The sequence below is a fragment of the Janthinobacterium sp. NKUCC08_JDC genome (genome assembly GCF_019345575.1).
GTDB classification, from domain to species: Bacteria; Pseudomonadota; Gammaproteobacteria; order Burkholderiales; family Burkholderiaceae_D; genus Janthinobacterium; species Janthinobacterium aestuarii.
Map to the genome: position 1 here is coordinate 56,581 of NZ_JAHKQW010000007.1, position 57,671 is coordinate 114,251.

44 protein-coding genes and 1 tRNA gene (2 of these 45 only partly in view) are annotated in these 57,671 nt (G+C 60.7%); 4 read left to right on the top strand and 41 right to left on the bottom strand.

What is annotated here, in order from left to right:
- Together KO538_RS17725 and KO538_RS17730 are read left to right on the top strand one after the other, a co-directional pair.
- Nucleotides 1-2,622, top strand: the 3' portion of a protein-coding gene (locus KO538_RS17725) for a S8 family serine peptidase (RefSeq protein ID WP_219329167.1). The gene continues 531 nt to the left of window position 1, outside the view; only the last 2,622 of its 3,153 coding nucleotides appear in the window; the start codon falls outside the window, past its left edge; its stop codon occupies nucleotides 2,620-2,622.
- A 76-nt stretch (nucleotides 2,623-2,698) separates the two neighbouring features.
- Nucleotides 2,699-3,115, top strand: a complete 417-nt coding sequence (locus KO538_RS17730) for a protease inhibitor I9 family protein (RefSeq protein ID WP_219329168.1) — start codon at nucleotides 2,699-2,701, stop codon at nucleotides 3,113-3,115.
- Here KO538_RS17730 and KO538_RS17735 read toward each other — a convergent pair.
- The 4 genes from KO538_RS17735 to KO538_RS17750 all read right to left on the bottom strand — a co-directional run bounded on the left by KO538_RS17735 (nucleotide 3,112) and on the right by KO538_RS17750 (nucleotide 8,324).
- On the bottom strand, nucleotides 3,112-3,783 hold the full coding sequence (locus KO538_RS17735; RefSeq protein ID WP_219329169.1) for a LuxR C-terminal-related transcriptional regulator: 672 nt from the start codon (nucleotides 3,781-3,783) through the stop codon (nucleotides 3,112-3,114). The genes KO538_RS17730 and KO538_RS17735 overlap by 4 nt on opposite strands.
- Entirely contained in the window at nucleotides 3,780-4,493 is a 714-nt protein-coding gene (locus KO538_RS17740; RefSeq protein WP_219329170.1) for a winged helix-turn-helix domain-containing protein, read from the bottom strand. Before KO538_RS17740 ends, KO538_RS17735 begins: the two co-directional genes overlap by 4 nt.
- A 188-nt stretch (nucleotides 4,494-4,681) precedes the next feature.
- Nucleotides 4,682-5,320 (bottom strand): NF038129 family PEP-CTERM protein, encoded by a 639-nt coding sequence (locus tag KO538_RS17745; protein WP_219329171.1) that lies wholly within the window; start codon nucleotides 5,318-5,320, stop codon nucleotides 4,682-4,684.
- A 10-nt stretch (nucleotides 5,321-5,330) separates the two neighbouring features.
- Entirely contained in the window at nucleotides 5,331-8,324 is a 2,994-nt protein-coding gene (locus KO538_RS17750; protein WP_219329172.1) for an ExeM/NucH family extracellular endonuclease, read from the bottom strand.
- A 497-nt stretch (nucleotides 8,325-8,821) separates the two neighbouring features.
- Between KO538_RS17750 and KO538_RS17755 the strand changes: the two genes are divergently transcribed.
- Complete coding sequence (locus tag KO538_RS17755) at nucleotides 8,822-9,502, top strand: PEP-CTERM sorting domain-containing protein (protein ID WP_219329173.1); 681 nt, start codon at nucleotides 8,822-8,824, stop codon at nucleotides 9,500-9,502.
- A gap of 44 nt (nucleotides 9,503-9,546) precedes the next feature.
- On the opposite strand, the gene KO538_RS17760 is transcribed toward KO538_RS17755, so the two are convergent.
- The 10 genes from KO538_RS17760 to KO538_RS17805 form a co-directional block, all read right to left on the bottom strand.
- Entirely contained in the window at nucleotides 9,547-10,575 is a 1,029-nt protein-coding gene (locus KO538_RS17760) for a TIGR03790 family protein (protein ID WP_219329174.1), read from the bottom strand.
- A gap of 132 nt (nucleotides 10,576-10,707) precedes the next feature.
- Nucleotides 10,708-11,286 (bottom strand): FxDxF family PEP-CTERM protein, encoded by a 579-nt coding sequence (locus KO538_RS17765; RefSeq protein WP_034751637.1) that lies wholly within the window; start codon nucleotides 11,284-11,286, stop codon nucleotides 10,708-10,710.
- An 87-nt stretch (nucleotides 11,287-11,373) separates the two neighbouring features.
- The gene (locus KO538_RS17770; protein WP_034751640.1) at nucleotides 11,374-11,931 is read right to left on the bottom strand and encodes an FxDxF family PEP-CTERM protein; all 558 of its coding nucleotides are present in this window, start codon (nucleotides 11,929-11,931) and stop codon (nucleotides 11,374-11,376) included.
- Nucleotides 11,932-12,111: 180 nt separating this feature from the next.
- The gene (locus KO538_RS17775; protein ID WP_070303889.1) at nucleotides 12,112-13,566 is read right to left on the bottom strand and encodes a mannose-1-phosphate guanylyltransferase/mannose-6-phosphate isomerase; all 1,455 of its coding nucleotides are present in this window, start codon (nucleotides 13,564-13,566) and stop codon (nucleotides 12,112-12,114) included.
- A 112-nt stretch (nucleotides 13,567-13,678) separates the two neighbouring features.
- Nucleotides 13,679-14,941 (bottom strand): glycosyltransferase family 4 protein, encoded by a 1,263-nt coding sequence (locus KO538_RS17780; protein WP_219329175.1) that lies wholly within the window; start codon nucleotides 14,939-14,941, stop codon nucleotides 13,679-13,681.
- Nucleotides 14,922-16,232, bottom strand: a complete 1,311-nt coding sequence (locus KO538_RS17785) for a nucleotide sugar dehydrogenase (RefSeq protein ID WP_034751648.1) — start codon at nucleotides 16,230-16,232, stop codon at nucleotides 14,922-14,924. Before KO538_RS17785 ends, KO538_RS17780 begins: the two co-directional genes overlap by 20 nt.
- Nucleotides 16,233-16,243: 11 nt before the next feature.
- Entirely contained in the window at nucleotides 16,244-18,250 is a 2,007-nt protein-coding gene (locus KO538_RS17790) for an alginate lyase family protein (RefSeq protein WP_219329176.1), read from the bottom strand.
- Nucleotides 18,247-19,326: a glycosyltransferase family 4 protein gene (locus tag KO538_RS17795; RefSeq protein WP_219329177.1), complete on the bottom strand. Its 1,080-nt coding sequence runs from the start codon at nucleotides 19,324-19,326 to the stop codon at nucleotides 18,247-18,249. The genes KO538_RS17790 and KO538_RS17795 overlap by 4 nt, the downstream gene beginning before the upstream one ends.
- A gap of 51 nt (nucleotides 19,327-19,377) precedes the next feature.
- Nucleotides 19,378-20,436 carry an acyltransferase gene (locus KO538_RS17800; RefSeq protein ID WP_219329178.1) on the bottom strand — a complete coding sequence of 353 codons (1,059 nt, stop codon included), beginning with the start codon at nucleotides 20,434-20,436 and terminating at the stop codon, nucleotides 19,378-19,380.
- Between the two features lie 69 nt (nucleotides 20,437-20,505).
- Nucleotides 20,506-20,934 carry a serine O-acetyltransferase gene (locus KO538_RS17805; protein ID WP_219329179.1) on the bottom strand — a complete coding sequence of 143 codons (429 nt, stop codon included), beginning with the start codon at nucleotides 20,932-20,934 and terminating at the stop codon, nucleotides 20,506-20,508.
- A gap of 270 nt (nucleotides 20,935-21,204) precedes the next feature.
- Between KO538_RS17805 and KO538_RS17810 the strand changes: the two genes are divergently transcribed.
- Complete coding sequence (locus tag KO538_RS17810) at nucleotides 21,205-22,452, top strand: glycosyltransferase (RefSeq protein WP_219329180.1); 1,248 nt, start codon at nucleotides 21,205-21,207, stop codon at nucleotides 22,450-22,452.
- Here the strand turns inward: KO538_RS17810 and KO538_RS17815 are convergent.
- From KO538_RS17815 to KO538_RS17945, 27 genes are all read right to left on the bottom strand, one after another.
- Nucleotides 22,449-24,683, bottom strand: a complete 2,235-nt coding sequence (locus tag KO538_RS17815; RefSeq protein ID WP_219329181.1) for a heparinase II/III family protein — start codon at nucleotides 24,681-24,683, stop codon at nucleotides 22,449-22,451. The genes KO538_RS17810 and KO538_RS17815 overlap by 4 nt on opposite strands.
- A gap of 417 nt (nucleotides 24,684-25,100) precedes the next feature.
- Nucleotides 25,101-26,039, bottom strand: coding sequence for a beta-1,6-N-acetylglucosaminyltransferase (locus tag KO538_RS17820; protein WP_219329182.1), 939 nt, complete (start codon nucleotides 26,037-26,039; stop codon nucleotides 25,101-25,103).
- Between the two features lie 49 nt (nucleotides 26,040-26,088).
- Complete coding sequence (locus KO538_RS17825) at nucleotides 26,089-27,648, bottom strand: hypothetical protein (RefSeq protein WP_219329183.1); 1,560 nt, start codon at nucleotides 27,646-27,648, stop codon at nucleotides 26,089-26,091.
- Nucleotides 27,641-29,272 carry a hypothetical protein gene (locus tag KO538_RS17830; protein WP_219329184.1) on the bottom strand — a complete coding sequence of 544 codons (1,632 nt, stop codon included), beginning with the start codon at nucleotides 29,270-29,272 and terminating at the stop codon, nucleotides 27,641-27,643. Before KO538_RS17830 ends, KO538_RS17825 begins: the two co-directional genes overlap by 8 nt.
- Before the next feature lie 15 nt (nucleotides 29,273-29,287).
- The gene (epsI, locus tag KO538_RS17835) at nucleotides 29,288-29,977 is read right to left on the bottom strand and encodes an exosortase-associated protein EpsI, B-type (protein ID WP_219329185.1); all 690 of its coding nucleotides are present in this window, start codon (nucleotides 29,975-29,977) and stop codon (nucleotides 29,288-29,290) included.
- Complete coding sequence (gene xrtB / locus KO538_RS17840) at nucleotides 29,974-30,882, bottom strand: exosortase B (RefSeq protein ID WP_219329186.1); 909 nt, start codon at nucleotides 30,880-30,882, stop codon at nucleotides 29,974-29,976. Before xrtB ends, epsI begins: the two co-directional genes overlap by 4 nt.
- Nucleotides 30,882-31,772, bottom strand: a complete 891-nt coding sequence (gene epsG / locus KO538_RS17845; RefSeq protein WP_219329187.1) for a chain length determinant protein tyrosine kinase EpsG — start codon at nucleotides 31,770-31,772, stop codon at nucleotides 30,882-30,884. Before epsG ends, xrtB begins: the two co-directional genes overlap by 1 nt.
- 7 nt (nucleotides 31,773-31,779) lie before the next feature.
- Nucleotides 31,780-33,189 (bottom strand): chain length determinant protein EpsF, encoded by a 1,410-nt coding sequence (gene epsF / locus KO538_RS17850; RefSeq protein WP_219329188.1) that lies wholly within the window; start codon nucleotides 33,187-33,189, stop codon nucleotides 31,780-31,782.
- 66 nt (nucleotides 33,190-33,255) lie between these two features.
- Nucleotides 33,256-34,044, bottom strand: coding sequence for a polysaccharide export protein EpsE (gene epsE / locus KO538_RS17855; protein WP_219329189.1), 789 nt, complete (start codon nucleotides 34,042-34,044; stop codon nucleotides 33,256-33,258).
- A 47-nt stretch (nucleotides 34,045-34,091) separates the two neighbouring features.
- Nucleotides 34,092-35,087: an EpsD family peptidyl-prolyl cis-trans isomerase gene (locus KO538_RS17860; protein ID WP_257620432.1), complete on the bottom strand. Its 996-nt coding sequence runs from the start codon at nucleotides 35,085-35,087 to the stop codon at nucleotides 34,092-34,094.
- Between the two features lie 627 nt (nucleotides 35,088-35,714).
- On the bottom strand, nucleotides 35,715-37,097 hold the full coding sequence (locus KO538_RS17865; RefSeq protein WP_219329190.1) for an undecaprenyl-phosphate glucose phosphotransferase: 1,383 nt from the start codon (nucleotides 37,095-37,097) through the stop codon (nucleotides 35,715-35,717).
- 8 nt (nucleotides 37,098-37,105) lie between these two features.
- Entirely contained in the window at nucleotides 37,106-38,362 is a 1,257-nt protein-coding gene (gene epsL, locus KO538_RS17870) for an XrtB/PEP-CTERM-associated polysaccharide biosynthesis outer membrane protein EpsL (RefSeq protein ID WP_219329191.1), read from the bottom strand.
- 40 nt (nucleotides 38,363-38,402) lie between these two features.
- Complete coding sequence (locus KO538_RS17875; RefSeq protein ID WP_219329192.1) at nucleotides 38,403-39,065, bottom strand: CAAX prenyl protease-related protein; 663 nt, start codon at nucleotides 39,063-39,065, stop codon at nucleotides 38,403-38,405.
- A 178-nt stretch (nucleotides 39,066-39,243) separates the two neighbouring features.
- A complete protein-coding gene (locus KO538_RS17880) occupies nucleotides 39,244-41,136 on the bottom strand; it encodes an ATP-binding cassette domain-containing protein (protein WP_219329193.1) in 1,893 nt (630 codons plus the stop codon).
- Between the two features lie 172 nt (nucleotides 41,137-41,308).
- Nucleotides 41,309-41,383 (bottom strand) — tRNA-Arg (locus KO538_RS17885).
- Between the two features lie 75 nt (nucleotides 41,384-41,458).
- Nucleotides 41,459-42,511, bottom strand: a complete 1,053-nt coding sequence (locus KO538_RS17890; RefSeq protein WP_219329194.1) for a hypothetical protein — start codon at nucleotides 42,509-42,511, stop codon at nucleotides 41,459-41,461.
- A gap of 8 nt (nucleotides 42,512-42,519) precedes the next feature.
- On the bottom strand, nucleotides 42,520-43,992 hold the full coding sequence (locus KO538_RS17895) for an MBOAT family O-acyltransferase (protein ID WP_219329195.1): 1,473 nt from the start codon (nucleotides 43,990-43,992) through the stop codon (nucleotides 42,520-42,522).
- A 245-nt stretch (nucleotides 43,993-44,237) separates the two neighbouring features.
- The gene (locus KO538_RS17900) at nucleotides 44,238-44,993 is read right to left on the bottom strand and encodes a PEP_CTERM-anchored TLD domain-containing protein (RefSeq protein ID WP_219329196.1); all 756 of its coding nucleotides are present in this window, start codon (nucleotides 44,991-44,993) and stop codon (nucleotides 44,238-44,240) included.
- Between the two features lie 103 nt (nucleotides 44,994-45,096).
- Complete coding sequence (locus KO538_RS17905; protein ID WP_219329279.1) at nucleotides 45,097-45,495, bottom strand: RidA family protein; 399 nt, start codon at nucleotides 45,493-45,495, stop codon at nucleotides 45,097-45,099.
- Between the two features lie 35 nt (nucleotides 45,496-45,530).
- Nucleotides 45,531-46,682, bottom strand: a complete 1,152-nt coding sequence (locus tag KO538_RS17910) for an acyl-CoA dehydrogenase family protein (protein ID WP_219329197.1) — start codon at nucleotides 46,680-46,682, stop codon at nucleotides 45,531-45,533.
- Between the two features lies 1 nt (nucleotide 46,683).
- Nucleotides 46,684-47,538, bottom strand: coding sequence for an enoyl-CoA hydratase family protein (locus tag KO538_RS17915; RefSeq protein WP_219329198.1), 855 nt, complete (start codon nucleotides 47,536-47,538; stop codon nucleotides 46,684-46,686).
- A gap of 2 nt (nucleotides 47,539-47,540) precedes the next feature.
- A complete protein-coding gene (locus KO538_RS17920) occupies nucleotides 47,541-48,053 on the bottom strand; it encodes a MarR family winged helix-turn-helix transcriptional regulator (protein WP_034751704.1) in 513 nt (170 codons plus the stop codon).
- A 13-nt stretch (nucleotides 48,054-48,066) separates the two neighbouring features.
- The gene (locus tag KO538_RS17925) at nucleotides 48,067-48,867 is read right to left on the bottom strand and encodes an SDR family NAD(P)-dependent oxidoreductase (RefSeq protein ID WP_219329199.1); all 801 of its coding nucleotides are present in this window, start codon (nucleotides 48,865-48,867) and stop codon (nucleotides 48,067-48,069) included.
- Nucleotide 48,868: 1 nt separating this feature from the next.
- Nucleotides 48,869-51,244 carry a bifunctional salicylyl-CoA 5-hydroxylase/oxidoreductase gene (locus KO538_RS17930; protein WP_219329200.1) on the bottom strand — a complete coding sequence of 792 codons (2,376 nt, stop codon included), beginning with the start codon at nucleotides 51,242-51,244 and terminating at the stop codon, nucleotides 48,869-48,871.
- The gene (locus KO538_RS17935; protein WP_219329201.1) at nucleotides 51,241-52,860 is read right to left on the bottom strand and encodes an AMP-binding protein; all 1,620 of its coding nucleotides are present in this window, start codon (nucleotides 52,858-52,860) and stop codon (nucleotides 51,241-51,243) included. The genes KO538_RS17930 and KO538_RS17935 overlap by 4 nt, the downstream gene beginning before the upstream one ends.
- Before the next feature lie 93 nt (nucleotides 52,861-52,953).
- Nucleotides 52,954-53,664: a response regulator gene (locus KO538_RS17940; protein WP_219329202.1), complete on the bottom strand. Its 711-nt coding sequence runs from the start codon at nucleotides 53,662-53,664 to the stop codon at nucleotides 52,954-52,956.
- An 86-nt stretch (nucleotides 53,665-53,750) separates the two neighbouring features.
- Nucleotides 53,751-57,671, bottom strand: the 3' portion of a protein-coding gene (locus tag KO538_RS17945) for a two-component regulator propeller domain-containing protein (RefSeq protein ID WP_219329203.1). Its footprint extends 261 nt past the window's final position; only the last 3,921 of its 4,182 coding nucleotides appear in the window; the start codon falls outside the window, past its right edge; the stop codon is at nucleotides 53,751-53,753.

Consider the following 57,671-nt stretch of genomic DNA (forward strand, 5'->3'; position numbering starts at 1 on the left):
AACCTGTCGTATGCGGACAAGGTCGACGCCAACGGCGCCCCGACCTTCGACCCGAACGCCACCCTGGCCTACGGCGCGCCGCCGGCCGCCTGGAAAGGCAGCTGCCAGGCAGGCGAAGGCTTTACGTCCGACCACTGCAATAACAAATTGCTGGGCGCGCAGTATTTCAACGCCGTGCGCCTGACCGAGACGGACAAGATCCAGCACTGGAGCGAATTCACCTCGCCGCGCGATTCCATCGGCGACCCGAATGGCGAAGGCGGCCACGGTACGCACACCTCGTCCACCGCGGGCGGCAACGGGGGCGTGCCGGTGACCGTCAACGGCACGCCGCTGGGCGCCATTTCCGGCGTGGCGCCGCGCGCCCGCCTGTCCGTCTACAAGGTGTGCTGGTCATACAACCTGGCCACCCAGCCGACCGGTGCAAAGAACGGCTGCTACGGCGGCGATAGCGTGGCGGCGATCGAAAAAGCCGTGCAGGATGGCGTCCACGTGATCAACTACTCGATCAGCGGCGGCGGCACCGTCAACGATCCCGTCGAGCAAGCTTTCCTGCACGCGTCGAATGCGGGCGTCTTCGTTGCCGCTTCGGCCGGCAATGCGGGCCCGGCCAATACCGTGGCCCACGTCAGCCCGTGGATCACCACCGTGGCCGCCTCGACGCATAACCGCGCCAACCAGGCCAAGGTGACTTTGAGCAATGGCGCCAGCTACACGGGCGCTTCGCTCAACTACAACCCGCTGCCGGCCACCGCCCTGATCCGCGCGCAAGACGCGGGCCTGCCCGGCGCCGATGCGCAAAAACTGGCCCTGTGCTACCGCGCCGGCGACAACGGCGGCGTGGCCCTGCTGGACCCGGCCAAGGTTGCAGGCAAGGTCGTCAGCTGCCTGCGCGGCACCACGGCACGCACCGACAAGGGCGTCGCCGTACTCGAAGCGGGCGGCGCCGGCATGGTGCTGGTCGACACGGGCGTGGGCCTCGTGTCCGACCCGCACGTGCTGCCAGCCGTGCACGTGAGCGCCGCCGATGGCGCGCTGATCAACGCCCAGGCGCAAACGGGCACGGCCACGGCCGCCATTTCGCGCTTCGTCACCAACGGCAACGGCCCTGCCGCCCCCGTGGTGGCCGACTTCTCGTCGCGCGGCCCGAACCTGTACGACGCCAACCTGCTCAAGCCGGACGTCACCGCGCCTGGCGTGGACATCCTGGCCGGCGGCACGCCTGCCTTGTCGCGCGCCCAGCGCGACGCCGTGCAGGATGGCAGCCTGGTACCGCCGCAAGCCTACATCTTCCTGCAAGGCACTTCGATGGCCAGCCCGCACGTGGCCGGCCTGGCCGCCCTGCTGCGCCAGCAGCATCCGGACTGGAGCCCGGCCGCCATCAAGTCGGCCCTGATGACGACCGGCAGCGCCACCCTGCCCGACATCCAGGCGGGCGACGCGCGCGGCATCCTGCCATGGGGCCAAGGCGCCGGCCACGTGACGCCGAACAAGGCGACCGATCCCGGCCTCGTGTATGACGCCAGCCTGGCCGATTACAAGAAATACATGTGCGGCGTCGGCATGACGGCCGAATGCGCGGGCGGCACCCTGGCCGGCTACAACCTGAACATGCCGTCCATCACCATCGGCAACGTGCTGGGCACGCAAACGGTGACGCGCCGCGTCACCAACGTGGGCAGCAGCAGCGCCACCTACACGGCCAGCGCCTCGCTCAGCGGTTACAGCGTGACAGTGGCGCCTGCCACCCTGGCGCTGGCACCCGGCGAAACCAAGTCCTTCACCGTGACCCTGACGCGCACGACGGCGCCGGACAATGCCTGGCAGTATGGCGCCCTCGTGTGGAGCGACGGCGTGCACACGGTGCGCAGCCCCGTCACGGCCCGCTCGGGCCGCGCGGTGCAGTCGCCGGCATTGCTGCAGGCCGACAAAGTCAGCGGCCTGCGTTCGCTGACCCTGTCCACCGGCTTTGCCGGCAAGGTCGGCGCGGCGACGGGCGGCCTGAAGGAAGTAGCGCGCAGCGAGCAAACCATCAGCCAGGCCGCGCCGGGCAGCGTGGAAACGCTGGCGCAGATGGCCGACGCGTGCAAGGCGGGCGGCAGCGGCGTGCGCGCGGTCAATGTCAGCATTCCCGCCAGCACCGTCGTGGCGCGCTTCGAAATCTTCGACCGGGACACCACGGAAGGCACCGGCAATGACCTCGACATGCTGCTGCTCAACAGCGCCGGCGCGACGGTCGCCACCTCGGCCACGGCCGGCTCGAACGAAGCCATCACCGTGACCACCCCGGCGGCAGGCAGCTACAAGGTCTGCGTGATCGGCTATGAACTGGCAAATGGCGTCTCGACCGGCTTCGGCCTGTCGTCGGCCGTCGTCACGACAGCCGACAAGGGCGGCAACCTGAAAGCCACCCTGCCTACCAAGGTATATGTGGGCGGCAGCGCCACGGCTGGCATCAGCTGGTCGGGACTGGAAACGGGCAAACGCTACCTGGGCGGCGTAGTCTTCCTTGATGGCAACAGCGCGGCAGCGTCCACCACCGTACTGTCGGTGGAGACCAACAACCCGTTGCCGCTGGCCGTCCCCAGCCAGCGCAACGTGAGAGCGGACGCCAAGCTGTAACGCTATCGCTCCACGCAGTAATACGGCGCGCCCTGCGGGGCGCGTTTTTTATGCGCGACGCGCGTACAATCGGCGCATGTCCACCTTTCGCCTCTGCATTGCCATCCTGGCCGGCATGGCCAGCATGCATGCCCTGCCTGTCGCGGCGCAGGCCGCTGCGGCGCGGCAGTCCTACGTAGTGCAATTGCGCGCCCCGCCGCTGGCCTCGCAAGCGGACGGCGTGCATGGGCTCGATACCCACAGCGATGCGGCGCGGCGCTACACGGCCCAGCTGGAAGCGCAGCAGCGCGCCGTGCTGGCGCTGGTGCCAGATGCCCCCGTGCAATACCGCTACACGACGGCCTTCAACGGCTTTGCCGCCATGCTGACACCGGCCGAAGTGGCGCGCCTGCAAGCGAGCCCGGACGTGGCGCGGGTATCGCCCGGCAGCATCGAACACACGCAAGACGGCGGTAATGAAAAGAGTCGGGCCCGGCCGCGGGACCAGCGCTAGTGGCTGAGCAGGCGCAGCGCGATGCCGCGCGACACGGCTTGCATGCGGTTGCTTACTCCCAATAATTTATAGATGCGCTGCAAATGGCTTTTCACGGTGGTGCCGCTGATGCCGAGAATTTGCCCCACTTCGTCATTGCTTTTCCCCTCGCGCACCCAATGCAGCACTTCCAGCTCGCGCGCACTGGCCGCGCGCGCGGCAGCCGGGCCCGTCACGGATGCACGCTGGCTACCTGGCAGCGCCAGCCAGTGCACGTGCAGGTAGGGCAGCAGCAACTCCAGCGCATACGCCTGGCGCGCCGCGTCCGCCGGCTTCACGGCGAACAAGGCAAAAAAGCTGCCGCCGGCGTCGCCCACGCTGCCATGCACCAGCACGCCGTCGATGACGCCCGCCCTATGGCCACCCGCGCGCCAGGCCAGCGCAAGGTGCGCCAGCTGGGCCTGGCGCTCGCGCAGCTGCGCGTGATCTGGCGCGGCGCTGTGCCAGGCTTCGCTGCGCAGCACGGCCCCGCCGGCGTCCAGTTGCGCGCACATCAATATGTCGTGCGGCAACAGCGTTTGCAGCGGCCCCTGGCTCCACAGAAAGAAATCGCCGGGCACGGCGATGCCATGCGCGCCAAGGATGGCGTGCAGCAGGTATTCCTGCTCCCGCCCCGTCAGCAGCATCATGCGCACACGGCGGTATCAAACGCCAGATAGCGGTAGCCGCTGCCGCGTACGGTTTCAATGCGGTGGCCGCAGCCGCCCGGCTGCAAGGCGTGGCGCAATCGTCCCACGTGGGCGTCGACCGTGCGCTCGTCGAGATAGGCGGCATGGCCCCACACCTGGTCCAGCAGTTGCGCGCGGCTATGCACCCTGCCCGGATGGTCCATGAGGAAATGCAGCAGTTTGAATTCCACGCGGCCAAGGTGGATGGGCACCTTACCCGCCGTCACGCGCAGGGTGTGCGGGTCGAGCCGCAAGGCGGCAGCCCCGGCCGTGCCTGCGCCTGTGCGCAAGGCCGATGGCGCGTGCCGGCGCAGCAGCGCATGCACACGGGCCAGCATCTCACGGGGACCGAAAGGCTTGCACAGATAATCATCGGCGCCGCTTTCCAACGCCAGCACCTTGTCCTGTTCGCTGTCGCGCGTGCTGATCATGATGATGGGCAAGTCGCACAGCGCGCCATCCTGGCGCACCTGGCGCAGCAGCGCAATGCCGGACGCATCGGGCAGTTCCCATTCCAGCAACAGCACGTCGGGCGGATCGGCCGCCAGCAGCGCCAGCGCACCGCGCGCATCCAGGGCGCAGCTGACCCGGTAGCCGGCGCCCGCAAGGTTATGCGCCAGCAGCGCCTGCATGGCAGGCGCAGGGTCCAGCACCAGGATATGGCCAGGCATCGATGCATCTCCCGAAAAAAGTTGGCAGCAGTCATAAAAATACTAGACTGCCCGACAAGTTTTTTACTATGCATCAAGCGTAAAACGGTGACTAATACAATTTAGTTTCCTGATTTATAGCTATTGCGAATAAATAGACGAAAAAAAACACAGCGGCCCGCAGGCGCGCTGTGTTTAGTCTGGGACGATTATGCGCGTGCGACAGGCTGGCGGCGGCGCAGGGCAAAACCGATCAGCGCCAGGCCGCCCGTCAGCATCATCCATTCCGACGCTTCCGGCACGGCCGAGATCGACGCGATGCTCGCATACGTGCTGCCGGCGAGGCTGGCGGGCAAGCCACCAGTCATCGGCGTCAGCTCGAACTGCACCAGGTTGCCATTGACGTTGCCCAGGTAAGCCATGCCGGTGTAGTCGAGCAAGCCCACGCCAAACGTCGTGCCCGCGTTGCCGGCCGTGTTCAGGAAGTCGCCGCCAAAGACGATATTGAAACCGAACTTGCCGCCCAAGGTCACGTTGTGGAACCAGTCGTTGTAGGCGCCGCTATTGCCGAAGGTCAAGGTGCCGGGCAAGCTGCCGCTGACATTGCCTTCCATCGATTCCAGTGCGCCGAACGCGCCCGAGAAATTGCTGAGCACGGCGCTGGCGCCCGGCGCCGGGCTGTTGCCGGCAATAAAGGCGAAGTCGAGGAAACCGGCGCCCGAGAACTGGCTCGTGTCGATTTCCACGTGGTAGCCGAGCGGACCCGCCAACGCCAGGCTGGAACTGGCGGCCAGCACGGCAGCCAGGACGGCGCGGCGCAGGGTGAGGTTGAATGTCGTTGTCAACATGATGGTGTCCTTAGAAGTTGCCGGCGAAAATGCTGGCCGAGTAATTGATCGTCACTTTCGACGGATTGGTGAAACTGACGGCAAACGAAGCCGTCGCGCCCGGCGCCAGGCTGGCCGCGTTGACGGTGACGTAGGCGGCGCCCGCATGGCTGCCCGTGGCATTGGCCAGGCTGACGCCGGCAGGCAAGCCGCCGAACACCACCTGGAACGGGCCGTTCAAAACGCTCGTGCCCGTGTTGGTGAACGAGAACGTGCCCGTGTATTTTTGCGTCGCGCGGTTGTAGGCCAGGCCCGAGCTCGCTTGCGCCACGCCGGCCGTGATGTCGCGGTAGGCGGGCTGCAAGTCCAGGCTGACGACGACGGGATCATGGTCCGAAGCGCGGTACGGCAAGGCGTTGTACAGGTCTTGCGGCTTGGCCGAGTCGATGTTGTAGTCGATCACTTCCGGCTCATCCGCATTCACATGCCATTCGGCCACGCCGGCCACTTGCGGGCTCAGCGAAGCGCTGGCCAGCGCATGGTCGAGGTAGCCGCTCTGGCCGCCGAATACGTACGAGTACGGCATGCCGGACGGCCGCACGAAACGCTCGAGTTCATTGACGAAGCCGGCGCCCGTGATGGCCTGGATCGGGTCTTCCGCGCCATAGGAATTGAGGTCGCCGATGACCAGCACGTCCGCGTCGCCGGCAGCGGCCGCCACCTGCGGCACGAAGCTGCCGACCAGGCGCTGGGCTTGCTGCACGCGGGTGGCGTTCCAGCAGCTCTGGCTATCGTTCTGGTCGGCGTCCAGCCCGCTCGAAGGGCAGCTGCCCTTCGACTTCAGGTGGTTGACGATCAACGAGAATTTCTCGCCATTGCCGGCACGGAAAGTTTGCGCCATCGGCGGACGGTTGTTGATGGCGTTGGCGTCCGACAAGGCACCGCCCACCAGGCCCAGCTTGGCGGGCTTGTAGATCATGGCCACGCGGATGGCGTCCGTGCCCGTGGCGGCCGGCTTCGGCACCACGGCATACGTGACGCCGCCGATGGCCGCGTTCAGTTGCTCGACCAGGTAGGTGACGGCCGTCTCGCCATTGTTCTGGATTTCCATCAAGCCGACCACGTCCGCATCGATGGCTTTCAGCTCGGCGACGATCTTGTCGCGCTGGCGTACGAACTCGGCCAGATTGTCGGCGCCGCGGCAATTGCTCTTCGTGGTCGAGGTGCCCACGGTGCAGCCTTGCCCCGTCTGCCCAAAGATATTGTTGCCATTCGTAAAGGTCGTAAAGAAATTCAGCACGTTGGCGCTGGCCACCTTGACGTTGCCGGACGGCAGTTCCGGGCTGCCCGTGCGCGGGTTGTCGCGCGAGAATTGCGGCGTCTGCGTCGGCTGTAATTTGTAGGCGGCGCCGCCACCGCCGATGGCGCCAAAGTCCACCACGCCCGTCAGGTCGGCCACCGTGTCGCCGCTGCGCACGGTGTTGTCCTGGCCGATGTAGGGTATCGTCGCTGGCGCCACGAAAATGCCGTCATCGAGCACGATCAGGTTGTTCGCATTGGCGGCGATCAAGGCCTGCGCCTCGGCGGAACCGGCCGGGTAGCGGTTGGTCGGCACTTCGCGCCGTCCCGCCGACAGACTCAGCTCGCCGCGCGCGCCCAAGTAGGTGTTTTGCGACACGGTCAACGGTTGCGTGAAGCGCACGAGCATGCCTTCCACTGCCGCCAGGTTCTCGTTCGGCAAGCTCACATTCGCCGGCACGATGCTGTGGCCCGCGCTTTGCGTGAGGATGGCCGTCACGTCCTTAAATTCTGTATAGGAATTTTTCGCGCCCGATGGCGTGTATTCGACCACCGTGCCCGTCACGCGCACCAGTTCGCCCGGCTGGACGGTGGTGGCCGTCGCGCCCGTGTACACGAAGATGCCGTCCGACGTCGACGGGTCGCCATCGCCGGCCGCATCCTGGATGAAGAAGCCGGTGCCCACTTTCAGGGTCACCACGCCCTCGGTCGTCTGCACGGAATTGGCATACGGGCTGCTGGCACCGCTGCCCTGAATTTGCGGGATCGTGTGGCTGATGGCGGCCAGGCCTTGCACGGCCACATCGACCTTGCACGACGCCGTCTGCTGCTGGTCGTTGCTGAAATTCACGATGACCGGGTAATTTCCCACCGGCACGCCAGCGGCCACCAGCAGGTTCACGCTGGCGCTCTCGCCCGCCACGCCGGCCGCGCTGAAATTGGCCAGGCTAATGCCGGCCACGGCGGGCGAGCTCAAGATAGCGGCATTCACGACGCCATCGACGTCGGACGCGCGCAGCACGGCGCTGCCGCCATTGCCCACAGCCAAGGCCAGATTAGCCGGGCAGCTGGTAATAATCTGGTGCACGACGGGGCCGCCGCACACATTCAGCGGCGAAGCCGTATTGCGCGGCGTCACGCTGCCGGTGGCGAAGTCCGCACTATTGTCGTCCGTGTCGCCGCAACCGCCATTCGCGCGCGCAATCGACAGGGTATTCGATGGTGCGGGCGCCACGGCGCCTTCAAAACCGTTGGCCGTGCCGAAACCGACCAGGTCGACGATGGCGGCGCCCGTGGGGCTGGCGCCCGTTTGCGCCGTCTTGCTATTGCTCAGCAACACCTTGCCTGCCGTACCGGACATGGCCAGGCTGCCCGTGGCGTCCGGCGTGGGCAGGTCCTGCGTGCCGCCCGCGCCCTTGGCTTGCTGGACCAGCAAATACTGGCCTGGTTGCAAATCGATAGCCGGCAAGGCCGTCACGGCCCAGCTCGTGCCAGCGGCGGACGCGTATTGCACGCTCCAGTTGCCCAGGTTCACGGGGCTGGCGCCGCGGTTGAAAACTTCGATGAAATCATTGCGGTACAGCGCCCCCGAATTGCCGCCACCGCCATACACCTGGCTGATGACGATATCGGAAGCGGCCAGGGCTGGCACGGACAGGCTGGCCAGCAAGGCGGCCATGACGGTCAGGCGCAGCGGCGTGCGCAAGGGGGAAAACGAGGTGTGCATGAGGATCCCGGTCGGTAAATAAATGACGCCGCCCCCACATGATCGGCCGGCGCGCCACAATTAACAAAAGTATTTCAGACTTGTTATTTGCATATTAAAGGCCCGGGATGACGACTTGATGACATTTGATTAAGCCGAATGGAGTAAAAGAGTTCCCTGCACCGCTACGCCAACAACGTGCTGCAGTGGCTTCTTGGCAACAAAAATTTCCTTCTTACCCAAAGTAAGGCATGATGTCCGAAAATATGATATATTTCATGCAAATAAGTTTTAATATCTGCAAGACATTAATGCTTCAAAGTAATGCAAATCAATGCAGGAGCTGGCTCCATCCACGCCCGCACCTTGAGTTGCCAATCCGACGATGCCCAAAAAGGCGGTATCGCCGGGTTTTGGCAGAAATCCTAGTCCGATGGCTTGCGAGCATCCACCAAGCCCGGATATATTCGAAGAGATCAGCCATGTTATCAAGAGTCACCCGACTCCCAGCGAGCGCCATGTTTATTGCCGCAGTACTGTGCAGCGGCGCTGCCCAGGCACAAAATACGCAACAGGCAGCGAATGCGAATGACAATAAGTGCCAGACAAGTACGTCTGGCGCGAATGGCAAGGCCAGCGATGCTGACCTTGACGGTACCTACAGTGCCTGTAGTCTCGCTAATGGCTTCATCGGCTTTGGCGCACGCACCAATGATGGCACGAACCAGTCGCCTGAGTTTGGATTGGGAGAGTCCGATCAGGTATTGCGCCATCCCCAAGCGGGCGAAAGAGACCATCGCCTGGCAAATCTGCTGGTACAACAGGGCGACAATGGCGCCCAAGGCAGCTTGCGTACAGGCCGCGCTAGTGGTGATTATCGTTTCGGTACGCGAGATTTTGTGTCGGTACAAGAAAGCCCTACCATCGACAATACTGGTGGGTACCGCGGCGCAACGCGTGGCATACGTGGCGCAAGCGACGAATACGCTGCGCTCGTCACGTCGTCAGGCTTCGAGACTGGCGCACCTGCCGGCGGTGGCGGCGTAGGCGGTGGCGGCGCTGGTGGAGGTATCGACAGCGGCAGTAATGGCAACAGCCTGATTCCCCCTGTTACCCCAGCTGTTCCAGAACCGGGAACTTGGGCCATGCTGATGGCTGGGTTGGCAGTACTGTCCTTTGCTGTACGCCGCAAGACATAATAAAAAAGGCTCGCAAGAGCCTTTTTTATTTGCTTGATAGCCTATCAGCGCCGGAACTTGGCATACGGTGCCGCCAGCGGATCGCCGATGAACAATCCCTGCGCCGGCCACGCCACACTTCCCCAATACGCTTCCAGCGCCGTCATCCCCGACAAGTAACGCCGCAGCAGCACTGTCGGATTGGGAAATTTCTGCCAGTGATTGCATGGTTCGCTGACGGTGCCATAACTGGCAGTAGCGCCCGCTTCCAGCCAGCGCTGGCTGCTCATTTGCGCCATCCCCTGCAAATCCCCGCCAAACGACGTCAGGTGATCCGCCAGGGCGCCTGGCAGGAAACGCAAGGTGTCGAGCTGGGCAACCTTCGCCACGCCAGTCTGGTACACCATGATGTCTTGCGCGCCCTCCAGGCTGTCCGCCTTCAGGTTCTTGACCGTCAGCTTGCGCTGGCGCACGATCCCGGCAGGCGGAAAAAAAGCGGCACGACTGTTGCGCGCATTTTCGCTGGTGGTCAGATAATATGCGCTGGCGGCGGGCACGGAAAAGCCGCTGACCGTCCCGCGATCCACCACGGCCTTGGCCTCTTCCACAAAATCGATGGGCAGCAACATGGACAGGCGCATGCCCATCTGCGTAAATGGTTGCGGCACATTGCTGTTGAAATACATGCTGGGCTTGCCGGCGTCACACGTCTTGGCGCATTGCCCCGCATCGTAGCCCAGGGTATAGGCGGAAGTGATCGAATTGCATTCGACCGCGTAAGGCGCGCTCCACACCATCAGCACGGCCTGGATATGGGGCTTCAATTGCGCGTCAATGCGCTCCTTCAATTGCGCGAACTGATCCATGCTGAGCTTGCGCGGGCGATTCGGGATATTCACGTGCACAACGTTCGCAGGCGGGATGCCATGCGCCTGGCGGTAATATTCACCCACCACGATACTGTTTGGTTCGGCGTCATTGATCACGACTGCCAATTGCAGCGCATTCAATCCTGGCGGCATGGATGGTGCATCGGCATGGGCGATGCCGGCAGCCAGCGCCAGCGAAAGGAAGAGAGATTTATGCAAGGTCAATATCGCCGTTGAAGAAGATCGAAGCCGCCATGTGGCGGCCGCCAGCTATGCCCGATGATTATAGCGCCCAGCAATCGACAGGCGAAAAAAATGGAGGCCGCAGCCTCCATTTCATCAATGCAACATACCGGCTCAGGCTTGCAGCTTGCGGCGGCGCGCCGCGAAGCCGACCAGGCCCAGGCCGGCCAGCAGCATGCCGTAGGTTTCCGGTTCCGGCACCGGCGTCACCGCCAGGTTGCCGCTATAGCTGCCACCAGCGGACGAAGCCACATAGCCATCGATCTGCAGGAAGTAATTGCCGGTCGCCAGCGGCGTACCGCCCGATGCCAGGCTCCAAGCTTGGTCTTGCGCCGTATAGTTGATCAGATCGAGCGTACCCTGAAACAGTACGCCGCCGGCATTGCGCAGGCTGAAGCCGGTCAAGGTCAGGCCGGAATTGGCGCTGGGCTTGAGCGAGGTCGCCAGTGCGCTCAGGTCATTGAAACCCGTTACGCTAAAGGTATATTTGTCGCTGAAAAAGTTATTTTGCGCGCCAGCCAACTGGCCTGCCGCCAGCGAGAAAGAACCCAGCAATTCAGCGCTCGAGTAATCGAGCAAGTCTTGCGTCAGATCTACCGGTGCATGGCTGATATCGACCGGAGCGGCGTGGGCCGCCAGGCTGCTGCCGGCAAACATCGCTGCCACGAACAGGGATTGAAGAAATTTTTTCATACTTTTCACCAAGAGTGCTGCGGCCAGCTCAGGCTAGCCGCGGGATAAAATGCGAATGGAGGGGCAAACGGACGCCGTTCGCCGTGCTCAGCCGGCGTTCTGGCGACGGCGCGCCATGAAGCCCAGCAGACCCAGGCCAGCGAGCAGCATGGCATACGTGCCAGGCTCAGGCACGGCCGACACCAGGCTGCCGTTGGCACTGAAAGCGGCGCCCGTGTTCGACACGACATTGCCGCTGACTTTCAGGTAGTAGGAACCGGCTGCCAGATTCGCGTACGACAAGGTCCACTTGTCGTCGATGCCGCTCAGCAGTTGATCGCCTCCCAGCAATTGCGCATTGTTGACGCTGCTGTACAAGCCAAAACCCGTCAGGTTCAGGCCATTCAAGGCGCTGCTGCTGCGCGACGTCAAGACTAGGCTCAGATCGCTGGCGTGCGCCACGTCAAACGTAAACAAATCATTGAAGAAATTGTTTTTCTGATTATTCTTGAACTTGTCGCTGAACGTCAATGAACCACCCGTGGACAGCTTCACGGCACCTGGCAGCGAACTGATGTCCACCGGCGCGGCAAAAGCTGCCTGCGAGAATACAGCTGAACCGGCAAACGCCAGCGTTGCGAGCACCGAGCAAATATTTTTCTTCATGCGATTCCACCAACGTAACTGCGGGTGGCGTTGCACCCGCATGTATTTATCTAATCAAACCAGGCAGAATCATAGCATAAAGCAATTTTTTATGTTAACTATTGTTTAATGATGAGTTACTTTATAGCATCATTCTTTAAGCCAATAGTTTCACAGTGCAGATATCGTAAAAACCGCGCATCAGGCGCGCTGGTAGACATCCTCCAGCCGCACGATGTCGTCTTCGCCCAGATAGCTGCCCGATTGCACTTCGATCAGGTGCAGCGGCAATTTACCCGGGTTTTCCAGCCGGTGCGTCATACCGATGGGAATGTACGTCGATTCGTTTTCCGTCAGCAAAGTCACCTTCTCGCCGCAGGTGACGCTGGCCGTACCGCTGACGACCACCCAGTGCTCGGCACGGTGATGGTGCATCTGCAAGGACAGCTTGCCGCCCGGATTGACCGTGATGCGCTTGACCTGGAAGCGCTCGCCGATATCGATGCCTTCATAGCTGCCCCATGGGCGGTACACCTTGCGGTGCTGCACGTGTTCGCTGCGCCCCGCCTGCTTCAAGTGATCGACCACCTGTTTCACGCGCTGCACCTGGTCCTTGTGTGCCACCAGGATGGCGTCGTCCGTTTCCACCACGATCAAGTCCTGCACGCCCAGCACGGCCACCATGCGGCGCTCGGCGCGCACCAGGCAATTGCTCACGCCGTCGAGATACACGTCGCCGCGCACCACGTTGCCGTTGGCATCACCGTGCTGCACTTCCCACAGGGCTGACCAGGAACCGACATCGCTCCAGCCGATGGCGGCCGGCAGCACCACCGCATGCGCCGTATGCTCCATGACGGCATAGTCGATCGAATCGGACGGACAGGCGGCGAAGGCCTTCTCTTCCAGGCGGCAGAAATCGAGGTCGCGGTAGCCGTCGCGCACGGCCGCCTCGCAGGCGGCCAGCATGGCGGGCTGGAATTGCCCCAGTTCTCCCAGATAACGTTCGGCGCGGAACATGAACATGCCGCTGTTCCAGAAATAATTGCCGGCAGCCAGGAACGACTGCGCCGTGGCCAGGTCCGGCTTTTCCACGAAACGCTCGACCTTGCAACCGATGGCACCAGGGCTCACGGGTGCGCCGCTGCGGATATAGCCATAGCCCGTTTCCGGCGCCGTCGGCACGATGCCGAAGGTGGCCAGCGCGCCGTCGGCCGCCAGCAGCGCCGCCTCGGCGATGGACTGGTGAAACGCGGCCACGTCGGTGATGACATGGTCGGCCGGCAAGACCAGCATCAGCGCATGCGGATCGATGGCCAGCAGGTATTGCGCGGCCACGGCCACGGCAGGCGCCGTGTTGCGCCCTACCGGTTCGAGCAAGATACCCAGCGGCGGCAAGCCGATCTCGCGCAGCTGCTCGGCCACCATGAAGCGGTGCTCATTGCCGCACACCACCAGCGGCGGCATGACTTCAAACTCGGCCAGCGCACTATCGCCGGCACGGCGGTTCGACAGGCTGCTCACGCGCAGCGCCGTTTCCTGCAACATGGTCTTGTCCGTTACCAGCGGCAACAGTTGCTTGGGCAACACGGCGCGCGACAGCGGCCACAAACGGGTGCCCGAACCGCCGGACAGGATGACTGGGTAAATTTTCATGGTTTCATTTCAAAAGCAGTTTATTGAGGAGCATGCACGCTCGACACTATAATCGTTCAGGCGATCAGCATGCCACCCAGCACGCCGCGCGCGGCGCTTTTGTCCGGCGCCATCAGCCGCCATCCTTGCTCAAGGTCACGGGAACGACGGGCGCGGCGGCGGGAAACAGGCGCGCATACGCGGCCAGCAGCTTGGGCGCTTCATATTCCCACTCCAGTTCGTTGATCACGCGATGGCGGCCAAACGCGCCCATCTGCTCGCGGCGGGACGGGTCGTCGAGCAATTCGACGATCTTGCGCGCCATGTCGATAGGGTCGTTCTTCAAGGCATACAGCGACGCCTGCTGCGCCGACACCTTGCCTTCGACCAGGTCGAATTGCACGATCGGTTTTCCCAATGCCATGTATTCCATGATCTTGTTCATGGTCGACTTGTCGTTCATGTCGTTGGCCACGTCCGGGTTCACGCATACGTCGGACGTGTTGAGCATTTCCAGCAATTGCTGGTCCGGCACGCGTCCCGTGAACGTCACGTAGTCGGCGATGCCCATGTCCTGCGCCATCTGCTTCATCTGTTCCAGCGAGGTGCCGCCGCCCACCAGGCCGAAGTGCACATCCTCGCGCTTCAAGGTCTGCACGATGTATTGTGCCGCCTGCAGCAACAGATCGATGCCTTCCTGCGCACCCATCACGCCCACATAGCCGACCAGGTAAGTACGGCCCTTCTTGAGTTCCGGCACGGGCGGCAGCACGCGCAAGCGGTCCAGCTTGGGTCCGCTGCGCACCACGTAGACATCCTCGGGCTTCATGCCGCCCCGCTCGATGGCGATCTTCTTGTACGACTCGTTAGTGGCGATCGACACGTCGGCGCTCTGGAACGACCAGCGCTCGAACAGCACCATCAGTTTATAAAAGAAATCGCGCCGGCCGAACTTGGCTTCGTACAGCTCCGGATTGATGTCGTGGTGGTCGAACAGGAAACGCTTGCCCATCGTCAACTTGAAGAAGCCGCCGATGAGGAACAGCAGGTCGGGCGGATTGCAGGCGTGGATGACGTCGAAGCCGCGCGCGAAGTGCACTTTCCACGCCAGGCGGAAAGTGTGGAACAGCGCCAGCGAATATTCGACCAGGTACCCCTTCGCCCCTTCCGCTTCCAGCGGCAGGTTGTAGCGGTAGATATGGATGCCGTCGATGGCTTCGTAGCGCGACTCGTAGCCCTTGCCCGTCGGGCAGATGATCGACACTTCATAGCCATTCGCATGCAGGGTGGTCGCTTCCTGCCACACGCGCCGGTCGAATGGCGATGGCAGGTTTTCCACCAGGATCAGCACACGGCGCGGCTGCCCTGCCAATTGATTACCAGCAGATGCCGTCATATTGTTCTCCACTTTGATCCTTGCTGATGCGCACCAGGTCGACGATGTGCTGGTGCGGCTTGAGGCTGCCAGGCACGGTCTTGAACTCGGCCGCGCCATTGCCGATGACGATGGTGTCGGCAAAATCGAGCACGTCCTGCATATTCGTCACCATCAGCTTGGAAATGTGCGGGATGTGGTTGAGGATGTAATCCTGGTTGGCGCCCGTCAAGGCGGCCAGGTTGACGTTCTTGTCGTACAGCTTCAGCTCGTAGCCCTTGCCCAGCAAGTATTCGATGACGTCGACCAGCGGCGACTCGCGCAAGTCGTCCGTGCCGGCCTTGAACGAAAAGCCCAGGATGCCCACCTTGCGCGCGCCCTTGTCGACGATCATCTTGATGCCCTTTTCCACTTGCCGCTGGTTCGACGGCAGGATGGAATTGAGCAGAGGCAAATCCAGGTCCAGGCTGCGCGCCTTGTAGGTCAGCGCGCGCACGTCTTTCGGCAGGCAGGAGCCGCCGAAGGCAAACCCTGGCTTCATGTAGTACGGCGACAGGTTCAGCTTGGTGTCCTGGCAGAAGATTTCCATCACCTTGTGGCCATCAATGCCGACGGCCTTGCAGATGTTGCCGATTTCATTGGCGAACGCCACCTTGACGGCATGCCAGGTATTGTCCGTGTACTTGACCATCTCGGCCGTTTCCACGTCCGTGCGCACCAGCGGCGCATCCATCTTTTCATACAGCTGCACCAGCAGCGCACCAGCCTTTTCATCGGACTCGCCAATCACCGTCTTCGGCGGATTGTAGTAATCGTAGACGGCCGTGCCTTCGCGCAGGAATTCCGGATTGTTGCACACGCCGAAATCGACGCCGGCCACCTTGCCCGAGGCCGCTTCCAGGGTAGGAATGACGAGCGAACGCATGGAGCCTGGCAGCATGGTCGAGCGCGCCACGACGACGTGGAAACTGTCTTTTTCGCGGATGGCGGCGCCGATCTCCTGGCACACCTTGCGCACGTGGCTGAGGTCCAGGTTGCCATTGAGCTGCGAAGGCGTACCCACGCAGATGAGCGACATGTCCGAGCTGAAGACGGCGTCGCGCACGTCGAACGTGGCGCGCAAGTGGCCGCTTTTCACGGTGGCGGCGATCATCTCGCCGATGTCTTTTTCGATGATGGGCGTGGTGCCCTGGTTGATCAGCTCCACCTTGGTCCTGTTCGGATCGACGCCGATCACTTCATGCCCATCCGTTGCTAGGCAACCGGCAGAGACCGCACCCACGTAGCCGAGGCCAAAAATACTGATTTTCAAAATATGCTCCCTTAATAATTAGCCGGCGAATCAGCCAGCGACGCCTGCGGCATCAGCTCGATGTGCGTCACGATTTCAGTTGTTCCCTGCACCCTCATGCGCCAGGCGGCACTGGCAATCGGTGATTTCTCGTCGAAGCGGCGCGATATCCAGCCGCCAGGCGGTGTGTCGCTACCGCGCAATACGTCCAGCGTTCCATGCGAACAGCGCATGCGCAATCCGGACCGCAATCCCTGTGCCCGCAATTGCCCCTCGTCAACGGTCACCACGCAGTGGTCGCCGAACTGCCAATGCACGGAAATATCATGTACATTTATACATTGTAATATGTCTTTTACAACAATGCATTTATTATTAAAGTTGAACTCGATACGACGCCGGTGCAGCACGGGATCGGCCAGGCGGCCATAGCCATCGTGTTCGCCCTCGAAAACTTGCACTTCGGAATCCGTTTCATGAGTAATCATGCGCGCATTGGCTTTTTTCAGCCACATGAAATTGCCGCCGATTTCAGACTGGTCCAGGCCGTCGACGGCTACCGTGTTATGCGCGGGTGTGCTGCGGAAGTAATCGCGCCATTTTTTTTGCGTGTGATAGGCGTAGGTGCCTGGATCGGTGAGCAACTCTTCCCCGCTCACGGAGAGGGTAAATGCCAGCGCATCGGCATGCCCATGCGCGGCAATGGACAGATAGCCGAGCGGTGCGCAATCGGCCACTAGGCGCACCTCATCGGGTGTGCCGAAATGGCTGCCAAGCAGGAAATAGCCGCCTTCGGGAAACGCCATGACGGGCGCTTCGGCCCCGCTGGCGTCGAGCGCCTGCCATTGTCGCAAACCCGCCGCACCGAACAGCCAGCGGTTCTTGTCGTCAAAATGGCCGGCCTTGCGCTTGAAGTCGGCGCGGCCAAACAACACGGCACAGCTGGCCAGCAGCGAGCGGTAGGGATTCCAGCCCGCCTCATACGACAACCGCACCATTTGCGCATCGTCGGCATCGCCCGTCATAGGCACATTACCGCCGGCATCCATCATGGAACAGATGAAGTCTGCCAAACGCTCCAGGCGCTGCAGATAGGCGGCGGAGAACGTATCTCCGCGCGCGCTGGCGGCGCGCTGGCACAGGATCAGCATATCCATTACCTCGTGCTGGTAATACACGGCCTGTTCCTTGTTCACGCCATCGGCAAAGTTCTGCTTGAGTGCCTCGTCTTCCAGGCCGGCCTTGGCCACCCGGTGCCAGCGCTTGCTTTCCGGCCAGCAAGGCCAAGTCACGCTGGCGATATACAGCCCCATGTACTCGCCCAGCAAATGGTTGTTCGCAGAGGAATGGCGTGAGAAATAGCCGACAATGAAATGGCAATGCTGGTAAATGGCATCGAGCCAGCGGCGCTGGAAAGCCTGGCCCTCTGCATCTTGAAACAAAAGCGAGTCTGCGCCACCAAGCAGCTGCCATGCAACGCTCCAGTTCAGCAGGCGCACCGCCAGTTCCAGCGAACTGGTCCAATGTACGCCCAGCGGATAGGGGCACTGCGCCAGCCACGACTCAAGCAGTGCGCGCGCCGCCTGGGCATAGCGCACATCGCCGCTGGCGCGCGCTGCCAGGGCAAGGGTGGCCAGTTCCAAGTGACGGCTGGGCTCCCACAAGTATTTGATATCGCCCACTACTGCTTCGCTACGATAATCAATTGCCTTGCCGATTATCATGGGGGCCAAGGTCGCCGTCTTTGGATCGCGGTTCCATTCCGGCGGAAACCCCAGTGCCGCGTCATGCAAGGCAAAAACCCGCCAGCGCCCGGCAAGGATGCGCTCGGCGGCGGCCATCAGCGCAGTAGTGTCCGGCAGGTTGCCTTCCTCGATGAAATGTCGCTCGGCGACAGGAAAACGTGGGGCGGGCGCCTTTGACACCAGGCCCAGGCCATATTTAGCCGCTTTCTTTTGCGCGATTTGCTGGACACGCCATATGATTTCAGCGGCTCCCATCAATCTGACACGGTTCAGTTTCCAGGCAAGCGTCGTCATGGCGCGGTACTCCCGGGCTGCGCACCAAGAGCGCGGTACAGGGCTTCGATGTGCGGCACGATCGCGGCGGCGGAAAACTGGCGCTCGATCTTGGCGCGTCCAGCCAGGCCCATACTGTGCGCGAGTGGCGCGTTGGCAAGCAGCAGGCGTAAACGCTGAGTCAGCAGAGCCACGTCGCCAGGCGGCACGAGGAAGCCTTCAACTCCTTCGCTGATGGCTTCGGGAATGCCGCCGACAGGCGTCGAAATGACGGGCAGTCCGGCGGCCATCGCCTCCAACACGCTCATGGGTAAACCTTCGTTATAAGATGGCAGCACATAAATTCGCGCGTTGCGCAACGCCTGTTCCTTGTCGCCCCCGGTGATCCAGCCCAGCAGATGTACATGGCTGCCGATGCCCATTTGCGCCGCAGCGGCCACGACCTTGTCATGCTCTCCGTCACCACCCAGCGCCAATTGCATGGAGGGAAACTCATCGCACACGCCGCGTGCCGCCTCGAGCAGGTCGTAGGTACCCTTCGGTTTGCCCAGCCGCCCCAGCATCAATACCGTGCTGCCCTGTGCCGCCTCGTCCCGCGTGTGCAACGGCGGCAACATCACGGGATTATAGATGGCGACGACGTGCCCATTGCGGCTGATGCTGTGCACCCACTCCTTCCACATTTCGGACAACACCACGACACGCGACGCGCGGTCGAATACATGGCGGATAAGCGCTTTCCCCACGCCGCCGCAACGCTCGTAAAACAGATGAAAGGCGCCGCTGTGCACATGTACGATGGTCGGCCGGCGGCAAAGGGTAGCGAGCAGGAAGAACGGCATCTTGCGCCAGAAACTGGCGCGCGATGAGACATGCATATGCAGCAGCCCGACTCGGCCACTGCACAGCAGCACCAGAAAGCGCCCTAGGGCAGAGACAGCCATACGCAGCTTGGCAAAAGCGCTGCCATCGCAATGCGTGGCGATATACTCGACAGGATAGCGTTCGAACAAGCCTGCCGAACGGTATACATTGACCACTGCGGAGATACCCCCCATGGTGTCGAAGGACGTGCCTATCATGATAATTTTTTTCATTCGCCTAACAGAAGAAACGTAGAAAATCGGAGGGCTTTCCAGCTATCGCGCTCATTCGTGCAACTTGCGCCGCAAACGCGCAAACGGCAGCTCCACCACGAGGTGCACGACGTAGGAAAACATGATCGTAAGCGTCAGACCGCACAGGCCGGCGGCAAGCGGGCGTTCGCCAAAAATCATATGGCCGCAATACATCCAGAACAGGTGCGACAGATAGAACACATAGGAGATCACGCCCAGGAGGCGCACGGGGCGCCAGTTCAGCACGCGAAACACCGGCCAGCCCGGATATCTGACGGCCAGCCAGAAGACTGGGAACAGGGCCAGGCCCTGCACGGTATAGCGCGCCGTCTCGCGAAACGCCGCGTCGCGGTAGAGGAAAGCAAAGACCAGCACGCCCACGGCCCCCGCCAGCAGCAATGCGTTGGCCCAGACCGACTTGAAAAACACCTGGGCGTCCAACGCCGGATTACGCCATACACCCATGATGCAGCCAAACAACAGGCTATCCATGCGGGTATCACTGGCAAGGTAGGTGCGCGCCGGCTCCGCCTCGAGCAGGAAAACCAGCGCGCAACGCCAGGCCAGCACCAGTACGCAAAGCGCGAGAAAGATCCCCGCCACGCTATGCCGGCTCCAGCGCCGCATGCAAAAGACAAACAGCAGGGGGAAGAGCAGGTAAAAATGTTCCTCCACTGCCAGCGACCAAAAAATGCCAGTGAAAGGCACGACGCCAGGAGAGTCCGCGTAGAGTAGATAATAATTGGTAACCTGCAGGATTTGCGCCAGCAGGCCGCCTGCCGTCACGCTATGTGCAATCACGCCGGTCAGGCACAGAATCAGGATGGCGAACAGCACCAGGTACATGGGTGGCAGGATGCGGTAGATGCGACGCAGGTAAAAGTGGCGGAAATTGATGTCTCCTCGCTGCTCCAGCTCACGCCGCAACAAAGTAGTAATGAGATACCCGCTGAGGAAAAAAAACACGGTGACGCCAAAGCCACCTGGCACCACATGTCCCAAGCCAGCATGGCTGGCAAATACCGCCAGCGCGGCAAAAGCCCGCAAACCGTCGAGCGACGGCAAATGAAATTCCTTGGTCGCAGCCATCAGATACCCGTGCTGGAATGGAAGGTGCGCCCGTGGATGGGTGCAGCGGCAACGTATTGCCAAGCTGAATTACGCATGGGGCGCACCTTTCGGAGGCTTGGAGCGCGCCGGCACACCCACCGCGATGGCACCAGGGGCGACGTGATCCAGCACCACGGCATTTGCGCCGATGCGCGCGCCGCGCCCGATCACAACGGGGCCGAGTATGCAGGCACCGGCACCAATCTCGACATCGTCTTCGATGACGGGGACTGCAAAGTGCCCGGCTCGCCCACCTATCGTGACATTTTGCGCTATCTTGACGCGGTCGCCAATACGCGCGCGCGCATGCACCACAATACCCAGGCCGCTATAGGCGAAACGCACGTCCCTTCCCACCACGGCACCGGGCGGCAATACCACGGCAAACAACAGGCGGTTGAGTACATACAGACAACGCGGGATCAGGGGAAGGCCAAGGTGATGCAGCCAAGCGGCGATGCGGAATACTTTAATCATGCTTTCGCCTGTCAATTCAAGGCCGCCGTGCGCGGGAACGCCCACCTGGCACGACGGTGTCATGCGCATTTTCTTTCGCATAACTGAGTATCAATAAAACAATATTGATGCATATTATACACAACATCCAGGAAAACATTTCTAGTACACTTGAATTCTTTGTATCGTTGCACACTGCGCAAGCTTACGTGTGTTCGCCATCGCGTGCAAAACCATTTGGCAATAGCAACATTCAGCGTATCGACGTGCGCTACTTAATGAAAGTAAAAATTGACTCCTTCGCAGACGCTGCATATTTTACAACTGGTCCCGGAACCGCTGCCCTCATACCGTGCCGACGTTTCCACGCTGTTCGGCAAGTATCTGCCACGTCATCAGGTGTATTGCGATATCGTCGGCAAGCCAGGCGACGGCAGCGGTACGCCGGACGGTTTCGTCTCGCACAGCACGCCGGCGAGACATGCGCGCCGCTGGCGCCAGGAGTTGGCGTTCCTGGCCCTGTGCCTGAGCAAAGTATGGCGCGCCGCGTCCGCGCGATGCGATGTCATCCAGGTCAGGGATATGGTGTCCATTGGTTTACTCAGCATGCTTATTGCCCGCGTTAAGGGTATTCCCTTCACGTACTGGGTATCGTTTCTCATGTGCGATGGACGTATCGAGCGCTCGCGTGCCGAATTGGCGCGACGGCCGGGAAGCCTGCATTACCGGCTAGCCTTGTGGAAGGGTTTAGTTGAAAAAGTGCTGTTTTACAAGATTGTTCTGGCACATGCCGACCATGTCTTTGTGCAAAGCGAGGCCATGAAACAGCTAATGATCGCGCGCGGCATCGAGGCTGGGAAACTGACGGCCGTGCCAATGGGCGTGGACACGGAAACGCTGCGCGCGCACGCCATTACCCCGCGCCGCCTTGCGCAATGGGAAGCGCTTCCGGTAATCGCCTATCTTGGCACGCTGGACCGTTCGCGCCGCATCGAAGAGCTGCTCGATGCGCTAGTGATCGTACGGCAGCGCCATCCGGCGGCACGCCTGCTGCTGATCGGCAGTTCGCCGACGCCATCCGACATTGAACTGTTGCGTATCCATGCACGCAACTTGAACCTGGAAGACGCCATACACATGACGGGCTGGCTCGACAGCACTTGCGCCCTGCCCTTGCTGCTGGGCGCCGATGTCGCAGTATCGTATATCCCACGCGGCGCTCTGTTCGATGTCAGCTCGCCCACCAAGCTGCTGGAATACCTGGCCCTGGGTATGCCTGCCGTCGGCAATGACAGCCCCGACCAGGCCCAGGTACTGAACGACAGCGGCGCCGGCTGGCTGAGCGCCAGTACGCCGGAAGCGCTGGCCGCGGCACTGGCCGACGTTCTCGATGACAGCAGCGCGGCGCGGCAGAAGGCAAACGCAGGAATAGCCTACATCGAGCGGCAACGCAGCTATCGCGTGCTGTCCGCAGCACTGGCAACATGCTACCGCGGCCTGGCCAGCCGCTTGCGCGCAGCCTCCCCCAATCGCACCTAGTTCGGCACAATCATAGTCTGAGGCCCCACTTTCAAGGTCCTTCCTGTAGCTCCGCTGGTCAGCGATACGGCCGGATTCTTGCACCCCACGTCGATCAACACCAGGAACTCGCCGCTGGTCGACTTGGCGGTGGAGACAAACACTGCCTGATCCTCCACGCGGCCAGGCATGAGTGGCACACCGGTGCGCTTCTCAAAGCGTACGCCGTTGGTGATCAGAGGGCGAATGCATGCCGTGCGTCCCTTGTTGGTGATCGATACACTACCGTCGGCTGCCGTCACGATCGGCGCCATGGCGTGCATATTCCACTCCCACGTGCGTGCCGTGGCTGACTTCGCCTTGTCATAGACCACAACGGAATCTGTATCACGTACGTACCACAGCTTGCGGATGGCCGAGGTCAGCTTTCCACCGTACGCCGCCGTGGCATCACCCTCGACGTAATCGAGGCCACGGGTGGTGGCAAAGGCGGTGATTTTGCCGTTATTGGTGATCATGGCGACATTGCCACCGTCAATGGTCTGTCCGATACCACCGTCAAAAGTCAGGCCGTTGTGCGCCTTGGTCTGGCGGTACCAGGAACTCCACAGGGGGGAGCCATAGTAATCGTACCAGCCGCCTTCTGCCAGCAGCGGCACACCCGCACTGGTTATAACAAAACTGTTCTGGTCTCCGTGGCTATGGTTGTAGGAGCCATAGGGACTCGACTTGAAGTACACGGAAGTGCGCGCGGGATCAGCCATGCTGCTATGCATGGCGCTCCAGCCGATACTGGGCAGCATGACCGCGCTGACTGTCGGCGCCTGCGGTGCCACTGTCGTCGCGGGCAAAGGGTAATATGCCTTGAGCAAAGTCAGCGCATCGTCGGCGGCTGGCATGTTCTTCACATACCAGGCTGCCTCCGGTGTGGCAAAGTTTGATGCGTATGCCCGCATGATCTTAGCCGTTGGTGCCACTTCATGGCCGTCGCCGAAGACGTGCGTCTGCGCGCCAGGCGGGACGAAATACATGAAGAAGTTCAGGAAACCCTGCGACCAAGGTTTGGCATACAGGTTGACATTCATCGCCTGCGCTGTCGGTTGCCACACCTGCATGTACAAATCGACCGCAAACTCGCCATACGCCGTGCCATTGGCAAAACCGCCCTCCGGGCCGCTCCACACGCTCAGCGAACTGACGTATGAACGGAACGAGAAATCGAACCAGGCATTGGCGGCTGGTATGTCGCCCAGAGCGAGAATCGAAATCAGCGCCAATCCTGCAGTATTACTGATCGCATGCGAGTCGTACGGATACTGGTCGTTGCGTCCATTGTCCTGAGACAAGTCGGCATAAATCTGATTGCCATACGCCGTCACCGACCGCAGCCATTTCACACGACGCGTGTCGTCGAGATTGCTGCCCAAGGTATCAAAGGCGCGAATAAGCGAAGAGGCGATGGCGAAAGGCGCTTGATCCTGCTTGCTGTAATTCGTTGGCCCGATTGGATTGAAGCCGGCCAGTTCGTCACCACGCTTGAGCGCCTCGACCAGGAAACGTTCCTCGCCCGTCAAACGGTACAGCAAGACTGTCGATTCAAGTTGCCGGGTGCGCATATTGAGCTGCTTCCGGATATCGGCCACTTGCGCCGCCGCAGCGGCGGTAATCACCGTCGTCGTATCGAGTGGCCAGTTGGCGTCGCTGATGAGCGGGAGCGCGGTAATATTCCAGACAACTTCCTTAGTCAGTTGGGTAACGGCGGCCCCGCGCTGAGCGCTCAGGGTGGTATCCCAGTTTTTTACCAGCGGCAGGCCCGTCTGCAAGCCGCGCGGACGCGTCTTCATCAGCGCGCGCGCGCGCAAGTCAGCGTTCTCCGGCACTTCATATACAACCGAAGCCGCATTGATGACAAACTTGCGCTCGGAAGACCACTCGGTAGTAGTCGATGGACGCACACGCCACGTGTACTCGCCCAACGGCAGCGCCTTCGAGGGCAGGTACCAACTGCGGGAACTGGTAAACGTACGCACGACAGTACCATTCAGTTTCAGCTCCAGCACATACGCGGCCGGGTTCTTCGGATTACGCGACCAGGAAAATGTAGGGGGATTCTGTGGCTGGATGAGATTATTCTCCGGCACCGTTTTTATCTCAAGGGGCGTGACCGCCTGCGCCCAATCCGCATGCACTTGACCGCAGGCTGGTATTAATCCTAACAATGCGCAGTGCAGTATGATTTTAGCGGGTTTCATTTCATAACCTCCGGAACAACAAAAATAGGATGGACCCGGTCCAAGCCTGTCGGCCGGACCACGTCTCAATAGCTCAATTGCCTCGCCAGAGTAAGAAACGTTGATCCACGATTATGTTAATTTGAGATATAGCAATAGTGCTGACGGATTAGATGTTTTTATGCGTAACAACCATCCTAGGGCAACTATGTACAAACAATAATGACAAGCCGGAGATACGTTTATTTCCTCTGAGACAGCTTACAAGCTACCTCAAATATTCCCGTTCCACAAGTTCGAAAAGGCTGCCGCTGCCGCCGCTTTAGCGGCATGCACAGGGCTGTGGCAAAAACGAAACAAAGCAGGAAGAGTGAGTATTAATGCGGGCTACACGCACATATGGCGAGCTTGGCAACGTTCTGCGGCGAGTTCGGCATCTCAGTTTTCTTCGCTATGCGCGCGGCGCGCGGCATCAAGCATGTCGAGCACGGCGGCTGATTTGACGATATCGAATTTACGCGCAAAAAATTTTCCCGATGTGGCCAGCGCCGGAAAATCGCTGGCATCAAAGACGGCAGGATCTTCACGCGCGGGATTCCAGTCTATGTAATGCAGGGACACTTTATTTTCGTTTTTCATGTCGCCAGGCACGCGCCTCAGCACATCCTCCTCGAAATTTTCCAAGGTGGCCGCCCATGGTGAATTAAGGACGATGGTCTGGAAAAAAATCTCGTCCGCGCAATTGACCGAGTGGAAGAATTTCAGATAGGCCTGATTGGCGGGATCGGCGACAAAGGCCAGCAGGTAGGCCACGACGGACTGCGACAGGCACCATGAAGTGGAGCCGCGATACGGCTGCATGCCGGATATAAAGGTACGTGCGGGTAAGGCATTGCTGATGTCGCGCACCATACGATTGGCCACGCGTTGCAGCCAACGGCCAGGCAGGCGGGCATAGATATCGTAATAGCAGTAGCGGCGCACTTTGTCGACAAAATCGACACCATCCGTCAATGCATAAAAATTCATGTAGCTTTTGCCTCCGCTGGCAGCCAAGTGAGCGCTGATTGCTCGCTGGCTACGCAGTGGATAATCGCGTCCGCTGAGGAAAACATAATAATCGTGGGGTCCATGTTGCGCGGCCAGTTGTAGCAAGCTCAACATAGCCGCGACCTGGGAATACCCGCCCCAGTTCACGCTCACCGGCGCCGCCACGAAATGCACAGGGTGCGCGGACACGGCGGCGCGAAACGGCGCGGCATCGGCCTTAGCATCGATATGTGCAAAAAGACGCGCATCCGCGCCAGCCAGCGCGCCAGCCAGGCGCGCAAACAAGGCCGGCTGGTCGTGCGCCAGAATCAAATAAGCTATTTTCATTCATTCTCCAGTTCAACAACAAGCTGCCGGGACAATATCGCCCCCGGGCTCACCTGGCCGAAATAAGCATGAACATACGCGCCAGGCGCGGCGACACGGTGGAGACGCTGTCGACTTCATCACGATAAAACAAAGACATCTTACGCAATACCAGATAATAAACTAACACGCTGCCGACAACAGCCGTCAACACACCCCATACCGGCCAGGCCGCCAGTAACCAGCAGGCCAGGCGCGCCGTCATGGCGGCAGCCGCTACCGGCACGGCCAGGCGCACGATAGCGCCCATGCCCAGGCCGCCGAGCAGGAGCGGTTCACGCTGAATCCAGCGCAGAGTAGCGAACACGAGCAGATAAGGAATGGCGCTGACCACGATCAGCAACGGAATATTGCGCAGCCAGGCGGCCAGGCCGATCGCTGCGTAGCAAACCATGGAAACCCATATCCAGATGCGATTATGTGGTCCGATGCGGCCGATAGGATTCAGCCCGATCCACAGCGCCTCGCCCAAGGTCATGGCGCCCAGTTGCAGCAACAGCATGATGGCGATCCAGCTTTCAGAACCATAGCGTCCATGCGTCATCCAGTCGACCAGCGGCACGCCACAACCAAGCAGGATCGCCATGCCAAGCCCGAGAATGACAAAGTTCAGCCGGATCAGCAGCGAGACCATTAGCCGGATACGGGCAAAGTCGCCGCGCACGGCAAAATCGCTGGCCAGCGCCGGCTCAATCATCCCCTTCATCATGAAAATCGGCATGAACTGATATGCGCGGTCGGCGATCGTCTGAAAGAAACCGAAGGAAGCTGTCGCCACCGGTGTGGCAATGGCACCAACAATGAGCTTCAGCAATCCACCACGGAATGGCAAGCTCAGCATATACGTCATTTGCGTGCCGAGACTGTCGCCGATCAGCATTTTCCAGGTAAAGCCAAAGACCAGTGGGCCCGCCGCTGGCGCCTTGCCGCGCAAGGCAAAAAACTCCCGCGCCAGCACCGCCAGCATGGTGGCGGCGAGCAGGCTTTCCGTAACGATCATGACGTCGGCCACCATGAAGGCATCGAGCGCACCGTGCCATGCCAGCCAGCCGATAATGACGGCAATACGCAGAAAGGTCATGCTGGTCTGCAACATAGCCTGTCGCCCCTGCTGCCCCAGGCTATTGCAGAAGATGGCGAAGGTATCCGTAAACGCCGTGGCTACGGCGAACAGCGCGTATTGCACCGACATCAAGCGCACTTCCGCCAAGATGGGCACAGGCAGGATCAGCTGGCCCGCGCCCCAGAAGAGCAACAGCAACAGCAAGACCACCAACTGGCGCACGCCGATCAAGCCGGCCATCAGCAGCAGCATCTCGCGCCAGCGCATAGCCTCGCGCAGCGGAGGCATGAAGCGATAAACGACCCGGTCCATGCCAAACATTGTAGCGAAGACCAGTAAGCCGTTGGCAGCCGTAAAGATCGTAAACGACACATAGTCGGCCACACTGAGATTGCGTATCAGCACAAACTGGAACCACAAGGCGGCCAGTGCCACGCCTATCTTTGCTATCGCGAACCACTTTGCCTGCAATATCACCCGCGCAGCGTGATATGGACTCTCAGCCATGCGGCGCACTCACAGCCGCCACGTGCCGCGGCTTGTCCCATGCCCTACCGTGCGGGATTGCTTGCACGCCGTGCAATTGCGGCGGCGCATCGCTCTGGGCGCCAAAACGCACGATCTGCAAGATGCAAGACAGACAGAAAACGAACAATAGCTGGCTACCCGGGTCGTCCATCAGGGTACGGTTATAAATCAGCAGGGAGGCGAACAGCACCAGCAAGCCGGTGGACGTTTCCACGATCGCCATCTGCAGCGGGCTGCCGCGCGCCTCCTTGACATAGCGCCATCCGGCGCGGATACCGAACAACATCATCGAGACATATGCCAGGCATCCGACCAGCCCCAAGTCCCACAGCAAGACGGAAATGGCAATCGAATCGACGTGCAGTGGTGCAAAACGTTGATACAGCGGCCCAGCGCCCAGGCCAGGACCGGATTTGACCGCACCGGGACCATAGCCGATCAGGCGAGTTGGTGTGGTAGCCAGATGATCCTGCGCCCAGATCGCAATCGAGGCGCCGCGCCCGACCTCACCCGTTTCATAGCTGACGCTGTTCGGATCGAAGAAATAACCGCCCCCGGCCTTCAGCTTACCGCTGAGCGTGTGCTGGCTATCGAGCTGCTTGCCCCAGTAAAGAGCGTTATAGGTTAGGTAAATCGTACCGCCCAGCACCACGGCAAGCAAGCCATACCAGATGAGGGTCAGTAAGTTCTTCATGATGCGCTTGCGCAGTACAAAAAACAGCGCAATAGGCATCCAGATAAAAGCAGCCTTCACTTCGCCCAGCAAAATCACTGCCAGGCACACGGCACAAATGAGGCCGGCGCGCATGCCCGTCATCAGGCCGCGGTTCCACAGCGCCAGGCTATAGCTCATCACGGCAATGACAAACATGACCAGAAGCGCGCTATTACCGCCGCCCAGGGGATTGCCGCCAAACGTGCCGACCACAGCGTCATGCGCGGCAAACGTGCGTCCGCTGGAAATAAAGAAATGCTGATATATCGTGACTGGCAACTGCACCATCGCCACCACAATGAGTATCCACCATAGACGGCTCAAGCGCTCTGGATGCCATCGCCCCCAGGCGAAGGCCAGCAGCAGCCCGAACATGGGCCAGGAAGACTTTATGGCAACGATCAGCTGCGCCGTCGAGGGACGGTTCAGCACCGTGCTGGCGCAGAAACACATGGCATACACCAGAAGCGACACCATCACGCCCGTATCGGCTGTGCCCGTATCCGGCTTGACCTTGCCCGTCCGCGAGAACATCAGCTCCATCAAGGCACGCAACGCAAACAATCCCGTCAGGCCGACCACGACCCAGGGCGCTTGCCGATTGCTAAGGAAATACACTGCCGACCCCTGTACAAGGAAAGTCAGCACGAAGACCGCCAGCAGTAGCTGGTAGGCGTTCAGCATGAAAAAAACCAGAGCAACAAAAATGGCGCCACCGAACAGGGTGACGAGCACAGGCGAATCCAGGCCGATGATGGCGCCCATGAAAAGAGCCAGAATTACGATGACAAAAAATAGCAGAACTGGCGCACCGCGCGACGCGGACGAGCGCGCACGCTTGCGCGCCGCCGGTGCTGCAGCACGCCGGATTCCAAACGCAAATTTCATGATGGTTTCCCTCGTCTAAACACCGGGTGCGCCTATCAGTCTGGTACGCGTTTCCTGGTTCACTGAATTCAACAGATCATTCACAAACTTATCCTGCAGGCGATAGCCAACAGCCGTATCTGTACCGATGGAAGACACTCGCACCAACATGCCATCGGGGACGGTTCCCGTCAACCCCAGGCGAATCTGAGTCAGTTTCTGTCCGATACCGGGTTTGATGAGTTCGTCACCGATGGTAATCCAGTAACTGATAGGTTCATGACGTTCGCCGTTTACCGCCATCAGGCGCTTGACAGGCAGACGGCCAAAGGCGGTGCCCAAATCCTCCACCTTGTCCGACTCTACCGAAAATCCCTGCGCCGCATAGCACACCTCGGGACGATGCAGGCCCAGGCCTTCGCTCTGATCACCGCCATAGGCAATCGACAGCATGACTCGGCTGCCATCGCGATTGACGTATGTACGAGTAACAGTTTGGTTATACAGCTTGTCGAGCTTTGCTTGCACTTCAGGATCGAGTTTGAGGGGCACCATGCTGGTGTCGACCTGCCATTCCGCAAAGCGGGTGGGGATCATAGCGTCCAGGTTGAAGCGCGGCTGCGAATCGGCCTGCTTGGCCGTTGGCGTCAAGGCTTTCGTCATGCCAGCCGAGGCCAGCATCAATGCACACAGGATCAGGCTGACGGAAAGGGGTTTGGTGATCATTGCTCGCTCCCGGCGCTGCGGCCGGTCTTGGCCGCACGCTTCTTGACAATCCATTGCAAAAAGGAATCCATGCTCAATATCAGCATCAGCGCAGTGAGGAACAGCACCATGCCGGCAAAACCATGCAGAAAACCCTGCCCTGCGGCATCACCGAAATAATAGGTAATCAGGCACAAGACGATGACGCGGATAACGTTCGCAGAGAACGAAATCGGAATGATAAGCAGGGCCAGCATCACATTGCGGAACGCCGAAGTATGACGTACCAGATTCAGATAGAACAGGCCCAGCGCTTCAAGTGTCAGCAAGGTTTGCAAACCTGCGCACGCATCAGCCACGAGCAACTGGTATTGACCGATCTGAAGAATCACGCCACTACGGGCAATCGGATAGCCGGCCAGGAACAGCAAGTGCTCGGTTACATAGGATACCGCCATCTTCATCGGCATCGTCAGCATGCTCACCAGTGGTCCGGGAAGCGGGACCATAAACAGCATGAAAAAGAAGGGAAACCACAGTAGCGCCAACGCGCGTGTACCCCGTTTTATCAGCAGGACGGCTGCCAGCGCCAGAATGAAGGACAGGATCTCGAAGGCCGTGATCTGCTGCGAACGGCCAACGATGTACAGCAGCATCGCCAGCACGGCCAGCGGCCAGCCGGCTGCGGACGGTTTGACAGGCGCGGCGAGCACGGCCGGCCAAGTGCGATAGCCCAGCCACAGCGACAGGAAGAGGATGATCGGTCCATGCGCTTGCTCTTCCGTGGTCCACATACCCGTAAACAGCGTGTAGAAAGTAGGAATGAACAGGCAGGCTAGGCCCAACAGCACAGGCCACCATTCCGGCAATGCCAGGCGCAAGCCGGTGAGCGGCGCAACGGGCCAGGGCAGGATATCGCGTGCCATCAGAAGTCAACCAGGACAGAGCCCACAAGCTCTGCGCCAGAATTGGCCAGCTGCTCGCCAACCGCGGCTACGTCATCGAGCAAGGTCTTATTCTTGCGCACCACCAGCAACACACCGTGCGCGCGTCCGGCGACGGCCAGCGCATCTGCGCCTGCGGTAAAGGCAGACGCGTCGTACAGCACGATGTCGTGCTGCGTCTCGAGCTGGGTAACCAGTCCGCCGAAGGACGAGCGGCTTAACAATTCTTGCGGATTCGGCGGCAGTGTGCCAGCACCCAGCACTGACAGGGAGACAAACGATTCGACCTTCGCCACCGCATGCAGATCGGCGCGGCCGGCAAGCACGTCGGACAAGCCCTGCTTGCCCTTCAGGTCAAAGATTTCATGTTGGCTGGGCTGGCGCAAGTTGGCATCGACCAGCAGCGTATTTTCGCCCAACTGGGAAAATACCACGGCCAGGTTGGCGGCAAACAGGCTGGCGCCATCGCCTGGGTCGATACTGGCGATGACAAGCGACTTGTTGCCCCTTGAGAACCAGCGCAGCATCAGCTGGCTGCGCACGGCGCGCAAGGTTTCCACCTGCCGGCTGAAAGGCTCATAGGCCGCCACCAGCTTGTTGGAAAATTTGGCCTCGCCCGGTTGCAGATACGGGTAATCGAATTGCTGCGCCAGCACTTGCTGGATATCGGCTTCGGTAATCAAGCCCAAACGCAATGCAGCTTCGCCAAAGCGGATACCCAGCTCCTTCTGCATGCGCAGGACGCGCTCGGCATTTTCAGGCGTGATCTTGCCCGATTCCAGCAGCAGACGGCCGATGCTCGAATCACCGCGTCCTGGAGCCGCGGCGGGCGCGGGGGCTGTCATTGCCGTATGGTTCAACGTTGTATCCATAAAAATCCTAATTTAAGCGAAGGCGGCGTGGAGCAAGCGATTTGAACAAACCGAAACGCTTGCGTGGTTTGCCATTCCAGTCGATGACGCCCAACACGGGAATTTGCGCGCTCTCGGACAAATCACTGTCGGAGCGCACGCGGCGGTCCAACATTTCCGCCAGCATTGCCAGGCCCAGGCCCAGCATGGTTCCTAGGAAGAACGACAGCATTGTATTGAGTAGCACCCTTGGTCCCGATGGCTCGATTGGCGCCGCGGCGGGATTGAGCACGGCCACATCGGATTGGTCGGACTGTCCTTCGATGCGGGTTTGCGAAAAACGCTGGGAAGCGATATCAAACGCGCGCTGGGCATTTTCAACGTCCTTGCTCAGCACATTCATTTCATCGCGAGTCCGGTTTAATTCCAGCACGCGTGTCTTCTGAGCCTGCATGGCCGCACGGATAGCGCCTTCGCGTTGCTGGAATATCTGCGCGTTGTTACCGACGCTACGCGAAGCGACCGCCATTTGCTCACGCAAATCGGCGCGCAGTTTCTCCACCTCAGCCTTGGCGCTCAGGTATTGTGGATGATTGCTGCTCAAACGCTGCGACACCTCGGCAAACTTGGACTCAGCGTTGCCCAAGCCAATTTTCAGGTTCTGTATCAAAGGATTCGAAGCAACATCCGGCGAATCGGCAAACCGGCTACCCGCTGCCATATTTTGGCGCGACATTGCTTCCATGGACTGTCCCTGTGCAACGACGAGTTGCGCGGACAGATCATTGAGGCGGTTTGATTCCACGTCCAGGCGATTATCCAGACTGACAATGCCATTGTCTTGCTGATACTTGGACAATTTGCTTTGTGCCACTTCCACGTTGTCACGCAAGAGCTTGATCTGCGAGTCGAAATACAAAGCCGCCTTTTTCATCGGATCAACTTTGAGCTGAATATTGATCTTCTGGTATTCATCCGCAAAAGCGTTGGCAATGGCTGCAACAAATTGCGGATCCGCCCCCTTAAAGCTGATATCGACCACGCTGCTTTCGCGCGACGGTACCACTTCGAGTTTTTTCAGCAACAGGTCGGCAAGCCAGTCGCGTACTGTACCCTTGCCCTCGGTCGCCTGGCGGAACTGTTCAATAACGGCCGGACTCTGGGCCAGGCCCAAGCTATCAACGACGCGCAAGGCCACATTTTTGCTGCTGATAATGTCAATTTGCGTGGCCATATAACCAGGCAACAGCTGGCCAGGCATGGTCAGGCCGGTCAACGGATCGACACCCTTGTAATTGAGCACCAGCGAACTAGTTGCCTGATATGTCTTCGGCAGCAGCAAACTGACCAACAACGTCGTCGCCACAGTGATCAGCAACGTGATCACCACGATCCGCATACGCGCTCGCAGAATCAGTAAAATTTGGGAAAAATTCATAATCTAACTCTCAACTCTCTAAAAATGCCAGCCGTACCGCCGTGAAAGCCCTGCGATGGTCGTGGGTCAGAACAGACTTTCCTGCACATAGACGACATCGTCCACCTGCAGCAAATCGTCGTGCTTGGCTGTGATCACCTGCATCACCCCGTTCGCGTCGCGGCGCTTGATGCGCATGTTGCGCTCGGTACCACGCGGCGTCAGGCCACCGCCGACCGACAGGGCTTGCAACACAGTCATGCTGCGTTCCAGACGAAAGGCGCCGGGGCGCTGCACTTCGCCATAAATGTAGAAACGCGGCGCGCGCTCAACATAAATGACGTCGTTGCCGGCCAAATCAAAGTCCCGGTTCAAGTTCGCGTTGCGCACCATGTCGATGATGTCGATATCTTCCTTGGTCGACTTGCCACCCCGTTTACGGATCAGGCTAACCGTATCGCCCCCTTCAGCACCGATACCGCCGGCCATCGCCAGCAAATCCATCATGCTGCGCTTGCCTTCGATCGGATAGCGGCCAGGGCGATTTACCTGCCCCAGCACGGATACCTGCTGGCTTTGCAAGGACGTGACAATGATGTTCACTTGCGCCTTGCGCAGGAAATTACCGCTTTCAAGCAATCCGCCGATTTTCTTTTCCGCGGCCGAGACGGACAAGCCGCCGAGCGCCACATTGCCTATCAGTGGAAAAGTAATTTCACCGGCTTCGCTCACGCGCGTCTCGAGTGCCAAGTCAGGATTGCCGTACACAGAAATCTTTAATACATCACCAGCGCCCAGCAACACGTCGGCCGCGCCGGCGAATCCGGCGCTCAGCGTCAGCAGGAGCGCCATACACCACATCGAAAGTCGTTTCATGATTCGCTCATTTCAATAATAAATTAATAACCAAAAAAAGCCGCGATTTACTTCAACCCGGCAACGCCACGCTCATTAGCTTCCGTGGAAGCGGACGCCGCCGGCACTGGTGCGACTGGCAGGGGAACACTTGCCGGTGCAGGTGCAGCCACCACAGGGGCGCTGGCTGCCGGCTTGCTGTCCGCCTCCTTGTTCAGATACTCGACCTTGGCAGCGGCACGCAGGCGCTTCAGTTCGGCATCGGCAGTATCCTTGTTCTTTTTATTGAACAGGAATTGTTCGATCTGCGGTGCCGCCTGCGCCAGAGTGGCCGGGTTATCACGAATGTCTGCCAGCGAGATCAGCAGCGTGCGGTCGCCTTCGCGAATGATGAACAACTGCCCTTTCGGCATCGCCAGCAATTTCGCGGTCAGTTCCGGTGCCAGGTCGGCGCTGGTACGTGACAATTGCGTACGTGCATACTTGACCTTGTTGCTCTCCAGCCAGGCTGCCACGTCATCCAGCGACTTGGCTGCGTCCATCGCGGCTTTGAGCTGATCATTCATGTCGGCGCTGGCAATCACCAGCTCGCGCATGTCAAACTGCTTGCGCTGGCTGAAAAACTGCGGATTCTTGTTGAAGTAGTCTTCCACTTCCTCTTTTGTCGGCCGCGCGATGGTACCGATGCGTTTTTGCATATACGCTTGCGCAATAATCAGCGCCTTGGCGCGCTCGACGGCCTGCACCACTTTCGGATCACGATCCAATTTCTCCTTGACGGCTTCATTCAGCAGTAACTGACGGTCGATCAGGGATTCCAGCAGCTGCTTGCTGGCTACTTCTTGCTGAGCAGCTTGAATATTGGCGCGTTGCAATTCTTCATTCAGCTGCAACACGGTCACTTCCTCACCGTTCACGCTGGCCAGAGCCTGGCCAGGTTTTTTTTCCTTGCCGCCACAAGCAGACAAGCTGACCGCTGTGAGCAAGACCAAGCCCGCACACAGCAAACGCGGGGAAAATGTGGAGATGGGCGTGATCAAACGTGTGTGGTGCGTATGGTTCAAAATTGCTCCTTCAGTTCAGGTAAGGAAATCGGATGCCGCCAACGATAAACATTGAAACAATATTTACACACGAAAATATTGGCAAAAAACACAAATTTCCCGCGAAATTATGCCGCTTGACCACATAATTGTCAATATTATAAATATGATACACAATGTATAAGAGTCGTCGGGAATTATTTGCTTAAAAATCCATTAAGAAGGTTTAAAAACAACTGTTTCCACGAAAACTTAGATATAAGAAACGTTTATCGTCAGCGCAAAGCTTTAACAAGATAGCATTTCTTGCGCTTGGTACGATTGTAGTTTTTTGCGGGAGCGCTGTCGTATCGCGCTACCGCCCAGGACCGGCGAAGATGGGGCCGTAATCTGAGGCGCTACATGAAGAAACACAGGCTTGTGGGTAAAGCCAAGCGCAGGCCAAGCTGGCCTGGTATGGCATCGGGAGCAACACGCGTCGCCACCTGCCTTCACATGATGTTGTCGCGCCTGTCTCATATATTCTTTGCATTACCGCCTGGTTTGCCTGTGCGGGCCATGGACCCGCACTTCGAATGCTTGCTTCATTTTAACGCGTATTGATCTGGCGCAAAACAAATTCCATACAGTGTTGCTTGAGCACTTCATTCAATGAGCATTGTCCCGCTTCAGCACGACTTTCACCGTGCGCATGATAATCCACAGATCCAGCCATAACGACCAGTTGCGCAGGTAGTCGAGGTCGAAATGAATGCGCGCCTCCATCTTGTCCAGGGTTTCCGTCTCCCCCCGCAAGCCATTCACCTGCGCCCATCCAGTGATGCCAGGCTTCACCTTGTGACGCAACATGTAGCCCTTGATCAACTTACGGTACTGTTCATTGTGTGCCACCGCGTGTGGACGCGGCCCCACGATACTCATACGCCCCTGCAGCACATTGATAAACTGTGGCAATTCATCGAGTGAACTGCGGCGCAAAAACCCTCCGATGCGCGTGACGCGCTGGTCATCCTTGGTTGCCTGCACCACCTTGTCACCATCCTCGCTGACAGTCATGGAACGGAATTTATACACAATGATCTCCTCGCCATACAGACCGTAGCGGCGCTGGCGAAAAATCACCGGTCCCTTCGATGTCATCTTGACAGCGATGGCGATGACCAGCATCACTGGCAACAGCATGACCTGGATCAGCAGGCCCAGCACGATATCGCTACCGCGCTTGACCATGCTGTTAAAGCCTGTGAACGGCGATTCGCGGATGGCAATGACCGGCATGCCACCCACGTTGTCGAAGCGTGCCTGCATCAGGTCGAAGATATAAATATCAGGCAGGAAATACACGGACGCCGTCGTATCCTGCAATTCATCGAGCATCTTGCGGATACGTGGCTGGGCCGAAATGGGCTGGCTGATGAATATCATCTTGATATTGTGCTCGCGTACATAGGCGGCGATATCGGCCATCTTGCCCAGCATGGGTTCGCGCATCGTCTCGGGCCAGCGGTCATCGGTGCGGTCGTCAAAAAAACCGCGCACGCTCATGAACAGGTTCGGATTACGCTCGACGGTGGCGGCAAACTTCAGGCTGGCATCATTGGCGCCAATGATGACGACCGAACGCACTTCGCTATCGCGGCCGGGATCGGCCACCATGCGACGCGCGGCAAGATGACTGAGCAGCAATATGAATGGCGTCAGCAGGAACCACGCCAGCACCAGTTCGCGTTCAAAATGAAACGCCAGCCCCGTCGCCGAGCCAAGAAAGATCAGAATCAGGGCGGTGATGGCCCAGCTGACAAAAACATCGCGGGCGTAGGCCAGCATGCGGCCGCTGCGCCATGTACGATAGGGGTCGACATACTGGAACACCGACGATGAAATAAAAAAAGCCAGGATCATCAACACCAGCGAATATCCGGTAAATGGTGTGCCGGACAAAAGCGACAGCAAATACAGGGTGCCCATGATGATGAGCGGGTCCAGAATACGCTGAAAGAACGAAATTAGGGGTATATCGTTAACCGTCATGATGCTCTTTAAAACTGGGCGCTGGCATTAAACGAAATGCCTTTGGCATGATAACTGCCAGTGTTGATCACAGGCGCTCCGCTACGTGCATCGCGGAAGGCATTAATACCAAGCTGAATATTCTGCTTCGGTGAATACGTCACACCTAGCGATGCCGTGCGCGTCGTATCACTGACATCGCCGGGCAAAGTCAGGCCGCTGGCGGCAGAAAAATCGCGCTTTTCACGCCGCACCTGCGCATCCACGCGCACCTTGGCTGAAACATCCCAGGCGGCGGCCAGACTGGCTCCATTGTTCAAACTGCTGGAAATCAGGGAATTTTCCACTGCAGCAAACTCATGCCACAGGCTGCCCGTGAAACGAACCTTGCCCAGCGGTGCCCAGTAGACGATCAGCCTACCATTGGCGCCGCTCGAATCGCGGCCGGAAAATACCTCATTTTTACGCTTCACCCAGCCACCCAACAGTTGAATCTGGGTAACTCCGCTAAAGCGCCAGTAGATATTAGCCTTGATTTCATCCTGCTCGTATCCGTGCTCGATGTTGGAAAAGATCGGATCGGAGCGATTCGGATAACTCCCTTTCAGATGGCGCAACTGCAGGCCGATCCGGCTATCGCTGGGTGCCAGGTAATCAACGCCCAGTTCAGTCGCATCTTCGCGTCGGTTGGCGTAGCGCTGCGCGACGGCATCATAGGAATAGCGCTCGCGCGTGAAGCCAGCACGCACCCGCCAGCTGGGATGAAAACGCCAGGCACCGTTAGCATACTCGCGCTGCACCACGCGCAAATTGCGGTCCGTGGTGCGCAAGTCATTAAACGGCGTCAGGGTCTGCGCATAGCTCACACCCACATGTCCTTCCAGATGATTCGCGATATGCCATTCCAGATCGGCGAGGTAATCCTTGCCGCTGTAGTTCAGCTGATCGAAGTGATCGAATGACACGCGCGACCACTTCACCTGCCCGGTGAGTAATTGCCGTCCGATCGGGCGATTGAATAGTAGGCCCACTTGCAATTGCCGCGAAGTATCCGAACGAGAGCCATCAAAACCCGGCGAATTATCGGGCAAGCGGAAAAGATTATCGTCATAGGAATACGACGTGGCGATAAATGGCGCGATGGTATCGCTAATTGCCGCCACCGCCGGCAAGCTAAACGCGGTACTACCAAGCAGCAGCACGGCAGCAGGCAACCGTGCCAAGCGCGGGTGCGGCAAGGCGCAAGTACCTGACAGGCGATATTTCTTACGCAAGGTATTCAACATGGGTATTGTCTTTGAAAGAGCAAACAGTTAGTTGGTAATATTACCAGTAAGTCCAGTGTCCACCGGAAACAATCCAGAGGCCCAGCACGCCATTCGTCACGCCATGGGCGAGGATGGGCGACCATAGCGTTTGGCTGCGCATGTACAGCAAGCTATAGGCGGCGCCCGCAACGATACCGGCCAGCCACAAATTGTGTTCGAAGCCAAACAGTACCACGGTGATAACAAAGGCCTTCGCACTCGCCAGGCGCGGGTTGAACCGCAGAAAGTCAGGGGCATCGATCCAGCGCAACAGGAAGGAGCGCCAGAACAGCTCTTCCATCACGGGCACCACGAGCGCCGCGCCGGCGATGCGCAGCACCACCAGCGTCCACTCGATGCGGCCGTCATTGCGGGGGTCGAAGCCGTCGGCGCTGCCGATCATCATCCAGCCTGCGTTCAGGTTGATCCACAGCAGAAAAACAACAATGCCGGTCGCCAGCGCCACGGCGAGCGCGCGCGCACCCAATGGCACCCAGGCCAGTTCCGTATAGCTGCGGCGCCAGTACAACAACATGCCCAGCACGACGCCGATCTTGACGGCGTACAGCCAGCGCAAATCGTGCGCGGCATAGCCCGCCCGGCCCAGCATGTCGGCGATAAAGATAAAGGAGAGGTAGGCCAGGAACGGCGCTACGCGGGGCAAGGCAGCGCGGTCAAACATGCTGATGCGCACCGGAGGTGGAACCACGCGCCGGACGCAGTGGTCCGGAGCGCGTGTTTTCGATAACAAACATGCATCCTCCGATGTAAAAAATATAATTATATAATTATATCAAGCGGAACCGTTGCCGTGGCAAGTAATCCTAACTTAAATTACAACAGAGGATGCAAGAAACCAATCAGGCATTGCTGCGCGCTTCGATCTGCTCCCACTTTTCCAACGCTTCCAGCAGTTCACCTTCGATCTCGGCCACGCGCGCGTTCAGGCGCTTGCCTTCGGCCGGCGTCTTTTTGTAGAAGTCCGGATGCGACAGTTCGGCGGCCAGCACCGATTGCTCGTCTTCCAGCCTGGCGATCAGTTTCGGCAACTCTTCCAGCTCGCGCTGTTCCTTGTAGCTGAGCTTTTTCTGCTTGGCGGCCGGTGCGGCTGCCTCGACCTTCACGGCCGGCTTGCTGGCGGGCGCCGTGGCGATCGGCAAGGTGCGCACGCGCTCCCAATCCGTGTAGCCGCCGACGAATTCGCGCCATTTGCCCTCGCCTTCGGCGACGATCACTTGCGTGACCACGTTGTCGAGGAAGGTACGGTCATGGCTGACGAGGAAGACGGTGCCGGTGTATTCTTCCAGCAACTCTTCCAGCAATTCCAGGGTATCGATATCCAAGTCATTGGTCGGCTCATCGAGCACCAGCACGTTGGCCGGCTTGGCGAACAGACGGGCCAGCAGCAAGCGGTTGCGCTCGCCACCAGACAGCGACTTGACGGGCGAGCGGGCACGTTCCGGCGCGAACAGGAAGTCGTTCAGATACGTCATCACGTGGCGGCGCTGGCCATTGATCTCGACCCAGTCGCTGCCTGGCGCGATGGTTTCCATCAGGTTCGCCTCTTCGTTCAGCTGCGTGCGCATCTGGTCGAAATACGCGACCTGCAGCTTGGTGCCCAGGCGGATGGTGCCCGTGTCCGACTCTTCCTGGCCCAGGATCATCTTCAGCAAGGTGGTCTTGCCGGCACCGTTGGCGCCGATCAGGCCGACCTTGTCGCCACGCAGGATGGTGGCGCTGAAATCCTTGACGATGACCTTGTCGCCATAGATCTTCGAGACGTTTTCCAGGTCCGCCACGATCTTGCCCGAGCGTTCGCCGGCCGATACGTCCAGTTTCACTTGCCCCTGCTGTTCGCGGCGCGCATTGCGCGTCAGGCGCAGCGCTTCCAGGCGGCGCACGCGGCCTTCGTCGCGCACGCGGCGGGCCTTGACGCCCTTGCGTATCCACACTTCTTCCTGCGCCAGGAACTTGTCGAACTTGGCGTTTTCCACTTCCTCGATTTCCAGCTGCTCCGCCTTGCGGGTCTGGTAAGCCGTGAAGTTGCCCGGATACGACAGCAAACGGCCGCGGTCGAGTTCGATGATGCGCGTGGCGACGTTGTCGAGGAAGGAGCGGTCATGGGTAATGAACAGCACGCTGCCCTTGAAGTCGCGCAACAAGCCTTCCAGCCACAGGATGGAGCTGAAGTCCAGATGGTTGGTCGGCTCATCGAGCAGCAGCACGTCGGGCGCCGACACCAGCGCACGCGCCAGGGCCACGCGCTTTTGCATCCCACCGGACAGGGTTTTCATCAGCATGTCGCCCGTCAGGTTCAAACGGTCGAGCACGGTTTCCACCTTGTTCGGCAAGCTCCACGCATCGGCCGCATCGAGTTTGACCTGGATGTCGTGCATGCGTTCCATCAGTTCGTCGTCATTGCCCTGGCCAAACTGACCGGTCAGCGCATCGTACTCCTTCAGCCACGCCTGCGATTCGCCCATGCCGGAAGCGACGGCGTCGAACACGGACATCTCCGGGTCGAATTGCGGCTCCTGCTCCACATACGCGATCTTGATGCCTTGCTGCATCACCAACAAACCGTCATCGAGCTTGAACTTGCCCGAAATAACCTTCAACAGCGACGATTTACCCGTGCCGTTGCGGCCGATCAAGCCGACCCGCTCCGAGGTTTCCAGTGAAAATTCCGCGTGATCGAGCAGCGCGACGTGACCGAACGCAAGTTGCGCCGATGAAAGAGAAATGACAGCCATAATGAGTAAGAGTGCTCGGGCGCCGTCTCGCGCACACCGCGTGGTGTGCAAAACAGCCGCCGATTGGATGAATGAAGCACGCATTGTACCGATAACTCGGACTTCAATCGCCATCGACCAGTAACTACCGCCTGGAATATCACAGGCTGCCGACGCGCGTTGCGTGGAAACGTGGTGTCGCCAGCAGGAATCGAACCTGCATTTAAGTCTTAGGAGGACCTTGTACTATCCATTGTACGATGGCGACACGCGCAGCGGCATTATACAGGCTAGTCCCACCTATTAATAGTCCGGCAAGCCGACATGTGCAAGGCAGGGATCCTCAATTCCTGGCCGTCGGGCCTGCCGGCAGCGATGACGAAGCCGTATTTAATAGCGGCAATATCTGTTGTGCCGCCAGGCCATGTGCCACCTTGTTCCAGTGCCCATCCATGGGCAGGAAATCCATGCGTTCGCGCCGCAACGCCCAATGCTGCGCGAACACAGGCTGCATGTCGACCACCGCAAAACCATGCTTCCTGACACGATCCATGAAAAATTCGCGGTCATCGCCATGCCATAGGGGTTTGGCCGAGCCAGAACCGTACAGCGTGTTACGGTCGCCGTCGACCAGGAAGATAAACCGCGTTGCCGCGCCACCACCCACTTGGCGCAGTTGCGTCAGGTAATACTCCAACACCTCTCCGCGCGCGGCGGACGCATCAGCCACTGCCGCACCGCCTGACCGGCCGCTCCGCATCTTGGACATGATCCAATCGGACAATTTCAAGTTGTAATACACATACCGCGCCAATGCAGAATACGATACCAGGCGCTTGATCTTCGATTCGGTATACGGATTATGTACCACCGCCACGCCCTGCCCGCTCACCACAAAATTACTGTGTCCGCGCGGCGCTGGCGCCAGCATATCGCTCAAGTCACCGGAATCGACGAACAACACCACATTGCGCGGATGCAGACGTGGTTGATAGTAGCGGACCATTTCCAGGGCATCGGCAAGGCCGTTGCCGGAACTGGCAGCGGCATAGACGCTGCCACCCAATACTTTGTCGAGTCTGCCTTGCACGGTATCGGGATAATTCAGCATCAGGCTTTCAATAAAGCTGTCGCCGACGACCATCACGGCAGCGCCATCCTGAAAGTCGGCCGAATTGTTATACCCCTGCTGGCTGGTCGCGCCGCGCCTGGCATTCGCCATGGCCCAGCCGTGAGAATATACATAGTGCTGGCGCGGCAGGTAACGATTAAAAGGTACCGCAGAACTGGTATTTTCCATGCGCAAGCCAGACACAACCGGCATGCATTGCAAGAAAATTTCCAGTGCCAGCGCCGTGGCCGCGACACCGAGGCCGATTGCGAATATGGAGCGCATAGGATGAGTTAGAAATTAAAGTACAAGAATTCGGAAACGCCGCGCGTTTCACTGATCGCCAGCAATAACAAGCACAGCATCAACATAGCACCAAGCAAGATATCGCCACGGCCGCCGCTCAGTCGCACCTCCTGCTCGCGCCGCAAACCGCGTCCCAGCAATTGATAGGCATTCGGCAAGAAAAAGGTAATTGCAGCGCAAGCACCCAGCCACCACAAACAGTTCCCCAGTTCCATGATGCGGTTAACACCCAGCGCACCTTCGCGCATCTGCGGCGTTAGCGTGCCGCCAACCATGCCGCGCAACACATCGAATGCTACGCCCACTGAACTGGCGCGAAAGAAAACCCAGGCCAGCACGACCGCCAAAAAAGTACCCGCGCAACCGCCGAGACGAATCAACAGGTTGCTACGCCCCCCCAGAAGATGTCGCAGAGCATGATTGATGATCAGATAAACGCCATGCAGGGTGCCCCATACCAAGAAAGTCCAGTTGGCACCATGCCACAGGCCACCCAGCAACATGGTCAACAGCAGGTTGCGGTAACGCTGGAAAGCGCCCTGGCGGTTGCCGCCAAGGGGAATATACAGATAATCGCGCAAAAAATTAGACAAGGTAATATGCCAGCGACGCCAGAAATCGATGATGGAAGCGGCCTTGTAGGGCGAATTGAAGTTGATGGGCAAAATGATGCCAAACATATATGAGAGGCCGTATGCCATGTCGGAATAGGCAGAAAAATCAAAGTACAGCTGGAAGGTATAGGCCAATGCGCCAGCCCAGGCTTCCAGCATGCTCAGATGTTGGTGATGCAGATCGAATACAGGGCTCACATACCGTGCCACGCCATCGGCCAGGATCACCTTCTTGAACAGGCCGATGGTAAAGAACGACAAGCCCACAATCAACCTGCCGCGGCTGAAGACATGCGACTCGGGCGCTACGAATTGCGGCATCATCTCCTTGTGATGCAGGATAGGACCGGCAATCAGGTGTGGAAAATAGGTAACAAAGAGACCGTAGCTTTCAGGCTGGTAGTCTTTCACCTTGCCTGCGTGACAATCGACGAGATAGGCGATTTGCGTGAAAGTAAAAAATGAAATGCCAATTGGCAGCGTGATGCCGATCGGCTCGATCGGCGCGCCCGTCAGCGCTGCGATATTGCTGAGCAAGAAGTCAAAATACTTGAAAAAGAGGAGCAGGGACAAGTTGAAGACGAGACCGGATATCAGCCATGCCTTGGCACTCTGCGCCTGGCCCTGCTCCTGGCGCTGCGAAATGCCACGGCCGATCGCGAAATTGCTGCAGACAGACAATGCCAGCAAAGGCAGAAATGTGATATCCCAGTAGCAGTAGAAAGCAATCGAGGCAAATAGCAGGAAGACGATTGACAGGCGCAATGAATATTTTGACAAAACAAAATAGCCGAGCAACGCCAATGGCAGAAACACCAGAAAAAAAGGAAATGAGTTAAATAACACAGCGCTATCCCAAAAGAGGAAGGTGACTCATGCAAAAATTTCAATCACAAAATAATATAATTATAGCAATTTTATTGTATCAACGGGGGGGATTTGTCGCTAAAACGGACCTCATCAGACAGGCAACGCGCATCAATGCCATGTCGTCGCCTGTAGCGTGGCAACGGTCTGGCCCGGCGTTTCACCGCACCAGGCAGGCGCATGGATGCCGCCCGTCAGCCACCATAGCGGACGTCTTTGCAGACTCAAGCCAAGTGGCTGTCCAAGTGGCGTTTGCGTGCCTGGATGCCGCCAATCAGCGCCAGACCAAGCACCATCAGGGCATAGTTTGCTGGCTCGGGCACGGCGCTGATGGAAAATACCTGGATCGCGCCAAAGGTCACATTCGGATGGGAGGAATAAGGTTTGCCGTCAAGTAAGCTGATACCGAAGACGCCCTGATCCGGATCAATATACGAATACCGGTAAGAGACGCCTTTTGTCGTCAGATCGGAAGAAACGCCAAGATCAGCACCGATGCCAAACGTGGGACCAGCGTTGATATCGTTAAGAGTCTGATAGGCACCGATGGAATCCAGAGCATAGCTCTTCGGCGTCTGGATATGACGCTGTCCAGTACTCAGATTGAAGATGAAAGCAGTTCGCTGACTATCTTCCGGAGTCATGTTATATGTGCCAGATGAATTCCAGCTTTGAGGATTGTAACCGCCGACCAGCCAGGTCTGCCCGGACTCATTGCGCGCTTCCATCACGGAGAACGTGCGCCCTTTTCCATCGGAGGCTTTGTGAAAATCCAACGAAGTATCACCGACGGACTTGGTATAGATTGCCTTGAGCGATAATGGCCCTTCGCCGAGCCAAGATGCCAATTGCGCCTGACTCGCACTATCAAGTAGTGATTGCGCAAAAACAGCGGGCGCATGACCGAGGCACATGAGCAGGCCAGCACAGCACAGCACCGGACGGGCTTTTTCGATGTTACTCTTGATTATTTTTCGCATCGCACATCCTTGATTGGAGCCAGAAATTTTCGGCATTCCAATATAGCATGAGAGATGCATTTAATGCATCCATTAAGTGTAACTATATTATCATATTTGACATTTAACAAGATGGTGGCAACACCGCCGTGACCTCGATCTCAACTCTCGCTCTGTCCTCGATCAGTCCCGCCACCTGTACCGCCGTCATGGCCGGGAAATGCTTGCCGATGATTTCCCTGTAGGCAACGCCAATTTGTGGATATGCCGCCACATATTCCTTCTTGTCCAGCACATACCAGTTCATGCGCACGATGTGTTCGGGCAAGGCGCCCGCCTCGGCCAGCACGGCGACGATATTTTGCAAGGCCTGGCGCACCTGCCCCGCAAAATCGTCCGTATGAAATTGCCCCTGCGCATCCCAGCCTATCATGCCGCTGACGTACACCGTGCGCCCGCTGGCGGCGATGCCGTTCGCATAGCCGCGCGGCCTGGCCCAGCCCGCTGGTTGTAACACTTGCATATTGTTTTCCTCGTTGTTCATGCGGTTCATGCTGCTCATGCGTTCCCCGCCTCGCGCAGCAGTTCGCGCGCGATGATCAATTGCTGTACTTCGCTGGCGCCCTCGTAGATGCGCAAGGCGCGAATTTCGCGGTACAGGCGCTCGACCGGATGCCCGCTGACGACGCCCATGCCGCCAAACAGTTGCACGGCCGCATCGATCACCTGCTGCGCCGTTTCCGTGGCCGTCAGCTTGGCCATGGCCGCTTCCTTCGTCACCTTGCGGCCCTGGTCGCGCTGCCAGGCGGCGCGGTAGGTGAGCAGCGCGGCCGCATCGATGCCGGTGGCCATCTGCGCCAATTTTGCCTGCGTCAGCTGGAAGTCCGCCAGGGTCTGGCCGAACATCTGGCGCGCCGTCGCGTGGCGCAGCGCTTCGTCGAACGCCCGCCGTGCAAAGCCCAGCGCCGCGGCGGCCACCGACGTGCGGAACACGTCGAGTGTCGCCATGGCCACCTTGAAACCCTGCCCCGCTTCGCCCAGACGCTGCGACACGGGCACGCGACAATTGGCAAAACGCAGGCGCGCCAGCGGATGCGGGGCGATGACGGCGATGCGTTCGGCGATTTCCAGACCGGGATTGTCGGCGTCGACGATGAAGGCGCTGATGCCGCGCGCACCGGGCGCCTCGCCCGTGCGCGCAAACACCACGTAAAAGTCGGCGATGCCGCCGTTCGAGATCCACGTCTTTTCGCCGTCGAGCACGTAGTCGTCGCCATCGCGGCGCGCCGCGCACGCCATGGCCGCCACGTCGGACCCGGCCTGCGGCTCGGACAGGGCAAAGGCGGCGATGCGCTTGCCGCTGGCCACGTCCGGCAGATAGCGCGCCTTGTTGTTCAAGCTGCCGAACAGGCCGATGGCGCCCGAACCGAGTCCCTGCATGGCAAAGGCGAAATCGGCCAGGCCGTCGTGGCGCGCCAGGGTTTCGCGGATCAGGCAAATGGCACGCGTATCGATCTTGCCATCGGCGCTTGTGGCATGCGCGAGCCAGCCTCCCTGCCCCAGTTGCGCCACCAGCGCGCGGCAAGCCGCATCGACATCGGCATCATGGGCGTCGTCCAGGTGCTGCGTCGCCCACGCATCGAGCTCGGACTCAAGCTTTGCATGATGCGCCTCGAAAAATGGCCAGTCCAGATAGCTCATGTCACGCATGTCAGTTACCCTCGAATTGTGGTTTTTCCTTCGCCACGAAAGCGTGATAGGCGCGGTGGAAATCGTTGGTGGCCATGCAAATGGCCTGCGCCTGCGCTTCCGCCTCAATCGCTTCATCGACGCCCATGTTCCACTCCTGCTGCAGCATTTTTTTCGTCATGCCGTGCGCAAACGTGGGACCGCTGGCCAGGCCGGCGGCGAACAGCTGCGCCGCCTCCGCCAATTCTTCCGGTTCGACGAGGCGGTTGAGCCAGCCCCAGCGCTCGGCCTCGGCGCCGGCCAGGGAACGTCCCGTGTACAGCAGCTCGGCGGCGCGGCCCTGGCCAATCACGCGCGGCAGCAAGGCACAGGCGCCCATGTCGCAGCCGGCCAGGCCCACGCGGGTAAACAAAAATGCCGTCTTGCTGCGCGCCGTGCCGATGCGGATATCGGAAGCCAGCGCCAGCATGGCACCGGCGCCCGCGCATATGCCGTCGATGGCGGCGATGATGGGCTGCGGACAGGCGCGCATGGCTTTCACCACGTCGCCCGTCATGCGGGTAAACGCCAGCAGGCCAGGCATGTCGAGCTTCGTCAGCGGGCCGATGATGTCGTGCACGTCGCCGCCCGAACAGAAATTGCCGCCGCTGCCCGTGATGATGACGGCCTTGACGTCGTCCGCATGCGCGAGCGCGCGAAACAGCTCGCGCAATTCCGCATACGAGTCAAAAGTGAGCGGATTCTTGCGCTCAGGGCGGTGCAGGGTCAGTGTGGCAACGCCTGCGTCGACGGCAAACAGAAAATGCCGCGCGGCGTAATGGGTCAGGCTGGCACGGTTGCCTGGCAGGTCTTGCGGCTGGCCGGGGAGGTGGCGCATGGTCAGTCCTTTATTGAGGTGTCATTCAGTTGCTGCTTCATGTGCGACAGCAGGTCGATCAACTGGGTTTTGTCGTCGGGCGTCACGCCGTGCAGCAGTTCCGCGATCCAGCCTTCGTGCACGCGCGCCATCTCGTCGAAGGCGCGCCGGCCCGCTGGCGTCAGCTTGACGCTGTACGAACGACGGTCCTTCGGATCGACCACGCGTACCACCAGCTTTTCCTGCTCCAGCTGGTCGGTGATGCCCGTGATATTGCCGCCCGTGACCATCATGCGCTTGGACAGTTCGCCCATGCGCAAACCATCGGGAAAGCGCTCGAGCTGCGCCATCAAGTCGAAGCGGGGCAAGGTGATGCCGAAGGTGGCGCGCAAGCGCGTGCGCACCTCATTTTCAATCTTCACCGTGCACGAGAGCATGCGCAGCCACAATTTCAGCGACTGGTGGTGGTCCTGCGTCAGCCGGCTGGCCAGGTCCAGCACGGGTTCGTCGTGCAAATTTTCGGGTTCTTTATCCATGGTCTTCATTCAGTTACATGACTTCGCCGCCGGCGACGGCGATCGATTGTCCATTCATGGCGGACGACGCGGGCAGGCATAGCCACGCCACCGCATCGGCCACTTCCTGCGGCTGCACCAGCCGCTGCTGCGGATTGCCAGCCGCCAGTTCCGCGCGCGCCGCGTCTTCGCCGCGCCCCGTCTTGCGCACGATGTTTTGCACGGCCTGCGCCACCATGTCCGTTTCCGTGTAGCCGGGGCAGACGGCGTTGACGGTGAGGCCGCGCGGCGCCACTTCCAGCGCCAGCGCACGCGTCAGGCCGATCACGCCATGCTTGGCGGCGACATAGGCGCTGACATAGCGATAACCCTTCAAACCCGCCGTCGACGCCACGTTGACAATGCGCCCCCAGCCCGCTTCCAGCATGGCCGGCATGGCGGCATGGCAGCAGTGGTACACGCCCGTCAGGTTCACGGCCAGCATCTGCTGCCAGATGGCGGCATCCGTCTTGCCGAATGGCGCCGCATGCGCTTGGCCCGCGTTATTGACCAGGATATCGACGCGGCCGAAATGCGCGGCCGCCTGCGCAAACCCTGCCTGCACGGACGTTTCCACGGCCACGTCGAGCACGCAGATGGCGACCCTGCCCACGTGGCCCGCCTCTTCCAGCTGCATGCGCGCGCGCGCCAGCCGCGCGCCGTCGCGCCCGGCCAGGGTGACCCTGGCGCCCATATCCAGCAAGGCGCCCGCGCAAGCGAGGCCAATGCCACTGCCGGCGCCCGTCACCAGCGCGTGCTTGTTGGCCAATGCACCGTCCAGTCGTTCCTTGCTCATGTCATCCTTCCAGCAGCCGCGCGGCCACCTGTTGCGGGGTGAGGCCCGTGTTGGCGGCGGCCAGCTGGCGCTCGCGCTGCAGATTGCGTTCCAGCTGCTGCTGGCCCGGACGGTACTGTTTCGGCCACGCGGCACCGGTGCCGCTGTAGCCGATGCGCGCCATTTCCGTCAAGGTCCAGGCGGGGTTGGCCAGGTGCGGCCGGCCCACGGCGCACAGGTCGGCGCGCCCGGCGGCGATGATGCTGTTGGCGTGGTCGGCTTCGAAGATCGAGCCGACAGCCATGCTGGCGATGCCCGCCTCGTTGCGCACGCGGTCGGCGAACGGCGCCTGGAACATGCGTCCGTACACGGGCTGTTCGAGTTTACTCACCTGGCCCGAGGAACAGTCGATCAGGTCGGCGCCGGCCTGCTTGAACAGGCGCGCGATGCGCACCGCATCATCGGGCGTGATGCCGCCTTCGACCCAGTCGTGGGCCGAGATGCGCACGCTCATCGGCTTGTCCTGCGGCCAGGCCGCGCGCATGGCGCGGAATACGCGCAGCGGATAGCGGCAGCGGTTTTCCAGGCTGCCGCCATATTCGTCGCTGCGGCGGTTGGTCAGCGGCGAGATAAAACTCGACAGCAGGTAACCGTGCGCACAATGCAGTTCCAGCCAGTCGAATCCGGCGACGGCCGCCGCCAGGGTGGCGCGCACGAAGTCCTGTTCGATGCGCGCCAGGTCGCTTTCCGTGGCCGCGCGCGCCGTTTGCGACACGCCGGCCAGGTACTGCTGTTCCGAGGCCGAGATCAAAGGCCAGTTGCCCTCGCTGAGCGGCAGGTCGATGCCGTCCCACATGGGCCGCGTCGAGCCTTTCGCGCCCGCGTGGCCCAGTTGCAGGGCGATCTTCGCATCGCTGTTCGCATGCACGAAATCGACGATGCGGCGCCACGCCTGCGTGTGCGCTTCGCTGTACATGCCGGGACAGGCGGGCGTGATGCGCGCATCGGCCGACACGCATGTCATCTCGGCAAACACGAGTCCCGCGCCGCCCATGGCGCGCGCGCCCAAATGCATCAAATGATAGTCGCCTGCCACGCCATCGACGGCGCTGTACTGCGCCATGGGCGAGACGGCGATCCGGTTTTTCAGCAGCACGCCGCGCAGGCGGAACGGTGTAAGCATGGGCGGCAAGGCTTCGTCCCCCATCTCCACGCCGGCCTGCTCGCCCGCGCGCCGCGCCAGCCACTGTTCATAATCGGCCACATACGCAGGGTCGCGCAGGCGCAGGTTTTCATGCGAAATGCGCTGGCTGCGCGTGAGCATGGAATAGGCGAACTGCGGCGCTTCCATGGCGCTGTAGCGCTCGACGTTTTCAAACCACTCCATGGAATTGCGCGCCGCGCTCTGGATTTTCAGCACCTCGATGGCGCGCAGCTGCTGGTATTCGGCCAGCGCGGCAGCGGTACCGTCATGCTGGCCGAAGCAGCGCGCCAGCTCGATCGCGTCTTCCAGCGCCAGCTTGGTGCCGGAGCCGATCGAATAATGGGCCGTATGGGCAGCGTCGCCCATCAGCACGACGGGCACGCCATCCTCGTGATGCACCCATTGCCGGCAGACGATGCGGGGGAAGGTGATCCACTGCGCCGAACCGCGCAAGTGCGGCGAATTGCTCAGCAAACCGTGCCCGTCGAGTTCCTCGGCGAACAGCGCTTCGCAAAAGGCGATGCCTGCTTCCTGGCTCATGCTGTCCAAGCCCGCGGCGCGCCACACGTGTTCGGGCGTCTCGACGATGAAGGTGGAAGTGTCGCCATCGTATTGATAGATATGCGCCTGGAACCAGCCGTGCGGCGTCTGGCGGAAGGCAAACGTGAACGCCTCGAATTTCTTGCGCGTGCCCAGCCAGATAAAGCGGCAATGGCGCTGGTCGATCTCGGGCTGGTAGCTGGCCGCATAGCGCGTGCGGATGCGGCTGTTCAAGCCATCGCTGGCGATCACCAGGTCGGCGCCGTACTGCTTCGCGATGGCCTGATCGTCCTGCACTTCCGTCTCGAACACCAGCTGTACGCCAAGCTCCTCGCAGCGCGCCTGCAGGATGTTGAGCAGGCGCTTGCGGCCGATGCCGCAAAAGCCATGGCCGCCCGAGCGCACGGTCTCGCCCTTGAAGTGGATTTCGATATCGTCCCAGTGGTTGAACGCTTGCAGGATGGCGCGCGCCGTCGGCTCGTCCGCGTTGGCCAGGTTGCCCAGGGTCTGGTCGGAAAACACGACGCCCCAGCCAAACGTGTCGTACGGGCGGTTGCGCTCGATGACGGTGATGCGGTGACCGGGGTTCTGCTTTTTCATGAGCAGGCTGAAATACAGGCCGGCGGGGCCGCCGCCGATGCAGACAATATTCATGGGGTGTCCGTGCGAAGTTTGAAGCGCTGCAGCTTGCCCGTTTCCGTGCGCGGCAGCGAAGGCAGGAAGCGGATGGCGCGCGGATATTTATAGGGAGCGATCTGCTGGCGCACGAAGTCCTGCAGTTCGGCCGCCAGCGCATCGCTGGCCTGGCTGCCGTCTTTCAGCACCACGTGCGCCTCGACGATCTGGCCACGCTCGGCATCGGCGCGCCCGACCACGCCGCATTCGGCCACGGCAGGGTGGCGCAGCAGCGCCTCTTCCACTTCCGGGCCGGCGATGTTGTAGCCGGCCGAGACGATCATGTCGTCGCTGCGCGAGCGGTAATAAAAATAGCCGTCGGCATCCATCTCGAAGGTGTCGCCCGTCAGGTTCCAGCCATTCTGCACGTAATCGCGCTGGCGCGGGTCGGACAGATAGCGGCAACCGGTGGGGCCTTTTACGGCCAGGCGGCCTGTCACGCCGGGCGGCTGCGGTACGCCCGCATCGTCGACGATGCATGCCTGGTAGCCGGGAATGGCCTTGCCGATGGCGCCGCGGCGGATGCCCTCGCCCGTGGCGGAAATGAAGATGTGCAGCATTTCGGTGGCGCCGATGCCGTCCGTCATGGCCAGCCCGGTGGCCGCCTGCCAGGCGTCGCGCGTGGCCAGCGGCAGCGCTTCGCCGGCCGACACGGACAAGCGCAGGCTGCGCAGGTCGTGGCTGGCTGCCAGGGGTGCCATCTGACGGTAAAAGGTGGGCGCCGTGAAGCAGATCGTGGCTTGATAGGCGCCGATGGCGCGCAGCAGGCCGTCGGGCGTGAGTTTTTCCAGCAGCACGGTGGCCGCGCCAAAGCGCAGCGGGAACAGCAGCAAGCCACCGAGGCCGAAGGTGAACGCCAGCGGCGGCGTGCCGATGAAGATATCGCCGGCGCGCACCTGCAGCATGGAGCGGGGAAAACAGTCGCAGATGGCCAGCAGGTCGCGGTGCATGTGCATGGTGCCTTTGGGGACGCCCGTCGTGCCCGAGGTAAAGCTGATCAGACAGACGTCGTCAGCCGCCGTGTCGCATGCGGAAAATGGCGCAGCGTGGGCCGCCATGCGCCGTTCCAGTTCCGCGTCGGCGGCGCCAAAGCACAGCATGGGCGGCAAGCCGGGCACGCCATCGAGTTCCGCGCGCAAGCTCTGCGCGCACAGCACGGCATTCACTTCAGCTTTGGACAGGATGATGGACAGTTCGCGTGCGCGCAGCAGCGGCATGGTGGGCACGGCGATGCAGCCGGCTTTCAGCACGGCGAGCAGGCAGGCGGCCATCATGGGCGTATTCGCGCCGCGCAGCAGCACGCGGTTGCCGGGGATCAGGCGTAAATCGCTGCGCAGCACGTGGGCGATGCGGTCGACTTGCCGCGCCAGCTCGGCGTAGCTCCAGCGCTGGCCGTCGGCAAGGATGGCGGTACGCTCGCCGCCGCCGTTGGCCACGGCCGCATCAAGCAGCGCGGCGACGCAATTGAGGCGCGCCGGATACTGGAGCTCGGGCAAATCAAGGCACAGCTGCGGCCAGAGTGCGCGCGGCGGCAAATGCGTGCGCGCAAAGTCGTCCTGGGGAGATGCTGTGGTAGGCGAAGGGTCGCTGCTCATGCTCATCCTGGCGGGTAGCGGGCGCGTGCACAAGGCCCGGAAGCAGATACTTTAAACCTAAAGTATTTTTCCGGCAAGCGAAAAACAGCAGATTCAGTCGTCTCTGTCCTGTTGCTGCAGCAAACGCGCCTGCTGTGCCACGCTGCGCGCCAGCGCGGCCAGGGCCGTTTGCATCTGGCCGCCGTCAAGCACCGCCGATTGCAGCAGCGCGCTCATACCGGCTTCCGCGCCATGCAGTCCCAAGGTGCGGCAACCGAGGTGCAGCCGTTCCAGCTGCTGGCGCGCCTGGGCCGGTTCGCCGCGTGCCAGCAAGGCGTCGACCTGTTCGCTGGCGGCGCCGATCTGTCCCTGAAAGCCCGTCAAGTAGGCCAGCAGGCGTTCGCCGTCGATACCCAGCCGCTGCAAGGTATCGCGCGGCGCCTCGGCCGGCAAGGCGGAAACGTCGAAGCAGGCGTCGATATGCTGGCGCACCTGCTCCGGCTGGAAGGGTTTCACGATGTAGCCGGCGGCGCCGGCCTGCACGGCGTCGCGCACCGTGTCCTGGTCATTGGCCGACGAGACGAGCACCAGCGGCATGGCGTCAAGCGCGCTGTCGGAGCGGATTTTCTGCAGCAGCTCCATGCCGGACAGGCGCGGCATGCGCAAGTCGCAAAAGCACAGCGAGGGACGCAAGCCGCCTTCAAGCTGCTCCCACGCCGCCGCGCCATCTTCGGCTTCCACAATATCGTGCACGCCGCAGCTGTCGATCAAATGCATCAATACCATGCGCGACACGACATCATCGTCAACCACCAGTACTTTCATTGCTTTCTCCATTGGCGGCAGCGTCAAGGTGCCTGGCCGTATTCTACCCAGTTTCGCCGCGCGCCCGATGGCCGGCATTGCCTATTTTACATTTCTTGACCCGAAACGGCTATTTGCGCCAACAGTGCGCGCAATTGCGGCAAATGCAGGGCCACCTGCGTCCAGCGCCCGCCATCCGCCGCCTCTTCCATTTCCGTGCACAGCATGTGCAGCTGCGTTTCATCGAGATAGGCGGCGCTGCCCTTCAAGCCGTGCAGCAGGCGCCCGGCGTTATCGCGGTCCTGCGCCGCCAGGGCGGCGTCGAGTTCGCGCAAGCGCCCTTCCAGGTCGGCGACGAAGGCGACACGGATGCGCCGTTGCAGCTCGCCGCTGCGGATGGACTGGGAAGGCGCCGGAACAGGAACTGCCGGCGCGATGCCGAACAGGGCATCGAGTTCGGCCTGCCCCCGCGCGGCGCCGCGCGGCGCGTTCGACGGCATGCGCGGCAGCATGAAACCGCGCTGCAGCTGGCGCTCGATGGCGCGCGCCAGCAAGCCATGCAGCGCCGCCTCGTCCACCGGCTTGCTGAGGAAATCATCCATGCCGACGCCCAGATAGCGGCTGCGGTCTTCTTCGCTGGCGTTCGCCGTCAGGGCCACGATCATCAGCTCCTGGTCGCGCACGGGCTGGTCCGGCCAGCCGCCCACGCGGATCAAGCGCGTCGCCGTGGCGCCGTCCATCTCCGGCATGCGCCCGTCCATCAGGATCAGGTCATAGCGCGTATGCACGCAGGCCGCCACCGCCAGCACGCCGTTGGCGACCACGTCGACCCGGTGTCCCAGTTCCTCGAGCATCACGCGGATGATGATCTGGTTGGTGGGGAAGTCTTCCGCGCACAGCACGCGCAGCTGGTGGCTGTGCGGCGCCAGTGCCACCTGCGGCACCAGCGGCGGCGCCACGCCATCGGCCAGGGGCAAGGTGAAGGCAAACGTGCTGCCCTGCCCCGGCGTGCTGGCCACCTCGATCTCGCCATCCATCAGTTCGACCAGCTGGCGGCAGATGGCCAGACCCAGCCCCGTGCCGCCGTAGCGCCGCGTGGTGCTGGCGTCGGCCTGCTCGAACTTCTGGAACAGGCGCGCCATCGCATCCGCATCGATGCCGATGCCGCTGTCGCTGACGGTAAAGCGGATCAGGTTGACACGGCGCCCACCCCTGCCGCTGGCCACGCCGGCCCGCTCGACGCACACGCTGACGCCGCCGCGCTGGGTGAACTTGAAGGCATTGCCGACCAGGTTGACCAGCACCTGGCGCAAACGGGTCGGGTCGCCCACCACGAAAGGCGGCAGGTCGGGCGCGAAATCGATGGAGAAACCGATGCTGCGCGCGGCCGCCTGCTCTTCGAACAGGGTGACGACCGTCTCGATGGCCGCGCCGAGCGCGAAGTCGATGTTTTCGATACTCAGCTTGCCCGCCTCGATCTTCGAGAAATCGAGCAAGTCGTTGATGATCACCAGCAGCGACTGGGCATTGGCCTGGCCGCGCAGGATCTGCTCGCGCGTGGCGTCGTGCAGCTGCTCGTCGCGCAGGGCAAAGCCCAGCATGCCGATCACGCCGGCCAGCGGCGTGCGCATCTCGTGGCTCATGTTGGCCAAAAATTCCGATTTCTGGCGCGTCGCATCTTCGGCCTTGCGCTTGGCCTGGCGCAGGCTTTCCTCGTTTTTCGTCAGGCTGCTGTTGACCTGCGCCAGCTTTTCCGACTGGGCCAGCACTTCGATTTCCTTACTCTGCAACTCGGCCGTGCGTTCGCCGACCAGTTTTTCCAGTTCGTTCTGCTGGCGCCGCAGCGTGCGCACGCGCTGGCGGTAGGCGCCATACACGGCGCCCAGCAGCAGCGCCGCCATCAGGGTGCGGAACCACCAGGTTTTCCAGAACGGCGGCAAGATCGTGATGGCCAAAGTGGTGCCGCTCTCGTTCCACACGCCGTCCTTGTTGGCCGCCTTGACGCGAAACACATAGTTGCCCGCATCGAGGTTGGTGTAGGTGGCAAAGCGCCGCCCCGCATCGGTCATGACCCAGTCCTGGTCAAAGCCTTCGAGCCGGTAGGCGAACATATTGCGCTGGGGCGCGGCGAAATGCAGGGCCGCGAATTCCAGCGAAAAGACGCTTTCGCGGCTGGTCAGCACCAGCTCGCGCGTATGGTCGATGGCCGTCTTGAGCACATGCGCGAACTCGCCGCGGCCAATGCCCACCGGCTTGTTGAAGATCTGCAGTTCCGTGACGGCCACCAGCGGCGGCACGCGGTTGTCGTGGATATCCTGCGGCATGAACGCCGTCATGCCGTTGAAGCCGCCGAAATACATGGTGCCATCGGACGCGCGCAGGGCCGCGCCATCGAAGTACGAGCCTTCCACCGTGCCGTCGGCGCTGTCGTAGTTGCGAAACAGGCCGCTGCGCATGTCGAGCCGCGTGATGCCGCTATTCGTGCTCAGCCACAGCTGCTCGTTGTCGTCGCCGAGGATGCTGGCGACGGCATCGTCGGCCATGCCATCCTTGCGCAGGAAACGGCGGAAACGGATCTCGCCCTTGGCATCGATGTCCATGCGGTTCAGGCCATTGGCCGTGCCCACCCACAGCACGCCGCGCTTGTCCTCGTGCAGGAAATGCACTTCGTCGTGGCTCAGGCTCTGCGGATTTTGCGGGTCGTGGCGGAAATGGCGGAAGCGGCCGCTGGCGCGGTCCAGCAAGTCCAGGCCGTGGAAGGAACCTATCCACAGCCGCCCCTTGCCGTCTTCCAGCACGGGCCGCACCATATTGTCGGACAGGCTGTTCGGGTCGGCCGGGTCGTGGCGGTACGTGGTAAAACGCTTGCTGGCCGGGTCGAAGCGGTGCACGCCGCCCCGCGTCGAGACCCACAGCATGCCGCTGCGGTCGCTGACGATATTGCGGATGGTGTCGCTGTTCGGGTCGCCGGCGGCAAAGCGCATGGTGAAGAAACGCCCCAAGGACGGATCGAAGCGGTGCAAGCCCGTCGAGCCGCCCACCCACAGCACGCCGTCCGGCGCCTTGTACAGGGTCGTGACCTGCTCGTCGCGCGACATGCCGGGCGCGCTGCGCAGGTCGAACAGGCGCGAGCTGCCGTCGCGCGTGTCGTACAGTTTCAGGCCGCCCTTGGTGGCCAGCCACAGCTTTCCATTGCCCGCGTCGGCCACGGCGCGCACTTTCTTGTCCGCCAGCGCGCCCACGTCGCCGGGCGCGCGCGCCATGCGCGAAAAGCCGCCGCTGCCCAGGTCGACCCGGCTCACGCCGTTGTACCAGGAGCCGACCCAGAAGGTGCCGGCGCGGTCGCGGTACAGGGACGACAGCTGGTTGTCGGCCACGCTGAACTTGTCGCCCGTCTGGTGGCGGTATTGCAGGAAGGTGTCGCTTTCGGGCAGCCAGCGGAACAGGCCATCGGCATTGCTGCCCAGCCAGACGGTGGCGTCGACATCCTGGTACAGGCTGGCCACGCGGATGGCGGAGAAGCCATGTTTCTCGCCTAAGCGCACTCTCGATTGCGGCGGCTGGCCGGCGGCGCCCAGGCGCCAGCGCTCGGCACCGGCCATGGTGCCGATCCACAGGTTCTGCTGGCGGTCGATCAGCAGCGACTGGATCACGTTGTACTTCGAGCCGGGCGTCGCATCGACGGCGAAATGCTCGAAGCGCTCGCTGCCCGGCGCCAGCATGTCCAGGCCCGTCACCGTGCCTATCCACAGGCGCTGCTGCGCATCCAGCGCCAGCGCCTTGATTTCATTGTCGCCCAGGCTGTGCGGGTTGCCCTCTTCATGGTGCCAGGTGCGGAAGCGGCCCGTGGCGGGGTCGAAATGCTGCAAGCCGTCCGAGGTGGCGATCCAGAAGCCGCGCGCGCCATCGTCGAGAATGGCGTGGATATGCCGGTTGCCGTTGCCGCGCTTGCTCTTTTCGGCCGGGCCGTAATGGATGAAGGTCTGGCTGGCGGCGTCGAAGCGGTCCAGGCCATTGTCCGTGCCCAC

Coding starts and splice junctions, on each gene's coding strand:
- KO538_RS17800 (WP_219329178.1), bottom strand. CDS start 20,436: ATGGCTGCGACCAAGGAATTTCATTTGCCGTCGCTCGACGGTTTGCGG.
- KO538_RS17925 (WP_219329199.1), bottom strand. CDS start 48,867: ATGAGCAAGGAACGACTGGACGGTGCATTGGCCAACAAGCACGCGCTG.
- KO538_RS17875 (WP_219329192.1), bottom strand. CDS start 39,065: ATGTTTGACCGCGCTGCCTTGCCCCGCGTAGCGCCGTTCCTGGCCTAC.
- KO538_RS17830 (WP_219329184.1), bottom strand. CDS start 29,272: ATGAAATTTGCGTTTGGAATCCGGCGTGCTGCAGCACCGGCGGCGCGC.
- KO538_RS17915 (WP_219329198.1), bottom strand. CDS start 47,538: ATGCGCCACCTCCCCGGCCAGCCGCAAGACCTGCCAGGCAACCGTGCC.
- KO538_RS17865 (WP_219329190.1), bottom strand. CDS start 37,097: ATGACGGTTAACGATATACCCCTAATTTCGTTCTTTCAGCGTATTCTG.
- KO538_RS17805 (WP_219329179.1), bottom strand. CDS start 20,934: ATGATTAAAGTATTCCGCATCGCCGCTTGGCTGCATCACCTTGGCCTT.
- KO538_RS17905 (WP_219329279.1), bottom strand. CDS start 45,495: ATGCAAGTGTTACAACCAGCGGGCTGGGCCAGGCCGCGCGGCTATGCG.
- KO538_RS17755 (WP_219329173.1), top strand. CDS start 8,822: ATGTTTATTGCCGCAGTACTGTGCAGCGGCGCTGCCCAGGCACAAAAT.
- KO538_RS17940 (WP_219329202.1), bottom strand. CDS start 53,664: ATGAAAGTACTGGTGGTTGACGATGATGTCGTGTCGCGCATGGTATTG.
- KO538_RS17930 (WP_219329200.1), bottom strand. CDS start 51,244: ATGAATATTGTCTGCATCGGCGGCGGCCCCGCCGGCCTGTATTTCAGC.
- KO538_RS17910 (WP_219329197.1), bottom strand. CDS start 46,682: ATGCGTGACATGAGCTATCTGGACTGGCCATTTTTCGAGGCGCATCAT.
- KO538_RS17780 (WP_219329175.1), bottom strand. CDS start 14,941: ATGACGGCATCTGCTGGTAATCAATTGGCAGGGCAGCCGCGCCGTGTG.
- epsF (WP_219329188.1), bottom strand. CDS start 33,189: ATGAATTTTTCCCAAATTTTACTGATTCTGCGAGCGCGTATGCGGATC.
- KO538_RS17890 (WP_219329194.1), bottom strand. CDS start 42,511: ATGCGCTCCATATTCGCAATCGGCCTCGGTGTCGCGGCCACGGCGCTG.
- xrtB (WP_219329186.1), bottom strand. CDS start 30,882: ATGGCACGCGATATCCTGCCCTGGCCCGTTGCGCCGCTCACCGGCTTG.
- KO538_RS17745 (WP_219329171.1), bottom strand. CDS start 5,320: ATGTTGACAACGACATTCAACCTCACCCTGCGCCGCGCCGTCCTGGCT.
- KO538_RS17765 (WP_034751637.1), bottom strand. CDS start 11,286: ATGAAAAAATTTCTTCAATCCCTGTTCGTGGCAGCGATGTTTGCCGGC.
- KO538_RS17880 (WP_219329193.1), bottom strand. CDS start 41,136: ATGGCTGTCATTTCTCTTTCATCGGCGCAACTTGCGTTCGGTCACGTC.
- KO538_RS17825 (WP_219329183.1), bottom strand. CDS start 27,648: ATGGCTGAGAGTCCATATCACGCTGCGCGGGTGATATTGCAGGCAAAG.
- KO538_RS17740 (WP_219329170.1), bottom strand. CDS start 4,493: ATGCCTGGCCATATCCTGGTGCTGGACCCTGCGCCTGCCATGCAGGCG.
- KO538_RS17920 (WP_034751704.1), bottom strand. CDS start 48,053: ATGGATAAAGAACCCGAAAATTTGCACGACGAACCCGTGCTGGACCTG.
- KO538_RS17770 (WP_034751640.1), bottom strand. CDS start 11,931: ATGAAGAAAAATATTTGCTCGGTGCTCGCAACGCTGGCGTTTGCCGGT.
- epsI (WP_219329185.1), bottom strand. CDS start 29,977: ATGATCACCAAACCCCTTTCCGTCAGCCTGATCCTGTGTGCATTGATG.
- epsG (WP_219329187.1), bottom strand. CDS start 31,772: ATGGATACAACGTTGAACCATACGGCAATGACAGCCCCCGCGCCCGCC.
- KO538_RS17795 (WP_219329177.1), bottom strand. CDS start 19,326: ATGAAAAAAATTATCATGATAGGCACGTCCTTCGACACCATGGGGGGT.
- KO538_RS17750 (WP_219329172.1), bottom strand. CDS start 8,324: ATGCACACCTCGTTTTCCCCCTTGCGCACGCCGCTGCGCCTGACCGTC.
- epsL (WP_219329191.1), bottom strand. CDS start 38,362: ATGTTGAATACCTTGCGTAAGAAATATCGCCTGTCAGGTACTTGCGCC.
- KO538_RS17935 (WP_219329201.1), bottom strand. CDS start 52,860: ATGAGCAGCGACCCTTCGCCTACCACAGCATCTCCCCAGGACGACTTT.
- KO538_RS17790 (WP_219329176.1), bottom strand. CDS start 18,250: ATGACGACGCTTGCCTGGAAACTGAACCGTGTCAGATTGATGGGAGCC.
- KO538_RS17730 (WP_219329168.1), top strand. CDS start 2,699: ATGTCCACCTTTCGCCTCTGCATTGCCATCCTGGCCGGCATGGCCAGC.
- KO538_RS17820 (WP_219329182.1), bottom strand. CDS start 26,039: ATGAAAATAGCTTATTTGATTCTGGCGCACGACCAGCCGGCCTTGTTT.
- KO538_RS17775 (WP_070303889.1), bottom strand. CDS start 13,566: ATGAAAATTTACCCAGTCATCCTGTCCGGCGGTTCGGGCACCCGTTTG.
- epsE (WP_219329189.1), bottom strand. CDS start 34,044: ATGAAACGACTTTCGATGTGGTGTATGGCGCTCCTGCTGACGCTGAGC.
- KO538_RS17735 (WP_219329169.1), bottom strand. CDS start 3,783: ATGATGCTGCTGACGGGGCGGGAGCAGGAATACCTGCTGCACGCCATC.
- KO538_RS17900 (WP_219329196.1), bottom strand. CDS start 44,993: ATGCGAAAAATAATCAAGAGTAACATCGAAAAAGCCCGTCCGGTGCTG.
- KO538_RS17815 (WP_219329181.1), bottom strand. CDS start 24,683: ATGAAACCCGCTAAAATCATACTGCACTGCGCATTGTTAGGATTAATA.